Source organism: Luteimonas sp. TWI382 (assembly GCF_039674545.1).
In the GTDB taxonomy this organism is placed as follows: Bacteria; Pseudomonadota; Gammaproteobacteria; order Xanthomonadales; family Xanthomonadaceae; genus Luteimonas.
Genome location: NZ_JBDJNS010000008.1, coordinates 1 through 56782, shown reverse-complemented (window position 1 = coordinate 56782; position 56782 = coordinate 1). Strand labels below are relative to the sequence as shown.

Genomic DNA, 56782 nt, shown 5'->3' with positions numbered 1-56782 from the left:
GGGCCGGCCTCGGCATCGGTCGTGGGCCGGACCTGCTTGCCGTAGACGTCGGCGACCAGCACCACGTAGCGGTCGCCGGCGGCCTGCCGCGCCTTCTCGATCGCCGCGTCATTGACGCCCTTCCAGTTGGGCACCATCACCAGGCCCGGCCGGGGACCCGGGACGGCATCGTCGTAGACCAGCACACCGGCGAAGGTCTCGCCATCGAGCGTCCATTCGACCGGGTCGGCCTTCGGGGCGGCGAGCGCGGACGTGGCGCAGGCCAGCGACAACACGAACAGTGACAGGCGTTTCATCGGACGGCTCCGGGCGGCGGGGACCGGTCCAGCCTACTCCGCCCGACGCGCGGCCGGGCGTGCGCCGTCAGGCGATCCCCAGGCCCGGGATCGCGGTGATGGCATCGGGGTCGAAGCCCCCGAGTTCGGCGAAATGGCGGCCGCGCGCGGTGTAGTCGCGGTAGGCGCCGAAGCTTGGGGCGCCGGGCGAGAGCAGTAGCACGCCGTCGCCGCCGAGTGCGGCGCGCGCCTGCCGCACCGCCGAGGCGAGATCCGCCGCCTCGGCCAGCGCGAAGCCCCGCGTGCGCGCGACCGGCGCAAGCAGCGCATGGATCCGCGGCCCGTTGGCGCCCATCGTCACGATCGCGTGCGGCGCGCACACCTGCATCGCATCGGCGAAGGCCTGCCAGTCGAGGCCGCGGTCATGGCCGCCGACCAGCAGCGCGACCCGGCGGCCGGCGAACACGTCCAGCGCAGCCAGCGTGGCGTGTGGCGTGGTGCTGATCGAATCATTGACCCAGGTCACGCCGTCGCGGGTGCCCAGCGCCTGCAACCGGTGCGGCAGCGGCACAAACCCGGCGGCCGCAGCGGCCAGTGGCGCGGCGTCGATACCGAGCGCCTCGATCGCGGTCAGCACCGCACACAGGTTGCCGCGGTTGTGGCGCCCGGGCAGCGGCAGGCCGGCGGTGTCGAGCACACTGGCATCCCCGCGATACAGCACGTCGCCGCGCAGATGCCAGCCATCGGCGCGCGCGAACCAGCGCACCTCGCTGTCTGGCAGCGTCAGCGCGGCCAGACGCGGATCTGCGGCGTTGAGCACCGCGATCCGTGGCCGGGCCCGGGTCACCAGCGCGAGCTTGTCCTCGATATAGCGCTGCTCGCTGCCGTGCCAGTCCAGGTGTTCGGGAAAAATATTGGTGACCACCGCCACGTCCGGCCGCACGCCGCTCGCGGCGACATCACCGGTCTGGTAGCTCGACAGTTCGATCGCCCAGGCGTCGGCCTGGACATCGCGCAGTTCCAGCAACGGCAGGCCGATGTTGCCGGCAAGCGCGGTACGCCGGCCGGCGCTGCGCAGCAGATGGGCGAGCAGCGCCGTCGTGGTGCTCTTGCCCTTGGTGCCGGTGACACAGACCGTGCCCTCAGCGATTTCACCGGGCGCTGCGCGCTGCGCGAACCACAGCGCGGTGCCGCCGATGAACCGCGTGCCCTGCGCCGCCGCGGCCAAGGCCTCGGGCCGGTACGGGCTGATGCCCGGCGACTTGACCACCACGGCAAAGCGCGCCAAGCGTTCGGCGCTCGCCTCGGTCTCGACCAACAGCGCCGGATCGCCCAACCCGCCCACCGCGTCGGCCTCGGCGGGCGTGCAGAACACGGTCAGCGGCAGCGCCGCCGTCGACGCCACGCGCTGGCCGGACGACGGCGCGGACAGAGCAGAGCCTGCCCGATGCGCAGTGCGCAGCGCGGCATACGCAGCCCGGCCTTCGCGCCCCCAGCCCCACAGCGCGATGCGACCGCCGTCGGCGGCGAGCGCGTCAAGCGGCGAGATGCGCACGCAGGCGTTCCCACAATGCGGCGGGCACGCGATGCTCCTCGTCGACCACCAGTAGCGGCGCGATGTCCAGCTCGCCCGCGTCGAGCCGCGGCGCAATCTCGCGCGCAAAGCGGGCGGCCACCGCGTCCTCGCGCCATTCCGGGCGCTGCGCCAGCGCTGCCATCGCCGCACGCGATTCGCGGCCCTCGCCGACGCATTCGAACGGCTTGTGGTCGCGGTACTCGAGCAGCGCGTCGAAGCCGGCCACCTGGGCCGCGTCGTCGAGCAGATTGCGGCCGAAGATCGCTACCAGCCGCGGCTTGGGCATGAACGGGGCCAGCGCGAGAAACACGAAATGGCATTTGGGGCAGATGCCGCACCAGCGGTTGACCGGCCGCTCGCCGAGCAGGTGGAAGTTGCGGTTGCAGCTGGAGAAATGCGCGTCATAGCGGTCGGTCCTGGCGAACTGGCGCGCGACCGCCAGCTCCGACAGCGGCCGCAGCAGCGAGTAGTAGTGCAGATCGGCGGCGACGTGGCGCTGCACGTGCTCACCGAACGCGCGCTCGAACGCCCAGCCCTTCGACCACTGGTGATTGACCTCGTTGGTGGTGCTGCCATCGGCGGCCTGGATCAGGCTGCCGTAGCTGGCCGAGCGTTCGTTGGAGAACACCACCTGGTCGACACCATGCAGCACCGCGGCCAGCACCAGGATCGCCGAGTTGATCGCGGTGACCGGGATGTGACCGTTGAGTGCGCCATGGCGGTTGTACTCGAACAACTGCGGCGCCAGTTGGCGGCCGATGTTGAGCGTCGGCAGCCCGGTGCGCTCGGCGCAGACCCGGATCAGCTGCGAGCCGCCGATCCATGCCACGGTCTGCGCCACGTCCAGCGCGCGCAGCGCCTCGATCGAGACCAGCGAATCCTTGCCGCCGCCGATCGCGACCAGCGCATGGGCACGCAGATCCAGCGCCGGTGCCGTGACCTCATCGGCCGCGGCGTCGGCCGGGAAGCGGATCTTGCCGTGCAGGTCGAGCCCGTTGCGGTAGGCGAATTCGCCCAGCCCATGCACATAGGCATCCTCGAGCAGGGCCGCCGTGGCAGCGTCGATCGTATAGCCGTCGATGCGGATCTGCGGCGGCACGGCGGCCTTGTAGTAACTCACGCCGGCGAGCAGGTGCAGCAGGCGCAGCGCATGGGTCGCGGCCTGCGCGCGCGCGCCGTCGAGTTCGAACGGGGCGCCCGGCACGGTCACGGTCTCGACCAGCTCCGGGCCATCGTCGAACGCGTAGCGCAACCGCGCCACGCCGGTCGCGGCGTCGAGGTCGCAGTCGACGAAGCGGAAGCAGCGGATGGCGCTGCGGTCGAATCCGGAAGTCATTCGATCACATCCTGCTGCGGCAGCGACCGCAGGTTGTAGGTGTTGGCCATCGCGAAACCGTAGGCGCCGGCGTCGGCAAGCAGCACGGTGTCGCCCTCGGCGGTCGCCGCGGGCAGCAGGCGCCGGGTGCCGAAGACGTCGCTCGATTCGCAGATCGGGCCGACGACATCGCAGACGACTTGGCGCTCGTCGTCGATCCGCGACAGGTTGTGGATGCCGTGCCAGGCGTCGTACATCGCCGGTCGCATCAGGCTGTGCATGCCGGCATCGAGGCCGACGCGGCGCGTGCCGAGCTTGTCGACGACCTGGGTCACCGTCGCCAGCAGCACGCCGGCCTCGGCGACGAGGAAGCGCCCGGGCTCGATCGCCAGGCGATAGCGTGGGTACTCGGCCTTGATGCTGGCCAGGCCCACGCCCCAGGCCGCAAGGTCGAACGGGGCGTCGTCGGGGCGGTAGGGAATCGGCAGTCCGCCGCCGATGTCGATGGTGTCGATGGTGCCCACCGCATCGGCAAACGCTGCCAGCTCGGCGTAGACCTCGCGCCAGTGGGCGACGGTTTCGATGCCGCTGCCCAGATGGGCGTGGAGCCCGGTGATGCGTACGTCGAGATCAGTGGCGGCATGGACGAAGGCGTCGAAGGCCGGCAGCGCCAGCCCGAACTTCGAGGCCGCGCCGCCGGTGACGACCTTGGCATGGTGGCCGTCGCCGCGGCCCAGATCGAGCCGCAGCCACAGGTCGCGGCCGCGGAAGACCTCGGGCCAGCGCTGCAGCGCCTCGACGTTGTCCAGGGTCACCGTGACGCCGAGCGCGAAGGCGGCAGCGTACTCGTCGCGCGGTGCGAAGCTCGGCGTGAACAACACGCGTGCCGGGTCGAGGTCCGGCAACGTCGCGAACACGTGCTCGAGCTCGCCCCGCGAGACGCATTCCAGGCCGAACCCGGCCTCGACCAATGTGCGCAGCACCGCCGGATGCGAGTTGGCCTTGATCGCGTAGAACCGCCGGTCGACCGCGGCGACGTCCGCCAGCGACTGCGCCCGCTCGCGCACCGTGGCCAGGTGGTAGACGTAGCGCGGCGTCCCAGGCGTCGCCAGTGCGAGCAGGCGCGCGCGCGCGTGCTGCCACCACGGCGTCGGGCGTTCGCGGCGGCCGTGGGCGATTTCGCGCCAGCTCGGGCCGAATACCGCGCTGTCGTGGACCGGCATCGCGCCGCTGCCGATCAGCTCGGCATGCAGCACCGGCAGCAGGCCGTCGGCGTCGGCCTCGTCGATGACGAAGGTCAGATTGAGGTCGTTGGACGACTGCGAGATCAGATGCACGCGCTCGCGCCCCATCGTCGCCCAGACGTCGGAGAGCTTGTGCAGCAGCGAGCGCATGCCGCGCCCGACCAGGGTGATCGCCGCGCACGGCGCGATGACCTTGACCCGGCACACCTCGGCCAGGTCGTCGCTCAATCGCGCCAGCACATCGGTGCTGACCAGGTTCTCGCTCGGGTCGAGCGACACGGTGACGTTGGTTTCCGACGAGCCAATCAGGTCGACCGACAGGCCGTGGCGCTTGAAGCGCTCGAACACGTCGGCTAAGAAGCCTACCTGCTGCCACATGCCGATGCCTTCCATCGACACCAGCACGATGCCGTTGCGCCGACTGATCGCCTTGACCCCCGGCACCGGCTCGGCGCTGCCGTCGATCGCCGTGCCCGGCAGGTCCGGACGCTCGGTGTCGAGGATCGCCATCGGCACGCCGCCGTCGCGGCAGGGCTTGATCGAGCGCGGGTGCAGCACCTTCGCACCGGTGGTCGCGATCTCCTGCGCCTCGGCGTAGTCGAGCCGCGCAAGCAGGCGCGCATCGGGTACGTCGCGCGGGTTGGCGCTGAACATGCCCGGCACGTCGGTCCAGATTTCCACGCGGCGCGCGCCCAGCAACGCCCCGAAATACGCCGCCGAGGTGTCCGAGCCGCCGCGGCCGAGGATCGCAGTGCCGCCGTCGCCATGCCGGGCGATGAAGCCCTGGGTCAGCAGCATGCGTGCCGGCTGCGCGCAGAAACGCGCACGCCAATCGCCGTCGGACTCGCGCCGGCAGTTCACCGACAGCCGCGACGCCCAGCCGCTCTGGTTGGGCAACGCCACCGCGTCGAGCCAGTCACGCGCATCGCACCAACCAAAATCCAGGCCCTGCGCAGCCAGGTACGCCGCGCCGATCGTCGATGACAGCAGTTCGCCCTGCCCCAGCACCTCGGCCTGCCAGTCCAGCGCCCGCGTGGGCGCACGCGCATCGCGCACCAGGGCCTGCAGCGCGGCGAGCCGGGCGCCGAGCACCGTGTCGGCGTCGAGTCCCAACTCGGCGACGAACGCGCGATGGCGCTCGACCAGCGCATCGACGATCCCGTCGGCCGCATCGCCATCGGCAATCGCGGTCAGTGCGTTGGTCACCCCCGACAGCGCCGACACCACCACCAGTACGCGCGCGTCGTGCTCCTGGGCCCGGCGTTTCGCCAGCTGGCCGATGGTGTCCCAGCGGTGGCGGCGCGACACCGAAGTGCCGCCGAACTTGAGCACGATCCAGCGATCGTCGGAGGGTGAGGACATCGGAGGTGGGGTCTCGGACGGAAGGAAGAGAACAGCACCGCGCAGGCGCTGCAGCGGACACGTCGCCGACACAAGGCCAAGCGCGGCGGACCGCCGATTCTAGCGCTGGCGGAGGCGGAGGGAATCGAACCGCTCGATTCGGGCGACAGTTTGGGTAAGCTGTCGCGCCGCACGACGCCCGCCCGCGCATGACTTCCCGACGTTTCGTCCAGGTGGACGTGTTCGCCGACCGGCCCGGTGCCGGCAATCCGCTGGCGGTGGTGCTCGATGCCGACGGGCTGACCGACGAGACGATGCAGGCCATCGCCCGCTGGACCCGGCTGCCCGAGACCACATTCGTGTTCCCGCCCGCCAGCGACGCGGCCAGCTACCGCATCCGCATGTTCTCGCCCCGCCGCGAAGTGCCGTTCGCCGGACACCCGAGCGTCGGTACCGCGCATGTCGTGCTCGACGCCGGCCTGGCGCGCCCGCGCGACGGCGTGCTGGTGCAGGAGGGCATCGCCGGCAGCCTGCCGCTGGCGGTGGTCGGCGCAGGCGCGGACCGGACGATCGCCGTACGCACGCCGCGCGCACGGATCGTCGACGTCGCGCGCAACGAGGACCCGCGACTGCGCGCAGCGCTGGGGTCGCTACCGCCGGGGGCGCTACCGCCGGTGCTGATGGACGGCGGGCGTCGCTGGTGGTTGGCCGAGGTGGCCGACGAGGCGGCGCTGCGCGCCGCCGCCCCGCAGTGGGAGGCGATCGCCGCCCTGGCCGAGGCCACCGGCAGCATGGGCGTCTGCGCTTTTGCGCGCAGCGCGGGCAGTCGCGACTACGACCTGGCGGTGCGCGCGTTCGTCGGCGCCACCGCGTGTTTCGAGGACGCCGCCTCGGGCGCGGCCAATGCGACGCTGGCCGCCTGGCTGGCGGCGCGCGACGCATTGCCTGGGACAGCCGGTCGCTACCGCGTCAGCCAGGGCCGCGAGGTCGGTCACGATGCGATCCTCGACTTGCGCGTCGACGCCGAGGGCGAGGTCTGGTCGGGCGGGCGCGTCCAGAGCGTGGTGCGCGGCACGATCGACTGGCGCTGAGCTGAGCGCGGCCCGCCGCCATTCCACGCCGCCATTCCACGCCGCAAGGCCCCTGCCGCACCGCCAGTGCGGCACGGCAGGGCATGGTCCATCAGCCGTCGAGTTCGGCCTCCAGCGACAGCGGCACCGCCGACAGGGCCTTGGAGACCGGGCAGTTCTGCTTGGCGTCGTCGGCGATCTCGCGGAACTTCGCAGCGTCGATGCCCGGCACCTTGGCACGCGTCTTCAAGCGGATCGCGCTCAGCTGCGGACCGCCCTCCATCGACAGATCGACGTCGGCACGCGTGTCGATCGATTCGGGCGCGAAACCGGCCTCGGTGAGCTTGGCCGACAGCGCCATCGTGAAGCAGCCGGCATGCGCGGCGGCGATGAGCTCTTCGGGATTGGTGCCCTTCTCGTCGCCGAATCGGCTGTTGAACCCGTAGCGCACGGCGTCCAGCAGGCCGCTTTGCGGCGTCGACAAAGCGCCCTTGCCGGATTTCAGGTCGCCGCTCCAGCGGGCGGTGGCGTGGCGGGAAATACCCATGACGCGTTCTCCATCGAGACAGGAGCCGGCGATCGTATCGGCGCGGACGTGACGCGGACGTTTCGGGGCGGCAACGCGCCGGCCGCCAGGCGGTCGCGGGGCTGTCAACGGGCCACGCTTGCGCGTGCGGACAGCCGCCAGACAGGCGCAAATGTGATTGGCGGCACCGTGGGCCGCCTAAAACCGCTGTTTTTTTGCGTTTTCCTATTGGCGGGTGCGCAGGGATGCCCTACATTTCGCTTGCCGGCTCGCTCGGCCAGGAATCATCCAATCCATATTTGACGAGGGAACCACAGACCCATGGCAACGAAGAAGGCCACCACCAAGAAAGTGCCGGCCAAGAAGGCGGCTGCGCCGAAGAAGACCGCCGCCAAGTCCGCAGCACCCAAGCCGATCAAGGAAGCGCTGAGCAAGTCGGGCCTGGTCGCACACATCGCCGACTCCACTGGCCTGGCCGCGAAGGACGTCCGTGCGGTGTTCTCCGCACTCGAAGGCGCCGTGCACGGTTCGATCAGCAAGAAGGGCGCCGGTTCGTTCACCCTGCCGGGCCTGCTGAAGATCACCTCGGTCAGCGTGCCGGCCAAGCCCAAGCGCAAGGGCATCAACCCCTTCACCAAGGAAGAGCAGTGGTTCGCCGCCAAGCCCGCCTCGGTCAAGGTCAAGGTGCGCCCGCTCAAGAAGCTCAAGGACGCCGCTGCCTGATCCCAGGCGGACGCTGCGTTGCCCGATCGGGACGGCCTTGGCCGTCCCGATCGCGTTTCAGGGCCTGGCGCTGTCGCGCCTTGCCACCCAATGGGTGCCCAACCCGCCGCGGGCATCGTGCATGGATGCTGTCGCGCAACGTGCACACGATGCGAACGGTTTGCCTCGCAAGCTCGCCGCCCCGCGCCTGTGCGCCCCGTCACGTCGGATCGTCGCCATGAGTTTCCAGGGATTTCTCAACCATCTCCTCACCTCCCAGAGCGGCGGCAAGCCGGGCAGCAGCCTGCTCAATGCGGATTTCGGCAAGGGCGCGGTCGCCGGCGGCGCGCTCGGCCTGTTGCTCGGCAAGCACCGCAAGACCCGCAAGCTCGCCAGTTACGGCGGTCTGGCCGCGATCGGCATGATGGCCTACCGCGCCTACGGCGATTACCAGAAGCAGCAAGCGGGCGCGGCCGTACCGGCGCCACAAACCGTCGACCGGCTGCCTCCGCCGCAGGCCGACCTTCACAGCCAGGCGATCCTCAAGGCGCTGGTCGGCGCCGCCAAGGCGGACGGCCATCTCGACGCACGCGAGCGCGAGGTGATCGAGGCCGAGTTCCGCCGCATCGACAGCGCCGCCGACATCCAGTCGTGGCTGCACGCCGAGCTGGAAAAGCCGCTCGATCCGGCCGAGATCGCACGCGCCGCGACGTCGCCGGAGATCGCCTCGCAGATGTACCTGGCCAGCGTGCTGGTGGCCGACGACACGAGCTTCATGGAGCGCAGCTATCTCGACGAGCTCGCGCGCCAGTTGGGCATCGCGCCTGAACTCAAGGCACGCCTCGAGCAGGAAGTGCGCGCCGCCGCAGGAGGCTGACGCGTCCGCGCCGACTCGATCTTCGCAGCGACGCGGTTACCGTCGCTGCGATGACGCCGCCTTCCCCATCCCGCCCCCGCGACTACACGCCGCAGCTGCGCCGCACCTTGCGCGCGCTGCTGGTGCTGGCGGTGCTGGCCGCCGCCGGCCACTGGGCCTGGCATCAACCTTTCATGGCCCAACCGCGCGCCGTCGCCCGGATCGCCGCCGCGCCGGCACCGGAAGCCTTGCCGATGCCGGTCGAGGGTGTCGCCCCCCACCGCGTCGCCGACACCTTCGGTGCGCCACGCGGGCGCGATCGGCAACATGAGGGCGTGGACATCTTCGCGCCCCGCGGCACGCCGGTGCGCAGCACTACCGAAGGCCTGGTCGTGGGCATTCGCGATGCTGGCCTCGGCGGACGTCAGGTGTGGGTGGTCGGCCCGGGGCGGCAGCGCCACTACTACGCGCATCTGGACGACTTCGCCGAACTGCTCTCGGTCGGCGACGTGGTGCGCCCGGGCGACATGCTGGGCACGGTCGGCGACACCGGCAATGCGCGCGGCACGCCGCCACATCTGCATTACGGCATTTACGCGGCCGGCGGCGCGCTCGATCCGCTGCCGCTGCTGCGCGCCGCCGCCGCCGCGGCCGACGACACCGCCGGGATGCGTTGAAATGCCACCTGCGGCGTGCATCGCGGCACCGCCGCGGCCGGCACCGCGCCGCACTTCCGGGTTACCCTGCGCGCGGCGCCGGCGTGCATCATCGGAGTTGGAGATGGACAAGCGTTTCTGGATCTGCGGGTTGACGCTCTCGGCCAGCGCGCTGCTGCTGGGCTTGCTGATCCATGGCGTGCTGCTGCGCGCCGACTACCTGGCCTTGTCCCATCTGTTCCGCACGCGCGAGGATGCCAATGCCAATGTCGGCTGGATCCTGCTGGCGTATCTGTCGCTCGGCCTGGCGATGACCTGGCTCTACCGCTGGCTGCCGCCGCCGGTGCGCAGCAAGCGCTGGCATGGCGCCCGCTTCGGGCTGGCACTGGCGCTGGTGTCGTTCGTGCCCTGGCATCTGCTCGCCCATGCCGGCCAGCCGTTCCCGCTCGGCCTGACGCTGCGCCAGATCGTGCTCGATGTGATCGCGATGCAGTTGCTCGGTCTGCTGTTGGCGTGGCTGCAACCGCATCGCCGCGTGCTCGCGCCCGCGCCCGATGAGCGCAGCCCCCGCTAACCCGGCATTCACCGCCGACACGTAGGGTGCGCAGGACTGCACCAGGAAACCGTCGCATGCGTGCCCTCGCCCGTCCCGTCGCCTTGTCGCTGCTGCTCGTCCTGACCGCCTGCACATCGCTGGGCGTGGTCTCGGCCTGGCTCGGCGACCAGGTCGCGTTCACCGCGCCGCAGTTGCAGCGCCAACTCGACACACGCTTCCCCCGGACGTTCGAGCGCGTCGGCGGGCTGGTTTCGGTGACGCTGCAGAACCCGCAGTTGACGATTCCGCAGGGCGAGCACCGGCTGCGACTGGACTTCGATCTGGGCGTGGGCGGCGCGGTCGCCGACGACCGTCCGGGCCACCTGACACTGGTCAGCGGCCTGCGCTATGACGCCGCCACGCGCGGTCTGCATCTGGAGGATCCGCAATTGCTGCAATTCGACCTGCCGGGAACCCATGCGCTGCTCAAGGGCGGCGCGCAGGGCATCGTCAACGGCCTGCTGGCCGAGTACGCGCGCAGCGAGCCGATCTACCGGCTCGACGACGACCTGCTGTCCAAGCTGCCGGCCGGCAAACGCATCGGCGAGGTCGCGGTCGGCGACGGCCGCGTGGTGGTGCACCTTGCGCGCTGACCGCACTGCGCTGGCGCTGTGCGCCGCGCTGGCGCTGGCGGCCTGCGGCGACCGCGACGCCCAGCGCGGCGACACCGCGGATAACAGTGCGGACACCGCCAGTCTGCCGCAGCCCGTCGCCACCGGCGATCCGGTGACCGGCATGCCCGGTGCCCCGGGCCCCGGCGACGTGCCACTGGGCGGCCGGGCCCCGGCGCCCGCGGTTCCCGACCTGGCGGCTGTCCCACTCGAGGACAATCCCGAGACCGGCCTGTTGCCGGGAGCGACGGACCCCGCCGTGGACATGGCGCCGCCAAGCCCGGAGGCGGCGGTGGCGGCGCTTCGCACCTACTACGCGGCGATCAACGCGCTCGACTACGCCAGCGCCTATGCCCAGTGGTCGGATGGCGGCCGGGCGAGCGGGCAGACACCGGAGCAGTTCGCGGCCGGCTTCGCGCAGACGTCCACGGTCATGGTCGACATCGGCACGCCGGGCGCCATCGAGGGGGCCGCCGGCTCGCGCTATATCGAGGTGCCGGTGTCGTTGCGCGCCCAGCAGGCGGACGGCTCGATCCGACGCTACGAGGGGCGCTACGTCCTGCGCGCAGCGGTGGTCGACGGCGCCAGCCAGACGCAGCGCGCCTGGCACATCGCGTCGGCGGACCTGCGCGAGGTGGCCGCGCCCTGATCGCGGGCGCGGGCGGACATCTGCTGGGTCAGCGCTTGGGCTGGAGCATGGTACCGGTGCAGTTCGCGGCGCCGCAGCGGCAGCCCCACAGCTTCTTGAGCGCGGGCGTGTGCCGCTCGGCCAGGGTGATGCCGTAGTTGTAGGTCAGCTCCTCGCCCTGGGCGATATCGCGCAGCGCCTCGATGAAGACCTTGTCCTTGTGCCGCCGGTCCTTGGCGTCCTCCTCGACCACCGCTTCGCAGTTCGGATCGCAGGAGTGGTTGATCCAGCGTGCGACGTTGCCCTCGATGTTCGCGTCGATGACGTAGTCGTCGTTGAGCGTGAACAGGAACGTGTGGCCGTCCTCCTCCTGGTCGCCGTATTGGGCATCGACGTCGGCGTGACTGCGCAGGAAGCCCTTGTAGCGGATGACCCGCTCGCCCTTGGCGATCGCTTCGGTGGCGAACACGCCGTTGCCGTGGATCGCCGAGCGGCGGGCCTCAATCTTCCTGGTCTTCTTCTTGGGCATCGTGCGCTCTGGGGCGATGAGGACAAGCGTCGCATTGTCGCGGACCCGCACGCCGGCCGCCACTGGCGCGTCGCGCTGAACGCCGGCCCATGCGCACGTTGTGGTCGGCCGGTCAAAAAAGTACAATTTTGGTCCGCATTCCGCAGTCAGCTTCTTCCGATGCTCCGGGTCACCAAGCTCACCGATTACGCCACCGTGGTTCTGACCGTGCTCGCCGCACGGCCGGATGCGGTGATGAGCGCGACCGATCTGGCCGAGCGCGCGGGCCTGGAGACGCCGACGGTCAGCAAGCTGCTCAAGCCCCTGGCCCAGGCCGGACTGGTCGAGGGCTTCCGCGGCGCCAACGGCGGCTACCGGCTGGCGCGCGCGCCATCGGCGATCAACCTGGTGCAGATCGTCGAGGCGATGGAAGGCCCGCTGGCGATGACCGAATGCAGCCTGCACGACAGCCAGTGCGGGATTTCCGACCAGTGCGGTGTCCAGGGCAACTGGCGCCGCATCAACGAGGTCGTCGCCGAGGCCCTGCGCGGCGTGACGCTGGCGCAGATGCTCGACGACGCCCCGCGCGTCCCTTCCTTTCCCACCCCTGCCGGGGCGAAGCGCATCGACGCCCGCCTCGCGCACCCATAGACAGTAGGCAGCCGCCCCCATGGCCACCGACATCATCGAAGCCCCCGAGACCAACCGGGAGATCCACGCACAGCTCGGCCGTCGCTACGACGCCGGCTTCGTCACCGATATCGAGTCCGACAGCTTCCCGCCGGGCCTGGACGAGGACGTCGTACGCGCGCTGTCGCGCAAGAAGGGCGAGCCTGAGTGGATGACCGACTGGCGCGTCGCCGCCTATCGCCACTGGCTGACGATGCCGGTGCCGCACTGGGCCAAGCTGCAGATCGCCCCGATCGACCTGCAGGCGGTCAGCTACTACTCCGCGCCCAAGGGGCCGAAGTACAAGTCGCTCGACGAGGTGCCCAAGGAGTTGATCGACACCTACGACAAGCTCGGCGTGCCGTTGCACGAGCGCGCCAAGCTGGCCGGGGTCGCGGTCGATGCGGTGTTCGACTCGGTCTCGGTCGGCACCACGTTCCGCAAGGAGCTGGCCGAGAAGGGCGTGATCTTCTGCTCGATGTCCGAGGCGGTCCACGAACACCCCGAGCTGGTGCGCCAGTACCTGGGCACCGTGGTGCCGGTCGGCGACAACTACTTCGCCGCGCTCAACTCGGCGGTGTTCTCCGACGGCAGCTTCGTGTTCATCCCCAAGGGCGTGCGCTGCCCGATGGAGCTGAGCACTTATTTCCGTATCAACGCCGGCCACACCGGCCAGTTCGAGCGCACGCTGATCGTCTGCGAGGACAAGGCCTACGTCTCGTACCTGGAAGGCTGCACCGCGCCGATGCGCGACGAGAACCAGCTGCACGCCGCGGTGGTGGAGCTGGTCGCGCTCGAGGATGCGGAGATCAAGTATTCGACGGTGCAGAACTGGTACCCCGGCGACGAGAACGGCGTGGGTGGCATCTACAACTTCGTGACCAAGCGCGCCGAGTGCCGTGGCGCGCGCAGCAAGGTGACCTGGACCCAGGTCGAGACTGGTTCGGCGATCACCTGGAAGTACCCCTCCTGCGTGCTGTTGGGCGACGACTCCTCGGGCGAGTTCCACTCCGTGGCGCTGACCCACCATCGTCAGCAGGCCGACACCGGCACCAAGATGATCCACGTCGGCAAGCGCACCAAGAGCAAGATCGTCAGCAAGGGCATCAGCGCCGGCCGCGGCCAGAACACCTACCGCGGTCTGGTCAAGGTCGGCAGCGGCGCCGAGGGCGCGCGCAACTACACCCAGTGCGACTCGCTGCTGATCGGCAAGGACTGCGGCGCACACACCTTCCCCTACATCGAGGTCCGCCACCCCGGCGCGACCGTCGAGCACGAGGCGACGACCTCCAAGATCAGCGACGACCAGCTGTTCTACTGCCGGGCGCGCGGCATCTCCGAGGAAGACGCGGTCAGCCTGATCGTCGACGGCTTCTGCAAGCAGGTCTTCCGCGAGCTGCCGATGGAGTTCGCGGTCGAGGCCAAGAAGCTGCTGGAGGTCTCGCTCGAAGGCTCGGTCGGATGAGCGCGGTCCTGTCACTTGCGGCCCGCGGCGCCCTGGCCCTTGTGGCCGCCGCCGCGATCGCGCTGCCGGTGCTGGCGGCGGACGTGGAACGCGACAACATCTGCTGCGTCGGCGGCTGCACCGGTCCCCAGACCGATCCGGTCAAGGCAGGCATCGACGCCGACGCCGAGCTCAACCGCACCTACCGTGCCGTCCTGGCCGAGTACGCCGACGTGCCGGGCGCGGTCGAGGCGATCCGCGACGCGCAGCGCAGCTGGATCGCGCTGCGCGATCGCGACCTCGAGGCGCCTGGGGCGAGGTGGGGCGCGGTGCTGCCCGAAGATGACCCCGGACACGCGGCTCGGTGCTCTACAACGACCTGATCCTGCGTCTGAACAACGCGCGCTCGCGGTTCCTCCGCGACGCCTATCTCGCCCTCGCGGCTGAATTTTCCATCCAGGCATTCCTATGTTGACGATCGACAACCTCCACGCCCGCATCGGCGAACGCGACATCCTCAAGGGCCTCTCGCTCGACGTGAAACCGGGCGAGGTGCACGCGATCATGGGCCCCAACGGCGCGGGCAAGTCCACACTGGGCAACATCCTCTCCGGTCGCGACGGCTATGACGTCACCGCTGGCACGGTCGCGTTCGAGGGCCAGGACCTGCTGGCGCTCGAGCCCGAGGAGCGCGCCGCGGCCGGCGTGTTCCTGGCGTTCCAGTACCCGGTCGAGATCCCGGGCGTGAACAACACCTACTTCCTGCGCAGCGCGCTCAACGCCCAGCGCAAGGCGCGCGGCCAGGAGGAGCTCGACTCGATGCAGTTCCTGCGCCTGGTGCGCGAAAAGCTCGCGGTGCTGCACCTCGACGACCGCCTGCTGCACCGCGGCGTCAACGAGGGCTTTTCGGGCGGCGAGAAGAAGCGCAACGAGATCTTCCAGCTGGCCGTGCTCGAGCCGAAGCTGGCGATTCTCGACGAGACCGATTCGGGCCTGGACATCGACGCGCTCAAGAACGTCGCCGACGGCGTCAATGCGCTGCGCTCGCCCGATCGCGCGTTCATCGTGATCACCCACTACCAGCGCCTGCTCGACTACATCCGCCCCGACGTGGTGCACGTGCTCGCCGATGGCCGCATCGTGCAGAGTGGCGGCCCGGAACTGGCCCTGCAGCTCGAAGAAAAGGGCTACGCCTGGGTCAAGGACCGCGTCGCGCCCGAGGCAGCGGCGTGATGAGCGCCCTGCTCGAGTCCCTTGCCGCGGGTTTCGACGGCGACGCTGCGCGCCGCCCGGCGCTCGACGCCGCATTGGCGGCGGGCCTGCCCGGCCCGCGCAGCGAGTCGTGGAAGTACACCTCGCTGCGCGCGCTCGAGCGCCGCAGCTTCGCGCCGGCTGGCGACGCCGCGATCGATCCGGCGCTGCTGGCCGACATCCCGGCGCCGCGCCTGGTGTTCGTCAACGGCCGCGCCGCGCCCGCGCTGTCCGATCCCGGCCCCGCCATCGCCGGGCTGTCGATCGGCACCAGCCTGTCTGCTAACGCACTGCCGGCGATCGAAGATCGGGACGACGCGGTGTTCGTGCGCCTCAACGCCGCGCTCGCCACCGATGGGGTCGCGATCACCGTCGACGCCGATACCGAGGTCGCGGCGCCGCTGCATCTGGTGTTCGTCGGTGCGCCGACCGAGACCGACCAGGCGTGGCACCTGCGTCACCACATCGCGCTCGGTACCGGCGCGCGGCTGACCGTGGTCGAACACCATCTCGATGCCGGCCCCCATCGCCATCTCGACAACGGCGTGTGCTCACTGCGCCTCGCCGATCGCGCGCACCTGCGTCATCTGCGACTGCAACGGCGCGAGACCGGCGCGACTGCGTTCCTGCGCACCGACGCCGAGTTGCAGGCCGGCGCCATCTACGACCGCGTCGACGTCGAGGCCGGCGCGGCGCTGTCGCGCCACGAACTCGACGTGCGCCTGCTCGGCCCGGACGCGCGCCTGACCGCCAACGGCGTGCTGCTGGCCGGCGGTCGTGGTCATCTGGACACGCGCCTGGGCATCCGCCACATCGCCCGCGACACCGCCTGCCAGCTGCTGTGGCGCGGCATCGGCGACGGCCGTGGCCGGGTGGTCTTCCACGGCGGCATCACCATCGACGCCGGTGCCGACGGCACCGATGCGCGACTGTCGAACAAGAACCTGCTGCTGTCGGCAACCGCCGAGATCGATACCCAGCCGGTGCTGGTGATCCATGCCGACGAGGTCCAGGCCGCGCATGGCGCCACGGTCGGCCAGCTCGATCCCGGCGCGCTGTTCTACCTGCGCTCGCGCGGCCTGCCCGCGACCGATGCCCAGCGACTGCTCACCGCCGCCTTCGTACGCGAGCCGCTGGCCGCGATCGTCGACGACGCGCTGCGCACGCTGGCCGAGTCCGCACTGGATCGCGCGCTCACCGCGCTCGTGCGCGCATGAGCGCCCTGCCGCCGCTCGAGCCGCCGTTCGATGGCCCCAGCGCACCGGACCGGCACGATGGCGAGGTCGACTGGGCCTGCGTGCGCGCCGACTTCCCGCTGCTGCTGCGCGAGGTCCACGGCAAGCCGCTGATCTACTTCGACAATGCCAACACCGGCCAGAAGCCGGCGTGCGTGATCGACGCGGTCGACGGCCACTACCGCCGCCACAACGCCAACGTCAGCCGGGCCGTGCACCAGCTCGGCACCGAGGCGACCGAGGCCTACGAAGGTACGCGGCGCAAACTGGCGCGGTTCCTCAACGTGCGCGCCGACGACCTGGTGCTGTGCAGCGGCACCACGTTCGCGATCAATCTGGTGGCGTACTCGTGGGCGCTGCCGCGACTGAAGGCCGGCGACACGATCCTGGTCTCGCGCATGGAGCACCACGCCAACATCGTGCCCTGGCAGATCGTCGCCGAGCGCACCGGCGCGACCGTGCGCGTGGCGGAGATCGGCGAAGACGGCACGCTCGACCTCGAGTCGCTGCGCCGCGCGATGACGCCGGACGTGAAGCTGCTCGCGATCACCCACGTCTCCAATGTGCTGGGCACGGTCAATCCGGTGCGCGAGATCTGTCGCCTGGCGCGCCGACACGGCGTGACGACCGTCGTCGATGGCTCGCAGGCGGTACCGCACCGCAGGGTGGACATCGCCGCGATCGGCTGCGACTTCTACGCCTTCACCGGCCACAAGATGTGCGGGCCGACCGGCACCGGCGCGCTATGGGCGCGCCGCGAGCACCTCGAGGCGATGCCGCCGTTCCTGGGCGGCGGCGAGATGATCAAGGAGGTCGCCTTCAGCGGCACGGTCTACAACGACCCGCCGCAGCGTTTCGAGGCCGGCACCCCGAACATCGCCGGCTTCGTCGGCCTGGGCGCTGCGGTCGACTATCTCGAACGACTCGGGATGGACCACGTCGAGCGGCGCGAGGCCGCGCTGCTCGCACACCTGACCGAGGCGATGGGCACGATCGACGGCCTGCGCATCCTCGGCGCGGCACCGGACAAGGCCGCCGTGGTGTCGTTCCTGGTCGAAGGCGCGCATGCGCACGACCTGGCGACACTGCTGGACCTCGAAGGCGTGGCCGTGCGCTCGGGCCAGCACTGCGCACATCCGCTGCTGCAGTTCTACGGTGTCGCGGCCACCTGTCGCGCCTCGCCGGCGTTCTACAACACCCACGAGGAGATCGACGCCTTCGTCGCCGCGCTGCGCAAGGTCCGCCGGCTGCTGGGCTGACGCGCCGCATTGCGGCATGCCGATCGGCGCCACGCGCGCCGACGGCCATAATGGCCGCCCTTCCCCGCCAGCTTCGTCACGATGCCCGCCTCTCCCGCGTTTCGCCTCGCCACCCTCGACGACGTGCCCGCGCTGGTCGCGCTGGTGACGTCCGCCTACCGCGGCGATGCCAGCCGCGCCGGCTGGACCACCGAGGCCGACCTGCTCGACGGCGCCCGGATCGACCCGGACGTGCTGCGCGCCGATCTCACGCGTCCCGCCAGCCGCGTCGTCGTGGTCGACGGCTCCGATGGCACGCCGCAGGCCTGCGCGCATGTCGCGATCGAGGACGGCCATGGCTACTTCGGCATGTTCGCCGTCGCCCCGCGATTGCAGGGCCTGGGCACCGGAGATGCGGTGCTGGCCGAATGCGAGCGCATCGTCCGCGACGACTGGCGCCTGCCCGGCATGCGCATGACCGTCATCGACCTGCGCGAGGCGTTGATCGCGTGGTACGAACGCCGCGGCTATCGCCGCACCGGGCGTCACAAGCCATTTCCCTATGGGGACGCACGTTTCGGCATCCCGTTGCGCGACGATCTGCGCTTCGAAGTGCTGGAGAAGACCTTCGGCGCCTCACCCTTCGGAGTCGCACCATGAGCGAGACCTGGACCTTCGTCTGCGCGACCGCCGAACTGCTGCCCGGCGAGATGCGGACCACCTTCGACGAGGTAACCGGGGCGCCGATCGTGGTGTTCAACCTCGATGGCGACCTGTACGCGCTGGAGGACCAGTGCACCCATGAGGACTTCGCGCTGTCGGGCGGGGGCGATTTCGACCCGGGCGAGGCAACGATCGAATGCGTGCTGCACGGTGCGAAGTTCGACGTGCGCGATGGCCGCGCCCTGTGCGCACCGGCCTACGAACCGGTCGCGAAGTTCCCGACCAAGATCGAGCACGGCGGGGTCTGGACGCGCGACGACCGGGACTGACGGTCCTGCAGTGATCGTCGCGCTGCACCAGTACGAGATCCGGCGGATCCGTCGCGCCGCTGCCGTGCCATACATGCGAATGAATTGCGTTAAGACTTGCTTATGAAAATCATTCTCATATAATTGCGCGTCAGCTTTCTTGCTCGAGCGTGCCCGGTTCGTGACGACGCGACCTACATCGCAGTGGACGGCATCGGGGCGCATCAGGCTGGCCCTGGCGGCCCTGCTGTCGCTGGCTGTCGTCCTCGGTGTCGCTTCCTGCGACCTGCCGCTCATGTCTGCCGGGCTCGGCGATGCGACCGCGCTGCCCGACCTCCCGGCCACGCAGGATCCACCGCCCGAGGCGAAGTTCCGCCGTCCGCTGCCCCTGTCGGCCCGCGTCGCGCCGCGGGATGCCGCGCCCGGCGCCAGCCTGCCGCCGTGTCCGGCGGTGGCGTCGACACCGCCGATGTCGCGCGTCGACGCCATGCGGGCCTTGGCCGACCGACCGCCCCCCGACGCCGTCGACGCGCCACAGGCGCTGCGTCCGGATCTGACATTGCCGCCCGGCCACGCGCCTCCGCACGCCTGAAGCCCCCGCCAGCCAGCGTGGGGCCGCGCGCCGCCGAGGCCGGCGCACGCGTACGCCCCAGCGTTTGATGCCCCCGTCTTGCGACGCCGCCGCCCGGTGGCGCGCCAGGCCGCACGCGCGGCCGCTTTCCCATGTTTCGACAAGGACCTCCCATGATTGATTCGACCGCCCCGCGCCGCCGTGCGCTGGCCGCGAGCCTGCTCGCCCTGCTGTCCACCCCTGCACTGGCCGATACCGCTCTGCCCCAGGACGACGCCCGCAACTTCGACACCATCGTCGTCACCGCGGCCGGCTTCGAGCAGAAGATCACCGACGCCCCGGCCAGCATCAGCGTGATCACGCAGGAAGACCTGACCCATCGTCCCTACATGACCCTGCTCGATGCGGTGCGCGACATCGAAGGCATCGACGTCGGCGAGACCCGCGACAAGACCGGCCAGGGCACGATCTCGATGCGCGGCATGGGCGCGGACTACACGCTGATCCTGATCAACGGCCGGCGCCAGAACAACCACGGCGACATCTACCCCAACAACTTCGCCGGCAACCAGTTCAACCACATTCCGCCACTGGACGCGATCGAGCGCATCGAAGTGATCCGCGGCCCGATGTCCACGCTCTACGGCGCCGACGCAATGGGCGGGGTGATCAACATCATCACCAAACGCGAGCTCGACAGCTGGGCCGGGTCGCTCACGCTGGGCCGCACCTTCGAGACCGACGACCAGTTCGGCGACGACACCACCGCCGACCTCTTCGTCACCGGGCCGTTGGTGCCGGGCGTGCTGAACCTGAGCGCGCGCGCCAGCTGGTACGACCGCGAGGCCTCCAATCCGGTGTACGCGCCGGTCACCGACCCCAACGGCGAGGTCCACACCCGCGCACTGGGCTTCGGCGGCGGCGGCAAGACCGTGGACAACACCAACAAGGCCGCCGGCATCTCGCTGAGCTGGACACCGACGCAGGCGCAGACGATCACCTTCGATATCGATGCCTCGCGCCAGAAGTACGACAACAGCACCCGGCTCAACGACAACGGCGTGGCGGAGTATCCGGTGGGCACCGTCGACGACTACGGCGCGATGCTGCGCATCGGCAACAACGGTCGCATCGAACCGCGTGCCGGCTATCGGCCCAGCCAGGAGTTCACCCGCGACAACTGGTCGATCGCGCACGAGGGCCGCTGGTCGTTCGGCAACAGCCTGGTGTCGCTGGGTTATGTCGAAACCCGCAACGAGGGCCGCACGCTGCCCTACACCGTGGCCGACCGCCAGCACCTGCAGTCGCTGTGGAACACGGCCTGCGGCAACCTGGGCGGCACGGTCAACGCTGCCGGCCGCTGCCCCAACTCGGCCGCCGGCACTGGCTACAGCCCTCCCGCATGGAACGGGCTTTCCGAGGCCCAGAAACTGGCGGTCATGGCGGCCAATCTCACATCCGAGCAGTACGCTCAACTGCTGGCCTACCTGCCCCGCCCAGATCGCACGCTCGAGAGCAATCAGTACACGCTCGACGCCAAGCTGGACCTGCCCTTCGAGTGGAATGGCACTCACGTTGCCGTGGTCGGTGCCCAGCTCATCCGTGGCGAACTGATCGATGGCGTGTTCGGCATGGAGCGCGGTGTTGCTGGCGCCAAGCAGAAGCACGACATGGTCTCGCTGTTCGCCGAGGACACCTGGACCATCGCCGAGCCGGTGTCGATCACCGCCGGTCTGCGCTACGACGATCACAAGACCTTCGGCAACCACCTCAGTCCGCGCCTGTACGGCGTGTGGACGCTGAGCGAGCAATGGACGGTCAAGGGCGGTGTCAGCACCGGATTCAAGACCCCCAAGACCACCCAGCTCTACGACGGCATCACCGGCTTCGGCGCCCAGGGCGTGTCGCCGATGTTCGGCAATCCCAACCTGCAACCCGAGACCAGCACCAGCACCGAATTGGCCGCGTACTGGCAGCACCCCGGCGGCCACAGCTTCAATGCGACGATCTTCCACAACAAGTTCGACGACAAGATCGGCCAGGAAGCCTGCGGTCCGACGCTCACGATCGCCTGCAGCGGCACCGGCGACTACGCCGATCTGGGGTACTCGAACTCCAACAAGACGGTCAACATCGACGAGGTCGTGGTCCAGGGCGCCGAACTCGCCGGACGCTGGCAGATCAGCGACGCTCTGGGCTTCCGCGCCAACTACACCTTCACCGACAGCGAGCAGAAGAGCGGCAGCAATGCCGGACGGCCGCTGGGCAACAGCGCCCGGCACATGGCCAACGCCACGCTCGACTGGCGCGCGACCGAAGCCTTCACGGTCTTCCTGACCGCCGAGGCGCGCTCCAAGCGCTACCGCGGCTTCGACACGGTGCTGGCGCAGGAGCTGTACTGGAAGGACTACGAGGTGCTCCACCTCGGCGCCTCCTACCGCATCAACGAGACAGTGACCGTCAACGGCCGGATCAACAACCTGCTCGATCGCGATTTCACGTCCTACCAGTACAGCTTCGTCGAAGACAGCGGCAGCTACACGCTGTCGGCCCAGGACGACTACAACAACAAGGACAAGGCGCGGAATGTCTGGCTGAGCGTGAACGTCAGCTTCTGAACCCTGGAGTGAGGTCCGGCCCGGCAGGCGCACACGCCTCGTCCGGGCCGGCCCCCGACCGGTCACGCAAGCAGACCGCGAGCAAGGCGCCCTCGCCCTCGATCGACACCCGGCCGGACGCAGAGGCACCGGTCAGCACGGCGGTATCGCCTGCCGCCAACGCCGCATGCGCCACGCCGCTGCCGCATCGCGCGTGTCCGGCCAGCAGGTGGATGGCCCAGGTCGTCGCCGGGTCGGCACGCCATGCCAGGGCGCCGGCCAGCGGCAGATGCCAGAGCCGGGCCCGGTACGCGTCGCGCCGCCACATCAGGTTGAACACTTCGACGCCGCCTGTCGGCACGCAGGCGGCCACATCGCGTTCGCCGGCGAAGCGATGCCGGGCATATCGCGACGCCAGCGCGACGCGGCGGTCCGCGACCCGCAGATCCAGCCGGCCGCCGCGCAGCAGCATCAGCTCGCGATCGACGCCGGGAAATGCCGAGAACGGCGCATCGCGGTCGATTCGTGCAATCGAGATCCGCCACGGCCAGGGGGCCGCGGTATCGTCGACCGAAGGCGCGGCCGTCAGCGCAGGCGCGCAGAACAGTTCGCGCGTCCAGCCGTGGCCATTGCGCCAGCGCACGGAGCGTGCGGCGGCGGCGGGAACGATCCGGACGGTCTCAGGGACAGGCATCGCGCGAGTCTAAAGCCTGATCGACAACAGGCCCCGATCAAGACCAACCCGGATCGGGTGGGCCCGGGTAGACGACCGGGGCCGCAGCGCGCCACCAGGCCGACGCTGGCTCCGAGATGGGCGCGTCCTACAATCGGCGCGTTGCGCCCAAAAGAGGTCGCCCGCCACGCATCCAATGCGGGGCGGGCGACGGCTACATCCATGTAATGGCGTCCTTGCCGGATCCAATGGAGCATCCCGCTCCTCGACCTGCACCGATGCTCCTTGCCCCGGTGCGGGCGATGGTTGGCTCAGCGCTGCTGCGCTGCGCCCTTGCCCGGCGTCCCAGACGCCCGCTGGGCGGTCTGCTGCTGGCGCGCCATCGGCGACCCCAGCTCGATCCGGTCCCGGTTGTTCTCGACCGTGCGCAGACCGATGCCCTTGACCATGGCCAGTTGCTCGGCGCTGCGGAACGGCCCGTTCTCATCCCGGTAGGCCACGATCGCCTCGGCCTTGGCCGGCCCAATGTTGTGCAGCACCCGGGCGAGGGTCGTGGCATCGGCGGTGTTGACGTTGACCTTCTCGACCCCGTCTGCGCCGAAGGCCGAACCGGCCATCAACAGCGAGAGGACGAGAGCGGCGATGAGGGCTTTGAACGGCTTCATGGCGAACTCCTTGGCGATTGGGTGGATTCCTTTCCCGACTGGCGATCTGTCATCCCTGCCGGTGTTGCCAGTCTCCCCAACGCCATGAACACAGCCTATCCGCCTGTCCGCCATCGCGAAGCAGGCCGACTCCCCAATTTCGTGTAGGAAAAGTCCTACAACGCCCGCGCGGTAGAATGGCCATCTACGCCGCAAGTGGAGCCCGCGCCATGGATACCCGCCGCACCGACCGTTTCGTCGGCGCCAAATGGGACGACGAGATCGTCCCGCAACTTGTCGAATACATCCGTATTCCGAACAAATCGCCGATGTTCGACGCCGATTGGGTGGCCAATGGCCACATGGAGCGCGCCGTCGAGCTGATGGCCGGCTGGGCCCGCGCCCAGACGATTCCCGGCATGCAGTTGGAGGTCGTGCGCCTGGAAGAGCGCACGCCGCTGATCTTCATCGAAATCCCGGCCGCCAACGGCGGCAGCGACGACGACTGCGTGCTGCTGTACGGCCACCTCGACAAGCAGCCAGAGATGACTGGCTGGGACGACGACCTCGGCCCGTGGGAGCCGGTGTTGCGCGACGGCAAGCTCTACGGGCGCGGCGGCGCCGACGACGGCTACGCGATCTACGGCTCGCTGACCGCGATCCTGGCCCTGCACGAGCAGGGCCTGCCGCACGCACGCTGCGTGGTGCTGATCGAGGCCTGCGAGGAATCGGGCAGCTACGACCTGCCCGCCTATGTCGATCATCTCGCCGACCGCATCGGCAAGCCGTCGCTGGTCGTCTGCCTGGACTCAGGCTGTGGCAACTACGACCAACTGTGGTGCACCACCTCGCTGCGCGGCCTGGCCGGCGGCAACCTGACGGTCAAGGTGCTCGACGAGGGCGTGCATTCGGGCGACGCCTCGGGCGTGGTCCCCTCGAGCTTCCGCCTGCTGCGCCAGCTGCTGTCGCGCATCGAGGACGAGCGCAGTGGCCGGATCCTGCCCGAAGGGCTGCATGCCGACATCCCGGCCGAGCGGCTCGAGCAGGCGCGCCGCGCCGCCGAGGTGCTCGATACGGCGATCTACGACAAGTTCCCCCTGACCGGCGCGCTGCGACCGATGTTCCCCGTCGATGCCGACGGCACGGTCTCCGAGGATCTTGCCGAACTCGTCCTCAACCGCACCTGGCGCCCGGCGCTGTCGGTGACCGGCGTCGACGGGCTGCCGTCGCTGCAGTCGGCGGGCAACGTGCTGCGTCCGCATACCGCGGTCAAGCTGTCGCTGCGCCTGCCGCCGACGGTCGACGGCAAGCACGCCGGCGAGTTGCTGCAGCAGGCCCTGACCCAGGACCCGCCCAATGGCGCCACGGTCACGCTGTCGCTGGAGAAGGCCGCGACCGGCTGGAATGCGCCGGCGATGTCGCCGTGGCTGTCGGAGGCGATCGAAGGGGCCAGCCAGGCATTCTTCGGCAAGCCGGCGATGTACATGGGCGAAGGCGGCTCGATCCCGTTCATGGGCATGCTGGGCGAGAAGTTTCCCGGCGCGCAGTTCATGATCACCGGCGTGCTCGGCCCGCACTCCAACGCCCACGGGCCGAACGAGTTCCTGCACATCGAGATGGGCAAGCGGGTCACCGCGTGCGTGGCCCGTGTGATCGCCGAGCATCACCACGCCAGCCAGCGCGGCGAGACCTCGGGGTCGGCGGTCGCCGCCGACAGCGGCAAGCGTCACGGCGATCACGGCTGCTGCTGACCGCCCACCGGGACGATGCCGCGGCATCGTCCCGGCGGTGCGCACTGTCGCCCCGCCCAGCGGCGCGCTAAGGTCGGACGATCCGGTCCTTTCCGTCACTCGCGTATGCGCTCTGGTCCACACTCGATCGCCCTGCTCGTCCTGACGCTGGCGTCGCTCGTGGCCTGTGGCCATGCGGCCGCGCGCGAGACGGCGCTGTATAACGCGTCGTTCGATCCAACCCGCGAGTTCTACGTCGACTACAACCGTGCGTTCGCCTCGTACTGGCGCCAGCGCACCGGCGAAGCCGTGGACATCCGCATGCACCATGGCGGCTCGGGCGAGCAGGTGCAGGCGATCCTGGGCGGGTTGGACGCGGACGTGGCGACACTGGCGCTGGCTGCCGACATCGACGCGCTGGCCCAGGCCGGGCTGCTGGCTGCGGATTGGCGCACACGCCTGCCCGACGCCAGCGTGCCCTACACCTCGACCATCGTCCTGCTCGTACGCAAGGGCAACCCGCAGCGGATTCACGACTGGGCCGATCTCGTGCGGCCCGGCGTGCGGGTGGTGACGCCCGATCCCCGGACCTCCGGCGGCGGACGCTGGAACTACCTAGCCGCATGGGCCTGGGCCTCGCGCGCGCATCGCGACGGCACGCAGGTGCTCGACTGGATGCGGCGCCTGTTTCGCAACGTCGTGGCCGCGGATGCGGGCGCGCGCACGGCGACCACGACCTTCGTCGAGGGCGGTCGCGGCGACGTGCTGCTGGCCTGGGAAAGCGAAGCGTTGCGCCTGCTCGCCGATCCGCGCACCAGCCAGGCGCTGGAAATCGTCTATCCGAGCCTGAGCATTCGCGCCGAGCCCCAGGTCGCACGGATCGACCGCAATGTCGACGCCCACGGCGCCCGCGAGCGCGCGGACGCCTATCTGCAGTATCTGTACTCGCCGACCGGCCAGCGGCTGGCCGCGCAGCACCACTATCGCCCTGTCGACCCGAGCCAGGTCCCGGCCTCGCAACGCGCGCGCTTTCGCGCGGTCCCGATGGTGACTGTCGACGCGGCCTTCGGCGGCTGGCAACACGCCCAGCGGGTGCACTTCGCCGCCGGCGGACTGTTCGATCACGTGGCCGGCGCCGCCCGCTGAGCTTCGGACGCTCGGTCCAGCACTCCCGCATTCCAGTCGGTAAGCTGGCGGCCCGTCACCCGAGCAGGCCGCTGCGTTGCTTCCCGCCTTTTATCCCCCCGCTGACCGGACGTGCGCATTCGGCACGAACGCCGCCCGATGAAGGCGCTGATCTTCGCGGCCGGCCTGGGCGAACGCATGCGGCCACTAACCGACCACACGCCCAAGCCACTGTTGGTCGCAGGCGGCAAGCCGCTGATCGTCTGGCACCTGGAGCGCCTGGCGGCCGCGGGCGTGCGCGAGGTCGTCCTCAACGTCTCGTGGCTGGCCGAGCAGTTCGCTCCCGCACTGGGCGACGGTGAGCGCTGGGGCCTGCGCCTGCACTATTCGCACGAGGGCGCACCGCCGCTGGAAACCGGCGGTGGCATGCTGCAGGCGCTGCCCGTGCTGGGCGAGGCGCCATTCCTGGCGATCAATGGCGACATCTGGAGCGACCACGACCCCGCGTCGCTGCCGCGCGAGCCGGCCGGCGACGCGCACCTGGTGCTGGTCGACAATCCGGCGCACCACACGCAGGGCGACTTCGTGCTCGAGGGCGACCGCGTACGCGCAGCGGGCTCGGACCGGCTGACTTTCGCCGGCATCGGGGTCTATCGCCCCACGTTGCTGGCGGGCTGGCGCGACATCATCGGTGGCACACCGGGGGCCGACGCCACGCCGCCACGGTTCCGGCTGGCGCCATTGTTGCGCGCGGCGATGGACCGGGGCGCAGTCTCGGGCGAGCATCACCGCGGTGCCTGGACGGATGTCGGCACCCCCGAGCGGCTCGCCGAACTCGACGCCGCGCTCACCAGAGCGCGCTGATCTCGCGCCCAAAAAAAAACTCCTCCTCCGCCTGGGCATGCGGAGGAAGAGTTCTGCGTTGACGGCCGAACAGGCCGTCGGTCAGATCAGCGGCGTCGGCATGGTCGGGATGACGACCGGCGCGCTCTTCTTGGCGCGCTTGGCAGGTGCACGCTTGGCAGGCGCCTTCTTGGCCGCCGTCTTCGTGGTCTTGCGAGCAGCCGCCTTCTTGGCGGTCTTCTTGGTGGCCTTCTTCGCCGCAGTCTTCTTGGTCGCGGCCTTCTTCGTCGCGGCCTTGCGGGTGGCGGTCTTCTTGGTGGCGCTCTTGCGGGTGGCCGACTTCTTGGCGGTCTTCTTGGTCGCCTTCTTCGCAGTCGACTTCTTGGTGGCCTTCTTGGTCGCCTTCTTCGCTGCCGACTTCTTGGTGGCCTTCTTGGTGGCCGACTTCTTGGTCGCAGCCTTCTTGGCGGTCTTCTTGGTGGCCTTCTTCGCGACCTTCTTCGCAACCTTCTTGGTCGCCTTCTTCGCAGCCTTGGCGACCTTCTTCGTTGCCTTGGAGGCCTTGCTCACGGCCTTCTTGGCAGCGGATTTGCGAACGGTCTTCTTGGCCGCCTTCTTGGCGGTGGTCTTCTTTGCAGCTTTCTTCGTGGCCATGGGATGGCTCTCCTCGTCAGTGGACTTGCATGTACAGCTGCCCAGTACTCAAAACGGCGCGCGGGAGTCGGACCCGCGTGCACCCGTCGACGCGCCCAGCGCATCGGGACGGATTCGGTCGGAAGGTCGTCGCAGTCGCGACAGCATCCCGGTGATGCGAAGGCACCCGCGTCGCACGCGACGGGGTGCCGGATTCGATGTCGGGGATTGGCGCAGAGATGCTGCCCGCATCCACCTTGTGATGTTCCTGGCGGAGGTCCGAGTTGTGCAGCGCGTTGTTGTCGGGGCTCGACTCACTCGTTTGATAGCGGGCGTGTGTTGCCGCGAAACCTAATCACGGTTTTTTCCACTGTCAACAGGCGGACATGCTTTTGTTGCGCCCGATCTCCGACGTCCGCCGCGGCTGCCCTGCAAGCGAAACGCACGGCCCACTGACGCCGCCGTCCGCATGCGTGATGCGTCATCGCCTGCAGCGCGACGAAAGTGCTTGAAACAAGCACTCTCCACGACATTCGACAGCGTCGGCGAGATCCAATGCACACGCGCAAACGATGCGATGCGGCGTGGTGAAACATTCATCACCGCGCCGACCGGCCGGTGAACGCGATGTGCACGAGGACCGGGCGATGCGACGTCGCAGCATCGGTTTGCGCGAAAAGTGCGCGACGCATTCGACCTCGCGGCACCTCGAACAAGACACCTCGACGGCATCGCCGCGACGACCGACGAGTGACGACCGACAAGCGACGACTGACAAGCGACGACTGACGACTGACGACTGATGGCAGGCGGCAGGTCGTCGATCGTCGAAGTCCAATGGCACGCGTTGCTACCCGATGCCGCGGACACCACCTCCACCGCGCGCGTCGCCATTCGCACATGCGCACATCGGCGCGCGCAGGCACGCTCGCCGATCGCTGGCGGCGAACGACGACCGGCCGCCGCCTGCTCTCGCGCAGCCTGCCGGTCGTGCAGGGAGACCACCAAAAAAAAGCGCGCCCCTTAGGGCGCGCTTCGATGAACACGGATCGCGAGGCGGCCTCAGTCGGCGTCCTCCTCCAGCAGCTCGGCGTAATCGTCGGGAGAAAGCAGGTCGGCGAGTTGCTCGGGATCGTCGAGCTCGATGACGAACAGCCAGCCTTCGCCGAAGGCGTCTTCGTTGATGGTCTCGGGCTTGTCGGCGAGCGAAGCGTTGACCGCCGCGATCTTGCCCGACACCGGGGCGTAGACGTCGGAGGCCGCCTTGACCGACTCGACCACGGCCACGCCGTTGCCGGCCTCGACGGTGTCGCCGACGGCGGGCAGTTCGACGTATACCAGGTCGCCAAGCAGACCCTGGGCATGGTCCGAGATGCCGACGGTGACCTTGCCGTCGCCTTCGACACGGACCCATTCGTGTGACTTCAGGAACTTCAGGTCGCCAGGGATTTCGCTCATTGTCGGCTCCGGTGAAAACATGACTGCGGGAAAGTGGCGATAGTGTAAGCCAAGGGTCCGGCGGTGGATCAGATGCCGTCGACGACCCGGCCGTTGCGCACGAACGGGAAGGCGACCACGCGCACCGGCACCTGACGGCCGCGGATGTCGACGGTCACCTCGCCCGGCTCGCCGGCCGGCACGCGAGCGAACGCGATCGCCTTGCCGATCGTCGGCGAGAACGTGCCCGACAGGATCTCGCCCTGCCCCTGGGCGGTGGTGACCGTCTGGCCGTGACGCAGCACGCCCTTGTCGTCCATCACCAGCCCGATCATCTGACGAGGCGCGGCGGTGCTGTGCTGTTCGAGCAAGGCGCGGCCGTTGAACGCGCGCCCTTCGTCGAGTGCGACCGTCCATCCGAGCGCGGCCTCGTAAGGCGAAACCGTCTCGTCCATATCCTGGCCGTAAAGCGCGAGGCCGGCCTCGAGCCGCAGGGTGTCGCGCGCGCCCAGGCCGGCCGGTGCCACGCCGGCGGCATGCAGCGCCTCCCACAGCGCGACGGCATGGCGCTCGTGGAGCACGATCTCGAAGCCGTCCTCGCCGGTATAGCCGGTGCGTGCGACGAACAGGTCGCCGAACGGCGTGGCCTCGAGTTCGGCGGCGGCAAACCGGCCAAGCTTGTCGAGGACGAGGGCATCCACCTCGCCGAGCAACCCGGCGACCTTGGCCCGCGCCTGCGGCCCCTGCACGGCGATCATCGCCAGCTCCGGACGCTCGCTGACCTCGACCTCGAACCCGGCAGCCTGCGCCTGGATCCAGGCCAGGTCCTTGTCGCGCGTGGCGGCATTGACGACCAGGCGGTACCAGTCGTCGGCCATGAAGTAGACGATCAGGTCGTCGATGATCCCGCCCTCGGGCGTGAGCATGCAGGTGTAGAGCGCCTTGCCCGGGCTCTTGAGCTTGTCGATCGAGTTGGCGACGAGCTGGCGCAGGAACGCACGGGTCTGCGCACCGCGCAGGTCGACCACGGTCATGTGGCTGACGTCGAACATGCCGGCGTCGCGACGCACATGGTGATGCTCCTCGATCTGGGAGCCGTAGTTGAGCGGCATGTCCCAGCCGCCGAAGTCGACCATGCGCGCGCCCAGGGCGCGGTGCGATGCGTTGAGGATGGTCTTCTGGGTCATGATGGACTGCCGGCTCGCCTGCGGAAAGCACGCATTATCGCAGGTCGGCGGCGCCATCGGCCGCCTTCCGGAACGACGAGCTCAGACGGCGTCGACGTGCAGGTTGACGCCGTCGGTCCCAAGGATGCGCACCATCGTGCCGGCCGGCAGGTCGGCGCCCTCGACGACCCAGAAGGCATCGCCGATCTTGACCCGCCCGCGTCCGGCGACGATCGCCTGGTCGAGCGGCACGACCCGACCGACATGCTGGGAGGCGCGGCGGTTGAGCGTGGGGTGGTCGCTCTGACGCTCGCGATTGCGGAACCATCTCCTATACACCAGGATCGACACGAAGCTGAGCACGACGAACAGCGCGACCTGCGGAAGCAGCGCCAGTCCGGGCACCAGCAGGACGACGACGAACACCGCCGCGGCCGCAAACCCCATCCACAGCAGGAACGCGCCGGGCACCAGGGTCTCGGCCGCCATCAGCAGCAACGCGACCGCAGCCCAGCCGACGACGTCCGCGCGCAGCCAGTCCATGTCAGAGCCCGCCGCGCTGCGGTGCCGGCGCCTGCGGACGCGCCGACGTCTTCTGGCCCAGCGCTTCCTTGGCCAGCTCGCCGATCCCGGCAATCGAGCCGATGATGCCGCTGGTCTCCATCGGCATCAGCACGAACTTCTGGTTCGGCGCCGTCGCCAGCTTCTCGAACGCCTCGACATACTTCTGCGCGACGAAGTAGTTGATCGCCTGCACGTCGCCGTTGGCGATCGCGTTGGACACCATCTCCGTCGCCCGCGCCTCCGCCTCGGCCAGACGCTCGCGCGCCTCGGCCTCGCGGAAGGCGGCTTCCTTCTGGCCCTCGGCTTGCAGGATCGCGGCCTGCTTGTCGCCCTCGGCGCGCAGGATCTCCGACTGCCGATGCCCCTCGGCCTCGAGAATGACCGCGCGCCGCTCGCGCTCGGCCTTCATCTGACGCGCCATCGAATCCACCAGGTCGCGCGGCGGCTGGATGTCGCGGATCTCGATGCGGGTGACCTTGATGCCCCAGGGATTGGTCGCATGGTCGACGACGTTGAGCAACTGGGCATTGATCGTCTCGCGGTTGCTCAGCGACTCGTCGAGGTCCATCGAGCCGATCACGGTGCGGATGTTGGTCTGCACCAGCGCGATCGTCGCGATCTCAAGGTTCGAGACCTCGTAGGCCGCCTTGGCCGCGTCGAGCACCTGGAAGAACACCACGCCGTCCACGCGCACCACCGCGTTGTCCTTGGTGATGACATCTTGGCTGGGAACGTCGAGCACCTGCTCCATCATGTTGATCTTGCGGCCGACCCCATAGACGATCGGGATCAGGAAGTGCAGGCCCGGCGCCATCGAATGGGTGTACTTGCCGAAGCGCTCGACGGTCCACTCATACCCCTGCGGCACCATGCGCACCGTCTTGAACAGCACGATGACGCCAGCGAGCGCGAGCACCACCGCCAGAAACAGTCCCGTTCCCATGCGTTTCCCCTACTTCGATCCGCGGACATCCGCGCTGGGCCGAGTATAGGGCGGGCCACCGTGACGCGCGGTCGCGAGCCGTCGCGCCGGCTGCGGCTTGCGGCGTCCCTGCCGCAGCCGCACCGTGGCACGTCGGGCTACGGCGCGGCGGTCGTCACCCAGGCCTCGAACACCGCATCGATCTGGGCGTCGGTCACCGTGCCGCCGTCCTGCACCGTCTGCGCCTGCTCGAACAGCGGCACGATCAGGGCCATGCCGTCGATCTCCGTCTTCAGACGCACGCCCGCAGGCGCGGCCAGGCGCGCCTGCCAGCGATCGCGCACGCGGGCCCAGTAGCCCTGGGTCGCCTTCCAATAGGCGTAGGCCGGCGAGAAATCGATCGCGGTGGTCTTCACATAGTCATTGAAACCGAACTCGCGGACCAGTTGCGCGGTCGGCCGGCCCTGCGCGTCGCGTACGGTCTTGGTGTTGTCCTGCTCGTGCGTCCAGCCGCCGGGCACGATCGTATGCCGGTTGATTGCCCCCAGCGCGTTGTAGTCGCTGCGCTTGGTGTACTCGCGGCGCGGCAACGGGCGCCAGTCCGCATCCGAGGTCCAGGTCGAGATGCCGCCGGCATGCACCCAGCGCCCGGTGCCGCAGTAACGCGGCGCATCGCTGACCTCATAGACGCATTGCGTCCAGCCGCCGCGGACCAGTTCGGCCGGCACCTCACGCCGCTGCCAGGTCTGATCGGCGGTGAACTCCCAACGCGTCGGCGCCTCATAGTGCCAGTCCTGGCGCCAGTGCTTGACCACGTGCCCGCTCTTGACGTCGAGCAGCAGGTGCTGGAGCACGATCCGGCCGGGGGCATCCTCGACGACGATCACGACCTCGTCGCCGCCGCTGTCCTTGGCGGGCACGCGGTCGTAACCCGGCGCCAACACGGCGGTCTCCTCGAACGAGAAGCGCACCGTGTACTCGCCCTGCATCGCGAGGATAGCGGTGCGATCGGCGGCGGGGGCGTGCGCTGGCGTTGCGGTGGCGGACGCTGCGACGGCCGGGGCCAGCAGCAGGACGAACGCCAGGGCGGCGGCTTGCGGGTTCATGCGGAATCTCCGGAACGGGTGGAAAGCGAACGTGCGGGTAAGGCAGTGGGAAACGCCGTTGTGTCGCGGGGCTGGCCAATGCCGGCCGATGGCGGCGCGGCCGTGCGGCGCGTGCATCCCTCGACCGCCACGGCAGGCGCAATGCCGTAGGCGCGCACGATCCGGCGCGCGCAGTCGGCGCCCAGCGGTGAAATCGTCGCCAGGCTGGCGACCAGCATCGGGGCGCCGTCGATCGTGGTGCAGGCAGGCGTCAACGCATGGAAGCGCAGCACGCTCGCCTGCCAGCCGCCCGACCACAGACGCTGCGCGAGTCCGTACCACAGGCGCTCGGCCAGGCCGGCCGGTGCGCTGCGACCACCCGCCGGGTAGTGCTCGATCAGCGCCTCCCAGGCCAGAAAGTCGCTGTCGGGCAGCAGGTGCAGTTGCCAGCAGCAGACATCTTCGGCATCGAAGAACAGCAGGCTCTCGCGCATGCCGTCGTCATCGAGCGCGCGGTGGGCCTCGACCCTGCGTGCGCGCGACCAGCCGCCAAGCTCGTTCACCGCGCCGGGGCGGTGCAGGCACAGCACCGTCCCGAGGGTGGCCAGTTGCGCCGTCGTCGGCGGCCCCGCCACATCGTCGGATGCCATTGCCGGAGGCAGGACCGCGGCCGCGCGCGCCATCGTCAGAAGTCGACCGCGAAGCTAACCGCCAGGCTGCGCCCGCGCGGTGTAGCGGTCGAACGTCGTCGAGGCGGCGGCGACCAGTGGCACGTTCCCTGCCGGCCAGTACTTGCGATCGGCGAGATTGAGGACACCGACGTTGACCGTCGTGCCTGGCGCGAACGTCCAATGGGCATAGAGGTCGAGCACCGCATGGCCCGGTGTCTCACGGTAACCGACGGCCGTACTGGCCGGCGGCAGGCGATCGCGTCGTGCGGCGAAGCGCCCGGCCAGTTCCGCGCCCCAAGTGTCGCCATCGAAGGCCAGGCCCAAGGCGGCGGTCAGCGGATCGACGCTGGCCAGCGGATCCCCGGTCGTGCGGTCCTCGCCGCGCGACCACGCGGCCGCGCCGCGCAGCGACCAGCCGGTGAGCGCCGGCGCCAGGACGTCGAGGTCGAGTCCGCCCTTGAACTCCACGCCCCAGATGCGCGCATCGGCGACATTCTGCGATTGGAAGATCATCAGACCGCTGTCGGGATCGATGCCGACAAAGCGCGTGGACTCGATGAAATCATCGTATCGGTTGTAGTAGCCGGTCAGGCCGGCATAGGCCGATCGGCCGGCGAAGCGCAGGCCCAACTCCAGCCCGTCGCTGGTCTCCGGGCGCAGGTCCGGATTGGGAATGGCGGTGTAGCCGAAGGCGAAGTTGGTGAAGCCGATGTTGACGTCGTTATATGGCGGCGCGCGGAAGCCCGCGGCGTAGCCGCCGAACAGCGACCAGGCCTCGGCGAAATGCCAGACCGCACCGAGCTTGGGCGAGACCCGGGTCTTGCGGATGTCGGCGACCTGCGTGGACGGGTTGTCCTCGCGGAAGATCGTGTCGACCTTGGGCTTGAGCCGGTAATGGTCGACCCGGATCGCGGGAACCAGGCGCACCGCGCCACCGGCGAACGCGATCTCGTCCTGCACGTAGAGCGCGGCTTTGGTGGTGTCGCTGATCGGGAAGTCGCGAACCGGGAAGACGTCGGGACTGATGACGTTGGTCACCGCGCCGGTGTCGAGGATCGTGCGCAGGCCATCGCGCTTCTGCCGGGTTTCCGCGACCTCCACGTCGAGGCCGTAGGCCAGCGTGTGGACAACGCTGCCGGTCTCGAACGTCTTGCGCGCATTGGCCTGCACGCCATAGGTGCGCTGGTCGAAAAAGAAGCTGCGCTCGCGGCGGTCGCGCAGCGCCGACGTCATCTGCGTGGCGGGGACGTTGCGCGCCTCCAGGCTGTCCTGGCGCGTGCGGCTGTCCTGCCGATAGACCTGCCAGTCCACGGCGTCGGCAAGTGCCCAGGACAGTCCATCGATCTCGTGCCCGAACGAGATCCGCACGCGCGACTGGTGGTCGTCGCCGAGCACCTGCGTGTTGGTCGCGCGCGTCATGGCCCGGAAGCCATAAGAAGTCAGCACATCGGTCTCGACGTCGTCCTCGTTGCCCTCGACCGTCAACCGGAAGCGCTGCCGGGCATCGGGCGCGAACACCGCCTTGGCCAGCACGCTGCGGCCGTTGGTCGATTGCGGGTTGGCCTGCGTACGGGCGCTGCCCTCGCCGCCCACCTCGCCCATGGTCTCGGTCTCCTTGCCCTGGCGGTGGCCCACGGCCACCAGGCCCGACCAGCGCGCGCCGCCGAACGCCGCGGTGGCATTGGCGAACAGGCCTTCGTCGGCAGTCGTGGCGCCGAGCTTGAAGCCGAAGTACGTGTCACGCCCGTCATCCAGATAGTCGGACGGGTCCTTGGTGACGAACGAGACCACGCCACCGAGCGCGTCCGAGCCGTAGAGCGAACTCGTCGGCCCTCGCACGACCTCGACCCGCTTGAGCGTGTCCGGGTCGACGAAGTTGCGGTTGGCGTTGGAGAAACTGCCGATGGCGAATGCATCGGAAACCGCGATGCCATCGGTCTGGATGCGCACCCGGTTGCCACCCAGGCCGCGGATGCGGATGTCCGACAGGCCGAAGCGGCCGACATTGCGGCCGACAGTCACGCCTGGCTCGTAGCGGAACAGGTCGGCGATGTCGCGGACCAGAGTTGCGTCCATGCGCGCGCGATCGATCACATCGACAGTATTGGGCACGTCGACGATCGCGCGTTCGGTCCGGGTGGCGGTGACGACGACCCGGTCGAACTCGGCCAAAGCCGGTGCGGTGGCGTCGACAGCGCCGTCGGGCGCGGCCAGCGCGGCGAACGGAAACAGGCCCAGGGCCAGGGAGACAGAAAGCGGGTGGAGGCGCATGCGCAGACTCGTGCTTGGAGGGCGACGGCTGGCTGGCAAGCGCGGGGAGAGGAACGCGCGGGCGGGCGACCGGAGAGATCGGTAGACGGACGGGGCCGCCACTGGGGGACGGCGGCACCGATCGACAGCGGGCTTACTTGGTCAGAATCAGCTTGTCGTTGCGGGTGTGGCGCAGGCGATAGACCTCGTTGCCGTGACGGATCTGCAGCTCGCGCTGGCCGCGCAGCAGCTGCGCACTGTCGAGCTCGATCGGCTCGGGCGCGCGGACATCGTGGGCGCGGGCCAGGCGGTGCACGTTGTGGCCATCGGCCGAGTCGCGGGCGGGAACGGAATCGCGGAACTGGGGCGCAAGCATGGTCGGTTCCTCGGAAGCGGGCCCCCAATGCTAGTGATTCTCATTTCCCAGTCAAGAGCGACTGTCATTCTTCCGATGGGCGGTCATCGTTCGGCCCGCCCATCAATGCATCCACGCGCGCCCAGAAGCCGGTGTCGGGCCGCGCAACGAGTTCGAGCGCCTGCAGGTTTTCGATCAGCTGCTCCACCCGGCTGGCGCCCAGCAGCACCGAGGACACGTGCGGATTGCGCAGACACCAGGCGATCGCCAGCGGTGCCGGCGCAACCCCCAACTGCGCCGCCAATGCGACGAATCGCGAAGCGCGCCCCACCCGCTCCGTATCCCCCAGCACTTCGCGCTGCAACCAGCCCAGCTCCGGCTGGGCGAGTCGGCTGTCGGCGGGCACGCCGCCGGCGTACTTGCCGGTCAACAGGCCCGAGGCCAGCGGCGACCACGTCGTTGTGCCCAGCCCGAGCTCGGCATACAGCGGCGCGTACTCCAGCTCGACCCGCTCGCGCCGCAGCAGGCTGTACTCGGGCTGCTCCATCGTCGGCCCGTGCAGGTGGTGTGTGCGCGCGATCTGCGCTGCCTCGCGGATCGCGGCCGCCGGCCATTCGGAGGTGCCCCAGTACAGGACCTTGCCCTGGCGGATCAGCGTGTCCATCGCCCACACGGTCTCGGCCAACGGGGTGTCGGGATCGGGCCGGTGGCAAAAATAGAGGTCGAGGTGATCGACCCGCAGCCGCCGCAGTGCGGCATCGCAGGCATCGCGCACGTGCTTGCGCGACAGCCCCCGCTGGGTGGGTCGGGGCTCGGTCGCCGCGCCGAAGAACACCTTGCTCGACACGCAATAGCCGTCGCGCGGCAGGCGCAGATTGGCGATCACATCCCCCATGACGCGCTCCGCCTCCCCGTTGGCGTAGCCCTCGGCATTGTCGAAGAAGTTGATGCCATGGTCCCAGGCCGCGGCCACCAGCTCGCGCGCCTGGCCCCGGCCGACCTGGCGCCCGAACGTGGTCCAGGCGCCGAACGAGAGCGCCGAGAGCTGCAGGCCGGAGGTGCCGAGACGACGGTAATGCATGGGCGGGGTTCCTCGCTGTCGGGGCGCATCAGTGTATGCAAGCCGCGCCTTCGCGCGGCCGGCCCCGCCCGGCATACCGCGCCGTCGGCGCGGCGGGCCTGAATGACACGGCCTTCACATGGCCCGTGGTTGCCCGTACCGGCCCGCTGCACTAGGCTGCGCGACTTGTCGACGGGCCTGGGGGCCACGATGGAAGACCTGACGCGGATCGGCTTCGGCCTGTTCGGACTCGCCGTGCTGCTCGCGATCACGTGGCTGTTCTCCAACAACAAGCGCGCCGTCGACTGGAAGCTGGTCGCCACCGGCGTCACCCTGCAGATCGCGTTCGCCGCCGTCGTGCTGCGCGTGCCCGGCGGGCGCGAGGTGTTCGATGCGCTGGGCCACGGCTTCGTCAAGGTGCTCTCGTTCGTCAACGCCGGCTCGGAGTTCATCTTCGGCAGCCTGATGAACGTGGAGACCTACGGCTTCATCTTCGCGTTCCAGGTACTGCCGACGATCATCTTCTTCGCCGCGCTGATGGGCGTGCTCTATCACCTGGGCGTGATGCAGGCGATCGTGCGGGTCATGGCACTGGCGATCACCAAGGTGATGCGGGTCTCGGGCGCGGAGACCACCAGCGTGTGCGCCAGCGTGTTCATCGGCCAGACCGAGGCGCCGCTGACCGTGCGCCCGTACATCTCCAGGATGACCGAGTCGGAGCTGATCACGATGATGATCGGCGGCATGGCGCATATCGCCGGCGGCGTGCTCGCGGCGTACGTGGGCATGCTCGGCGGCGGCAACCCCGAGGAACAGGCGTTCTACGCCAAGCATCTGCTGGCCGCTTCGATCATGGCCGCACCGGCGACGCTGGTCATCGCCAAGATCCTGATCCCCGAGACGCGCGAGCCGCTGACCCGCGGCACGGTCAAGATGGAGGTCGAGAAGACCACCGGCAACATCATCGATGCCGCGGCCGCCGGCGCTGGCGACGGCCTGCGCCTGGCGCTGAACATCGGTGCGATGCTGCTGGCCTTCATCGCGCTGATCGCGATGATCAACTGGCCGCTGGAATGGATCGGCGAGGCCACCGGCCTGGCCGAGGCGATCGGCCGCCCGACCAACCTGGCGACGATCTTCGGCTTCGTGCTCGCCCCGATCGCCTGGCTGATCGGCGTGCCGTGGCAGGACGCGTCTGTGGTCGGCTCGCTGATCGGCCAGAAGATCGTCATCAACGAATTCGTCGCCTACCTGCAGCTGGCCGACATCGTCAACGGCCGTGTCGAGGGCATCGCACTGACCGAGCAGGGCCGCCTGATCGCGACCTATGCGCTGTGCGGCTTTGCGAACTTCAGCTCGATCGCGATCCAGATCGGCGGCATCGGCGGCCTGGCCCCCGACCGCCGCCAGGATCTGGCGCGGTTCGGCCTGCGCGCGGTGCTCGGCGGCACCATCGCCACGCTGATGACCGCGACGATCGCCGGCGTGCTGACCTACATCGGCGCCTGACGCCGAGCCATTGCGAGAGCGGGACAAAGAGGATGTGCGCGTGAGCCGTGTCGTCGTCGTCGGGTCGTTCAATGTCGACCATGTCTGGAACTGCAGCACCCTGCCGCGCCGCGGCGAGACGCTCAGCGGCCGTTACCACACCGGGCCCGGCGGCAAGGGCTTCAATCAGGCCGTCGCCTCGACCCGGGCAGGCGCGCAGACCACCTTCCTGTGCGCGCTGGGCGACGACGACGGCGGTCGCCAGGCACGCACACTCGCCCAGGCCGACGGGATCGCGATGCGCGTGCGCGAGAGCAGCCACCCGACCGGCACGGCCGGTATCTACGTCGATGAGGCCGGCCACAACACCATCGTCATCGGCGCCGGCGCCAACGGCGACCTGTGTGCCTCCTGGGTGGGCCGGCAAGCTGAGGCTCTGGCCGGCGCCCGCGTCCTGCTGACCCAGCTCGAATCCCCGCTCGACAGCGTGCTCGAAGCGATGCGCCTGGCGCGCGCGGCCGGCACCTCGACCATGCTCAACCCCGCGCCGGCCAACGCGCAGTGCCTGCGCGAGCTGCTCGCCGCGGCCGACATCCTCACTCCGAACGAGACGGAGTTCGCCGGCCTGCTCGAGCGCCACACCAGCCATCGCATCGACAGCGAGGCGATCGCCGGCACGGCCGATGCGCAGTTGCATCGCTGGTGCCGCACGCTGCTGCCCCGCGGCACGGTGGTGATCACGCTCGGCGCGGCCGGTGCGTTCGTCTCCCATCGCGAGGACCTGACCCGCGGCGATACGCAGCCGTTCTATCGCGTGCCGGCCGACAAGGTCGAACCGGTCGACACCACCGGTGCGGGCGATGCATTCAACGGCGCCCTGGCCGCTTCGCTCGCCGGCGACCAGGCCGTGCCCTTCGACACCCACGTGCGTTTCGCCGCGCATTACGCGGGGCGATCGACCGAGCGGGTCGGTGCCGCCGCGGCGATGCCGCACCTGCGCCCCACGACGGACTGACGACACCGCACGTGCTACGGTCGCCCGGCCGCGGCACCGAGGATCGCGGCGGAGTCTGCCGATGTCCTGTTGTTCATTTCCCGCGCGCCTGCGTGCCGGCACCGGCCTGGCGATCGCACTCGCACTGGCCGCCTGCAGCCCGGCCGACCCGGCACCGACACCGACATCGCCGGCCGACGTGCCAACCACGGCCGATGCCGCGAAGTCCGCCGCCAACCCGATGACGGAGGCGGCGCCGCCCGCGCAGGCGGACGCGCACGGCAGCACGCCGGACGACTGGCGGGCCCAGGCCTGGCCGGCCGACCGCGACGCGATCCTCGCCGACCCCATGTTCGACCAGGCGCTCGACGACCACGATCCAGTGCTGGCGGACGCGCGACAGGCGCTGGCACTGGCCGGAAGCGGCCGCCCGCTGGGCACGATCACAGGCGCCTGGAAAGTCCGCTCGCTGCAGTTCGACGGACGCGGCGGCGCCTATGGCTACCCATGGTTCGACGCCACGATCGCGCGCCGCGACGGTATGCTGACCTTCGCCAAGACGACCGGTTCGCAGCGCCGACAAGGCCGACTGCTGCCGATCGACCGCAGTACGCTCGCATTCCTGGGCTCGCAGTCGGTCAACGACGATCCCTCCCCCGGCTACAGCCGCCAGTGGCCCACGCCGCCGGCTGCGCGCGTCGAGGGCGACAGCGTCGGACGCTTGGTGCGCACCGGCGACGACGAACTGCTGATGGTGCTCGACGTCGATGGCCCGCGCTTCGAGCTCTACCAACTGCGCCGCTGAATTCAGAACGGCGTGTGCGCGACCCAGGTCCACCGATCGGCGACAATGGGCGCATGCAGATCGGTCCGTACCGCATCGAACCCAACGTGGTGCTGGCCCCGATGGCCGGCGTCACCGACAAGCCGTTCCGGCAGCTGTGCAAGCGCCTGGGCGCGGGCCTGGCGATGTCGGAGATGACGATCAGCGATCCGCGCTTCTGGCGCACCGAGAAGTCGCTGCGCCGCATGGACCACGACGGCGAGCCGGCCCCGGCCGGCGTACAGATCGCCGGTACCGAGCCGGCCATGCTCGCCGAGGCGGCGCGCCACAACGTCGCGCACGGCGCGCAGATCGTCGACATCAACATGGGCTGCCCGGCCAAGAAGGTCTGCAACGCCTGGGCTGGCTCGGCGCTGATGCAGGACGAAGCGCTGGTCGCACGGATCCTGCAGGCCGTGGTCGCCGCCGTCGACGTGCCAGTGACACTGAAGATCCGCACCGGCTGGTGCGCCGCACATCGCAACGCACCGACGATCGCGCGTATTGCGCAGGACGCGGGCATCGCCGCCCTCGCCGTCCACGGCCGCACCCGCGACCAGCACTACACCGGCAGCGCCGAGTACGACACGATCGCGGCGATCAAGGCGCAACTGTCGATCCCGGTGATCGCCAACGGCGACATCGACTCGCCGGAAAAGGCGCTGGCGGTATTGCGCCACACCGGATGCGACGCAGTCATGGTCGGTCGCGCGGCGCAGGGCCGGCCCTGGATTTTCCGCGAGATCGCGCACTTTCTCGCCACCGGCCACCACCTCCCGCCACCGTCGCTGCAGGAGATCCGCGACATCCTGCTCGGCCATCTCCAGGCGCTGCATGCGTTCTACGGCGAACCCGCCGGCGTGCGCATCGCACGCAAGCACCTGGGCTGGTACGCGAAAGACCGACCGGAGCATCACGCTTTCCGCGCTGTGGTCAACCGCGCCGACACCGCGCAGGAGCAGCTCGCGCTGACACGCGCCTACTTTGACGCGCTGATCGCTGACGACGCGCAACCGACGCTGGCTGCCTGACGGACCGCGTCCGCACACCCGGCGTCAGGGGGCGCCGATGGCCTGGTGGTCGCCCAGTCCCGGCACTGCAGGTTCGTGCCACATCCGCGCCCAGGTCGCATTCCACGTCGCTCCCACATCGCGGGCCATCGGCGCCTGGGTCGGGGGCAATGCAGACCAGCCCGCGGCCGTGCGCTCGGCGATGGTGAACCGGAAGAAGTACTCGGGCTCGTTGCCCATGCGCAGATCGCTGAGCTGCAACCGGCCATCGACGAACGTCGCGCCCATGAAGCCGCGGTTGAACCAGGCCAGCCGCTGCACCGCAGGCAGTGCGGCATTCGCGCGCAGGGCCGCCACGTCCGAAGGATAGGCCGCGAACTGCATCGGGCCGCGGTCGGCGACCAACGACTGGAACCCCTCGACGTAGCCATCCGGCGTCATCGCGACCACCCGCCACAGCACGGTGTTGCCGGGCGTCGGCACCGAGAAGCGCGGCGCGTCGGCAAGGCCCAGCGCCGCAAGGGCGTGTTCGGCGTCCCGGTCGACGCGCGCCTTGGCGACCAGCGACCAGCCGAGGTACGCCGTGCTCAACGCGAGCCCGACCGCGAGCGCGCGGCCGCCGACCCGGCGCGCGCCAACGAACGCCGCGACCAGCACGCCGATCAGCAACCAGATCGTGTACAGCGGATCGATGATGAAGACACTCGACCACATCGTCGGCGACGGCCGCAACGGCCACAGCAACTGCGTGCCATAGACCGTGAACGCATCGAGCAGCGGGTGCGTGACCAGCGCGAGCTGGATCGCCCAGAACCAGCGCCCCGGCGCGGCCGCGACCCGGCCGTGGCCGTAGCGGCGCAGCGCCCACCACAGCGCCGCGGCGGCAAGCGGCAACACCAACAACGAATGGGTGATTCCGCGATGCAGCGTCATCCGCAGCACGGGGTCATCGGTCAACAGCGCGATCACCAGACCATCAAGATCGGGCACCGTACCCAGCGCAGCGCCGGCCAGCAACGCGGCCCGACGATGCGCCGCCGGCACGACGGCCGCCGCGACCGACGCGCCGAGGACGATCTGGGTCAGGGAATCCATGGAACAGGGCCGTCCTTGCATCGCGTGGCGGGCGCCGATTGTCGCGAGCATGCAGGCTGGCGGCAAACCCGTCCTCACCGTTCTCGACGCTCTTAACTCTACGGCAACACACGGGACGACAAGATGCGCAGCGCAAGCCGGGGGTGTATCATTCGCGGCCATCTTTTCATCCGAATATAGGGATATAGCCCTGATGTCCAGCTATCTCTTCACGTCCGAGTCCGTCTCCGAAGGCCATCCGGACAAGATTGCCGACCAGATCTCCGATGCCGTGCTCGACGCGATCCTGGCCCAGGACAAGCGTGCGCGCGTGGCGTGCGAGACGCTGGTCAAGACCGGCGTGGCGATCGTCGCCGGCGAGGTGACGACCAGCGCGTGGATCGACCTGGAGGCGCTGACCCGCAAGGTGATCCTGGACATCGGCTACGACAGCTCCGACGTCGGTTTCGACGGCGAGACCTGCGGCGTTTTGAACCTGATCGGCAAGCAGTCGCCCGACATCAACCAGGGCGTGGACCGCAAGAACCCCGAGCAGCAGGGCGCCGGCGACCAGGGCCTGATGTTCGGCTACGCGACCAACGAGACCGACAGCCACATGCCGGCTGCGATCCATCTTTCGCACCGTCTGGTCGAGCGCCAGGCGCAGGTGCGCAAGAAGAAGAACTCGCCGCTGCCGTGGCTGCGCCCCGACGCCAAGAGCCAGGTCACGCTGCGCTACGAAGACGGCAAGGCGACCGCGATCGACGCCGTCGTGCTGTCGACCCAGCACGATCCGGGTGTCAAGCAGAAGGATCTGATCGAGGCGGTGCGCGAGGAGATCATCAAGCCCGTGCTGCCGGCCAAGTGGCTGCACAAGGGCACCAAGTTCCACATCAACCCGACCGGCAAGTTCATCATCGGCGGGCCGGTGGGCGACTGTGGCCTGACCGGCCGCAAGATCATTGTCGACACCTACGGCGGCTGGGCCCGTCACGGTGGCGGCGCGTTCTCGGGCAAGGACCCGTCGAAGGTCGACCGCTCGGCTGCCTACGCCGCGCGCTACGTCGCCAAGAACGTGGTCGCGGCCGGCCTGGCCGACCGCTGCGAGGTCCAGGTGTCGTATGCGATCGGCGTCGCCGAGCCGACCTCGATCTCGGTGACCACGTTCGGCACCGGCAAGATTCCGGACGCGCAGATCGAGAAGCTGATCCGCCGCCACTTCGACCTGCGCCCCTACGGCATCATCCAGATGCTCGACCTGATCCACCCGGTCTACCAGCGCACCGCCAGCTACGGCCATTTCGGCCGCAAGCCGCAGCAGGTCAGCTACACCGACGGCGCGGGCGAGCAGCACACCGCGACTGCGTTCTCGTGGGAGAAGACCGACCGCGCCGAGGCCCTGCGCGCCGACGCCAAGCTCAAGTAAGACCGGCGCCGCCAGGTGTCGCCACGACGGGCCGCGCAAGCGGCCCGTCGTCGTTTGGCCCGGCGGGCCGGCCCGCGCCCCTGCCCCGTGGGCGTGCCCGTCTCACCCGACGTGCACCCGGCGGGCGACATGCTATATCTCGTCGCACGGTGCGGCGCCAAGGACAGCCAGGGGAAGCTTCTTCGATGTCAGCCAGTTACGACGAGATGCGCGACGCGCAAGATGCGGTCCGGCCGCACTACCGCACGTTCGAAGACTGGCTGCAGCGCACGCCGACCGAGCAGGTCGCGCACAAGCGGCGCGAGGCCGAGATCTCGTTCCACCGCGTCGGCATCACGTTCTCGGTCTACGGCGAGGAGTCGGGCACCGAGCGGCTGATCCCCTTCGACATCGTGCCCAGGATCGTGCCGGCTGCCGAATGGCGGATGCTCGAAGCCGGGCTGCGCCAGCGGGTGCACGCGCTGAATCTGTTCCTGGGCGATGTCTACGGCCCACAACGCATTCTGCGCGATGGCCGCATCCCGGCCGCGCTGGTGCTCGATAACAGCGAGTACCGCAAGGAGATGCAGGGCCTGCAGGTCGCCTGCAACACCTATTCGCACGTTTCGGGCATCGATCTGGTGCGCGCCGGCGACGGCGAGTACTACGTGCTCGAGGACAATCTGCGGGTCGCGTCGGGCGTGTCGTACATGCTCGAGAACCGGCGGATGATGGCGCGCCTGACGCCCGAGCTGTTCTCCAGTCAGCAGATCGCGCCGGTCGAACGCTACCCCGACGCACTGCTCGACGTGCTGCGTCAGTGCGCGCCGGCCAACATCGACAACCCGGTGGTGGCCGTACTCACGCCGGGCGCGGCGAACTCGGCCTACTTCGAGCACGCCTTCCTGGCCCAGCAGATGGGCGTGGAACTGGTCGAGGGCGCCGACCTGTTCGTGCAGAACGACATGGTCTATGCGCAGACCACGCGCGGCGCCCAGCGCGTGCACGTGATCTACCGCCGCATCAACGACGACTTCCTCGACCCAACGGTGTTCCGGCCCGAATCGATGCTCGGTGTGCCCGGGCTGTTCGGCGCCTACCGCGCCGGCAACGTGACCCTGGCCAATGCGCCGGGCACCGGCGTGGGCGACGACAAGTCGGTGTACCCGTTCGTGCCCGAGATGATCCGCTACTACCTCAGCGAGGAGCCGATCCTGCACAACGTGCCGACCTGGCAGTTGCGCAATCCCGACGACCTCAAATACGCGCTGGCGCACCTGCCCGAACTCGTCGTCAAGGAGGTGCACGGCGCCGGCGGTTACGGGATGCTCGTCGGCCCAGCCTCGACCAAGGCCGAGATCGAGGCGTTCCGCGCCCGCATCCTCGCCGACCCCGGCAACTACATCGCCCAGCCCACGTTGTCGCTGTCGACCTGCCCGACCTTCGTCGAAAGCGGACTGGCACCGCGCCACATCGACCTGCGCCCTTACATCCTCAGCGGCAACCGCATCCAGGTCGTGCCGGGGGGACTGACGCGGGTGGCGCTACGCGAAGGTTCGCTGGTGGTCAATTCGTCCCAGGGGGGCGGCACCAAGGACACCTGGATCATGGAAAACTAAGGCCGCACGCATGCTCTGTCGCACCGCGAACGATCTGTACTGGGTGGCGCGCAGCATGGAACGCGCCGAGAACACCGCGCGCCTGCTCGATGTCGCACAACGCATCGCCTTGCTGCCCGAGCGCCTGGACCGCGGCAAGGCGCAGGCCGCCGCATGGCGGCGTTCGCTCGACTCGCTGGGACTGGTGCAACCGTTCCTCGAACGCCACGGACGGATCGATGCCGAGGGCGTGGTCGGACACCTGCTGCTGGCGCCCGACAACCCCAGCTCGATCCACAGCTGTTTCCGCCACGCCCGCGAGAACGCCCGCGCCCAGCGCGTGGCGATCACCTCGGAGATGTACGAGGACCTCAACAGCTCGTGGCTGGAGATCCGCAAGCTCGATGCCGCGCAACTGCGCCGCAACGGACTGAGCAACACCCTCGAATGGGTCAAGACCCGCTCGGCATCGTTCCGGGGCATCACGATCGGCACCCTCGGCCGAGGCGAGGGCTACCAGTTCCTGCAACTGGGGGCGTTCATCGAGCGCGCCGAATGGTCGATCCGGCTGCTGGACATGATCGCCAGCGACGACGAACTGCCGGAGACCGGCGAGGCGCGCGACGCGGTCCAGTACTTCCAGTGGAGCGCGCTGTTGCAGGCGCTGTCGGCGTTCGAGACCTACCGACGCCTCTACCGCGAGTCGGTCAGCCCGGCCGGCGTGGCGGCGTTGATGCTGCTCAACGGCGACAATCCGCGCTCGCTGCAGACCTGCGTCGAGGCGATCTCCTCGATCCTGCAATCGCTGACCGGCGGGGCCTCGCTGGAGGTGGCGCGCCAGGCCGGCGCGCTGGCCGCGCAGTCGCGCTACGCACGCATGGACGAGATCATCACCGGCGGACTGGAAGCGTGGCTGCAGGACACCATGACCCGGCTGACCCGGCTGGGCGCGGAAATCCATCATCAGTTCATGACCACCCGCGCCGTACCGGCGCCGGCCCAGACGCAGGTCCAATCCCCCTGGCAGAACACCGCCTGACGGGTGCCATGCCGCCCGCGCAGCGGGCACAATGGCCATCCGCTCCGCCGTACCCGCGCCGCCTCATGACCTACTGCATCGGCCTCAACCTCGACGAGGGGCTCGTGTTGGCCTCCGACTCGCGCACCAACGCGGGCGTCGACCATGTTCGCCGTGCCGGCAAGATGCGGGTCTTCGCCGAACCGGGCGCCTATGTGGTGGTGACGCTGTCGGCCGGTAACCTGTCGCTGACCCAGAACGTGCTCAATCTGATCGAGCATCGCGACCGGCACGAACCGGCGACGCCGGGCATCCGCAATGCGCAGTCGATGTTCCAGGTCGCCCAGGCGATCGGCGACGCGATGCGCGAGATCCGCGCCCGCGACGAAGCCTATCTTCGCGACAGCGGGATCGACCCCAGCGGCTCGTTCATCGTCGGCGGCCAGATCCGCGGCGAACCGCCGCGGCTGTTCCTGGTGTACTCGGAAGGCAATTTCATCGAGAGCACGCCCGAGACTCCGTTCTTCCAGACCGGCGAGATCAAGTTCGGCAAGCCGATCCTCGACCGAGTGGTGACCCGGCAGACCGACCTGGTCACCGCGACCAAGTGCACGCTGGTGTCGTTCGACTCGACGATCCGCTCGAACCTGTCGGTCGGCACGCCGATCGACCTGGCGGTCTATCGCCGCGACAGCCTGCAACTGGAGGTCCAGCAGCGCTTCGAGGACGAGGACGCCTACCTGCGCTCGATCCGCGAGCGCTGGAACGACAGCCTGCGCGAAGCGGTCGCCGCGCTGCCGGCGCCGCCATGGGCGCGGTAGGCAACGCCCGGCGCTGACGACCACCGCGACGCCCGTTCACCATCGGGCGTCGCGGCGGCAGCGCCGGGTTACGGCGCCGCGGGTGCCTCGGAGCGATGCTTCACATAACGGTCGAGCCAGGCGTTGGTCTCGTAGAGCATGTGCAGGATCGATTCGCGCGCCCGGTAGCCGTGCGATTCCTTGGGCAGCATCACCAGCCGGGCATTGCCGCCCAGGCCCTTGATCGCCGCGAACATGCGCTCGCTCTGCATCGGGAACGTGCCCGAATTGTTGTCCTCCTCGCCGTGGATCAGCAGGATCGGGTCCTTGATCTGCCCGGCGTAGTTGAACGGCGACATGCGCAGGTAAGTGTCCTGCGCCTGCCAGTAGTTGCGCTCCTCGGCCTGGAAGCCGAACGGCGTGAGCGTGCGGTTGTAGGCGCCACTGCGCGCGATGCCGGCGGCGAACAGCCGCGAGTGCGCCAGCAGGTTGCCGGTCATGAACGCGCCGTAGGAATGCCCGCCGATCGCGATCCGGCGACGATCCGCCACGCCGCGGCGCACGACTTCATCCACCGCGGCCTCGGCGCTGGCGACCAGTTGTTCGATGTAGGTATCGTTGGGCTCGGCATCGCCCTCGCCGATGATCGGCATCGACACGTCGGCAAACACCGCATAGCCCATTGCCAGGAACGCCTGCGGCCCCCAGTAGCCGACCGCGTTGAAGCGGTACGGCGAATCGGTCACCTGACTGGCGGCATCCGCGGACTTGAACTCGCCCGGATAGGCCCACATCAGCAGCGGCAACGGGCCGTCGCGCTGTGCGTCGTAGCCCGGCGGCAGGTACAGCGTGCCGCTCAGGTCGACACCGTCCTTGCGCTTGAAGCGGACCAGCTCCTTGTGCACGTCGCGCAGCTGCGGCGTGGGATGCGCGAACGCGGTCAGCGCTGCCGGTGCGGCATCGGCGTCGTCCAGGCGGCGCAGCAGGAAGTTCGCCGGCTCGGCCGGCGTTTCGCGCGTGGTCAGCAGCCGCGTGGCCTGCGCATCGAGCACCGCGACCGGTGCCTCGAAGGCCGGCGCCTGCGAGTGGAACAGCCGCTCGGTACGGCCGTCGGCCAAGTGCTGGCGGTCCAGGAACGGCCGGTCGCCTTCCTCCGACGCGCCGTCGCCGATGCGGTAGATGCTCTGGCCATCGGCCGCGATCAGCAGCCGGCGGTTGCCGTTGTCGTCGGGCATCGTCACCGCCATGCCCGGGTCGGCGTAGCGGTCCTCGTACGACCCGTCGCGCACCAGCACCGGCGTGGCGCCGCCGTCGGGATGCAGGCGCCACTCGCGGATCCGGCGCGTTTTCCACCAATACTCGGTCAGCAACGCAAGATCGCCAGTGCCCCACTGCGTGCCGGCGTAGCGCATCGACAGTTGCGCAAGCGCAGTCGGCTTTGTGCGGAACGGGGCAGCCTGCGCGTAGACGATGTCGCGCACCGCGACCTCGCGCGCCGGATCGCCGCCGTCCTGCGCCTCGGCCCAGACCAGCGTCGCCGGCGCGTCGCTGCGCCAGGCGACCGAACGCACGCCGGTGGGCACCGCATCGTTGCCAACCGGCAGGCCCTCGACCAGCGGCAGGCGCGCCACCGTGTGCTGGACCGCACCGTCGAGTCCGATCACCTCGATCCGGCGCGGGAAGCGGGTATACGGCACCTGATAGGAGAACGGCCGGTCGATCTGCTGGCGCAGCAGATGACGCCCGTCGGGCGAAGCGGTGGCGCTGACGGTCAGGCCGGGCGCGCCGATCGGCGACACCGTGCCGTCGAGCGACACGCGCGCGAGCTGGCTGGTCATGTAGTGCGCGAACACCCGCGCATCCTGCTCGCTGCGCAGCAGGTCCTGGTAGGTCCGCAACTGCTGCACCGTGCCGCCGGCGCCGGTCTCCTGGACATTGGGGCCGGCCGGAACGCCATCGTCCTGCGGCGCGGCGCCCTGCTCTTGCGGACGCAACCGCACCAGCAGCGACTGCCCGTCGGGCATCCATTCGAAGCCGTTACCGACCACCGCGTTGAGCGGCTGGGACAGCAGGCGTCGCGCCTGACGCGTCGCCACGTCGACCAGCCACAGCTGCACTTCGCCCGCGTGCGTGTCGACCTGGCTGAAGGCGATGTGGCGCTGGTCGGGCGACCACAGTAGCGAAGCCAGCGACAACGGCTCGGGCAGGCCGACGATGCGCTGCTCGCCGCCACCGTCGATCGGCTTGAGCCAGACATCGCTGACGTACGAGGCGCGGCTGGCCGAGTAGGTCTTGGGATTGATCCGGATGCCGCCGAGCTTGAGCTCGGGTTGCGAGACTTCGGCAATCGACGGCAGCGCGGGCGTCTGCAGGAAGGCGGCCAGGTCGCGCTTGGGGCTCAGCAGCAAGCGCGGCGGACGCGGCGCATCGACGATCGCGCGCAACGCTTCGGGCGGCAGTTGGTAGCCGCCGTCCTCGGCTACGACTGCCGGCGCGGTCTGCGCGAACGCGAGGGAGCTACCAAGCGAGGCGACGAGCAAGGTGGCGGAGACGGCGAGAAACAATCGGCGACGGGCAGTCGTTGCAGTCATCAGAAGTCGATCCGAAAAAACGCACAAGGCTGTCGAGCATACCTGTCGCGTCGCGCTGGGCAGCGGGTGCGTGCCCGGGACCGACGGGACTTGCGCTGTATCGCAAAGCGGTCACTACGCCCGCGCAGCACCGCACCAGGGCCGGACCGCAAAGGCGGCCGGCGCAGTCGGCACCTGAACATCAACCTTGCCTCGCCCAACGGGCGCGCCCCAGGTCCTGGCCGCCTCCAGTGGCGAGCTGCGATAGAATGGCGGTCCGCCTCGCCGAGGGGCGCTGCGACCATCGCGTGGCTTCGTCCACGACCCGTTCCGCACAAGCGGACGCCTCGATGGCCAGGCTCGGCGCAGGTGCCCTGCGAACGGCGCCCGTCATCGCGAATGCATCGATCGCATTCCGTACGGAGCATGCAATGAACGCACAGTTGAAGTCCGGCGCCGCGCGCGCTTTCTCCCAGGATGGCGACTACAAGGTCGCCGACATCTCGCTGGCCGACTGGGGCCGCAAGGAACTCGACATCGCCGAGCACGAGATGCCGGGCCTGATGTCGATCCGCAAGAAGCACGCCGCCACCCAGCCGCTGAAGGCCGTGCGCGTGACCGGCTCGCTGCACATGACCATCCAGACCGCAGTGCTGATCGAGACGCTCAAGGACATCGGTGCCGACGTGCGCTGGGCCTCGTGCAACATCTTCTCGACCCAGGACCACGCCGCCGCCGCGATCGCCGCGACCGGCACGCCGGTGTTCGCCTGGAAGGGCGAGACGCTCGAGGAATACTGGGACTGCACGCTCGACGCGCTGACCTTCACCCTGCCCGACGGCACCCTGACAGGACCGGAACTGGTGGTCGACGATGGCGGCGACGTCACCCTGTTGATCCACAAGGGCTACGAGCTCGAGAACGGCAGCAAGTGGGTCGACGAGCCGGCCTCCTCGCATGAGGAGCAGGTGATCAAGAACCTGCTCAAGCGCGTGGCCAGCGAGCGCCCGGGCTACTGGACGCGCGTGGTCGCCGACTGGAAGGGCGTGTCCGAGGAGACCACCACCGGTGTGCACCGCCTCTACCAGCTGGCCCAGGCCGGCACGCTGCTGGTGCCGGCGATCAACGTCAACGACTCGGTCACCAAGTCCAAGTTCGACAACCTCTATGGCTGCCGCGAGTCGCTGGCCGACGGACTCAAGCGCGCAATGGACGTGATGCTGGCCGGCAAGGTGGCGGTGGTCTGCGGCTACGGCGACGTCGGCAAGGGCTGCGCCGCCTCGCTGCGCGCCTATGGCGCCCGCGTCGTGGTGACCGAGATCGACCCGATCTGCGCGCTGCAGGCGGCGATGGAGGGTTTCGAAGTCAACACGATCGAGAGCACGCTGGGCCGCGGCGACGTCTATGTCACCACCACCGGCAACAAGGACATCATCACCGCCGAGCACCTGCAGGCGATGAAGGACCAGGCGATCGTCTGCAACATCGGCCACTTCGACAACGAGATCCAGGTCGATGCGCTCAAGGCGCTGGCGGGCGTGCAGCAGATCAACATCAAGCCGCAGGTCGACAAGTACGTGTTCCCCGACGGCCGCGCGATCTTCCTGCTCGCCGATGGCCGTCTGGTGAACCTGGGCTGCGCCACCGGCCACCCGAGCTTCGTGATGTCGAACTCGTTCGCCAACCAGACCCTGGCCCAGATCGACCTGTGGGCGAACAAGGACCGCTACGAGAAGAAGGTCTACCTGCTGCCCAAGCACCTCGACGAGGAAGTCGCACGCCTCCACCTGGAGAAGATCGGCGTCAAGCTGACCAAGCTCACCCAGGCCCAGGCCGACTACATCGGCGTGCCGGTCGAAGGCCCGTTCAAGCCGGACCACTACCGCTACTGAGCGACCGTACCGCTGCAGCAACACGACGAACGGGCGCCTCGCGGCGCCCGTTCTCGTTGGTGGGCCGGCCCGCCCGGCCCGGCGGCTCGCCTACGGCAGCGAAGCGTTGAACTGGATCTGCTGTCCCGGCACGAGCCGATCGCTTTCGATCGCGACTGTCAGCGAGGCGATTGCATGCGGCCCGATGCAGGCCGACGCAGAACGCTCCGCATTCGGCAGCAAGCCCTTGAGTGACGTGCCCAGACGGTGGCCGTCGACCGCGGGCCAGGCGTCGTAATAGATCGGCGCCACGCCTTCGTTGCGCACCGACATCTGCACGCATTCGCCATCGCTCGCCAGCGCCGTGATCCGGAACGCGTAGCCCGTGGCCATCGCGGCCTCCCGAATGCGGGCGCGCGTCTGATAGCCCGGCTGATCGTTGCCGATCATGTAGCTGATGCGGTACTGCGACGCGAAGGATTCGAAACTGCGTCCCCAGGGGCCGTTGGGATCGAGCACATGCGCCTGGTCGTAGTCGCTGTAGTAGTTGAACTCGCCGCCCGCCGGGCTGTCCTGGTAGCGGGTGTCGCCGAAGAACAACCAGGACGCGCGGTTGTATTCGCTGTTGCTGCTCGAATGCGTCTCATGCATGAAGGAGTCGTCGAACAGCCCGAAGCGCAGCTGTCGCAACGACGGCACGGCGGAGAACGGCGAGTAGGTGCTGCTGGCCGCGTCGATCGACAGCGACCAGGAGGTCTGCGCAAACGTCGCGCCCAGGTGCTCGAGAAACTGCTGCTGGAAGGCTTTCGATGGAAACGTCCGGCCCAGGGTCAACGGTCCGTCCCACAGGTGATACTCGGCATAGGAGCCGAAGCCCACCTGCAGGAAGGCCAGGCGCGGGTCGAGATCGTAACGCTGCGCGAACTTGGTGTAGAAGTCGAGAATGAAGGCCCGCAACGTGGCCGAGCGCCAGTCGGGCACGAAGGTTTGCTCGCCCTCCACGTTCCTGTAGTCGATCACGTGGTCGGCGGCGTTGGCGATGTGGCTGGGGATCGAGATCGTGGTGTGGCCGGGATAGGTGTCGTGGAAGCGCACGATCATCTGATGGCCGCGTGCCGCCGCCGATGCCAGCCGGGCGTCGACCTGCGACCAGTCGTAGGTGCCAAGTCCGGTGACGACGTCGCTGTACTTGAAGTAGGCAAACTCCAGTTGCACGTCCTCGCCGAGTGCCGCCAAGCCTGACGCGTTGTCGTTCCACAGCACGATGCCGGTCATCGGCTGCACCCGATCGATCGTGGCCTGCAGTGGAACCGGCGTATAGGCCGCAGCGCCGCGTCGGCGCACATCGCGCTCGCGCACCGGCGTCGCTGACTTGGCCAGACGCGCGGCCTGTGTGCGGCCAGAGACCTGGACTGGAGTGGACGACGAAAGCGAAGCTCCTCGCAGCTCCACCGGATCGGGCAGTCCCGCACTGGATGTTCCGGTGACCGCCAGCAGGATCGCCGACGCCGCGCAACGCAACAGGTATCGATGGTGCTCCATGATCTACCCCTCCTGTCGCCAGCGTGGGATCGCAACCGGTCCAGGGGCGACGCCCGGACCGGTCGCACAAGACGCCTTCAGAACCGGTAGCTCAGCCCCAGCGTGACCGAGCGGCCATACCGGTAGTAGCCCTGCGACAGCAGCGGGTTGCCGTTGATGCTGGACGTGTTCTCGTCGTCGAGCAGGTTGCTGCCCTCCAGTGAGATCGTGAAACGGTCGTTGACGGCGTAGGACGCATGCGCGGTCAGCCAGGTGATCGGATCGGCCTGCTCGTTGTAGCCCTCGCCGAGCACGTTGATCGCAGTCACGAAGCCATCGGTGTGGTCGGCGGTGGCGCCGATCGACCAGGGGCCTTTCTCGTACATCAGGCCCAGCGAGTACACCGACGGCGCGATGCCCTCGAGCGGACGCTCGAACTCGCCGACCCAGCTGCGCGCCCAGTTGCGGGTGTACTGCGCGCGGAAGCCGAAGCCGTTGTCCCAGAAGTGCTGCAGGCCCGCTTCGATGCCCCGGACCTTGGCGTAGTCGCCATTGATCGGGCGCATGACGTTGAACAACGTCGGACCGGTGCTCACCGGCGTGCCGTTGGCATCGACGATCGGGCCGACCCCGATGTCCTGGCCCGGTTCCCAACTGGTGGTGATCTGGTTGGTGATGCGCTTGTAGAACACGGCGACGTTGAAGATCGAGCGGTCGGTGAAGTACCACTCCAGCGACAGGTCACCCTGCTTCGCGCTGTAGGGCTGCAGATCGACGTTGCCGCCGTAGATCTGGGTGAACTCGCCCCAGGACACGCTGGCCGTGGTGTTGGTCGGCGCCAGCGTGTCGACCGGCGGCCGGGCCATGGTCTTGGCGGCGCCCACGCGCAGTTGCAGCTCGTCGGTGAAGCTCCAGATGAAGTTCGCCGACGGCAAGTAGAAGGTGTAGTCGCCCTTCTGCTCGATCGCGCTGGGCGTGTCGTAGACCGCGGTGTAGTTGAACGCACCGTTCTCGATGATCTGCAGGATCTTGGCGTCCCAGGCCTGCGACGTCGTATCGGTCTTGACCACGCGCATGCCCACATCGCCGCGCCAACGCTCGCCGGCGAAGTCGGCCTGCACGTAGAACGCGTTGGTCTTCTCGGAGACGCGGTAGCTCTCGAGCGGATTCCATTGCGGCGCCGCGTTGGAGAAATCGTAGGGCGTGCCGTCGGCACGCGGCCGGCCATCGTACTGGGCAAGGTGGCCCAGGTAGTTGGGCACGTCGAAGGCGATGAACGACCGCGGGAAGACCGCATTGACCCGGCTCATGAAGCTCGGCGGCGCCAGCGACTGCGAGATCACGCCCGCCCCCAGGTCGCCGACGTTGATGGCGTTGTCGCCCGAGTAATAGTCCGCGCCGCCGTTGAGGGTGTTGTTGATCAGGTCGCGTGACTTCTTGCGGTCGGTGACGTTGACGCCGAAGCGCAGACGATCGAACACCGATCGCCCGACGAACAGTTCGCCGCCGAGGGCGCCGCCGGTGATCTCGTCGACGATGTTGTCGCCGCGCAGTTCCATGTAATGGGTATTGAAGTCGGACGCCCCGAAGCGATCGGTATCGAAGCCGTCGGCCAGCGAGCGGCCGTCCTCGAAGTCCACGCGCACGTTGGGCATCGCAGCGCCGCTCAGGTCGATACGGGCGGTGTTGGGCTGGTTCATGCGCAGGACCACGTAGGAATCCTGGCCGCCGGAGTAACGCTTGGAGGTCGAGCGGTAGATGTCGGCGGTGAGCGTGAAGTCGTCGTTGACCTGCCACTGCGCGTTGGCCCCGTACAGATCGGTGTCGACCACGCGATGCTCGGTCATGTTGAGCAATTCGGGATTGAGTCGCAGCTCCGGATCCGGGTTGTCCATCGTGAACCCGGTGACGATGCCGTTCTGGACGGTGATGTCGGACCACCGGCCCGGCGCGAACAGCGGATAGTAGGACTGCTGGTAGCCGACCTGCGGCGAATCGAGCCGCGTGGTCAGACCGTCCACCGTCAGCCGGAAGCGGTCGCTGGGGCGCCATTCCAGCTTGCCCGAAAACGCCCGTCGCTTCTTTTCTTCGATGATCGAGCCGGCGCGAAACTGGCCTGGCGCGATCAGTCCGTACTCGTCGGGGTCGAGTTCGCCGTTGCCGTTCGGGTCGATGTTGCCGCCCCAGGCGTTGCCGGACCAGGTCTCGTCCGTCGGGTCCGGATTGCGGGTCCAGCCACCGTCGTTGCCGGCGATGTCGGTGCGGTCCCGGCGCTTGCCGTACACCACGCCGAGCAACACGCCAACAGTGTCGTCGGCGAAAGTGTTGCTGTAGGTCGCCGAGAACTTGTGACCGTTGAGATCGGACATCTGGTTGCGATCGCCCTCCACCCGCACGATGCCGTGCTGGCCGGTGCGATCGAACGGGCTGGCCGAGCGCAGGTTGATCAGGCCGCCGATTGCGCCTTCGGTCAACGACGACTGCGCGCCCTTGATCACGTCCGCACCGCTGATTACATCCGACGGCAGCACGTCGAACGCGAAATCGCGGCCGGCACCATCGGTCGCCAGCAACCGGCCATTGAACGTGGTCAGGGTGTATTCCGGCCCCAGGCCGCGCACGCTGACCTTCTGGCCCTCGCCGCCCGCTGTGCGGCTGATCGAGACACCGGTGATATGGCTCAGCGAGTCGGCGACGTTGTCGTCGGGGAACTTGCCCAGCTCCAGCGCGCTGATCGAATCCTGGACAGTCGCCGCGTCACGCTTGAGCTCGACCGCCCGGGCGAGGCTGCCGCGGACGCCGGTCACGATCACCGTGTCGAGCGACTCGATCCGCTCGCCTCCAGGCACCTCAGGATCGTCGACGTTCTGGACCTGGGCCGACACGCCGGCCGGCACAAGAAGTGCCAGCGCGATGCTGCAGAAAAGCGGATTGCGATGCGGACGAACGGTCTTCACGGAAGCATCCTCGATGTGGGTGGCTGTGGGGGCGACCTACAAAACGAAATCCAGCCTAAATGATGTTTCGTTTGGCATCAACATTTTCTTGTAACGAAATACGGGACGACCGGTGCCGCATCGCCGGTTGCTACGGCCCCTCAGGCCAAAAGGACGCGCTCGCGCTCTGACGGCGCGCGCGGAGGGCCGTAATCCAGGCCCACCATCGCCTTGGCGCCGGACGATCAGCCGCGCGCGCACCGGCCGGGGGCCCTCACAGTGCCGCAATCGAGTTCAGTCTTATCAGAAACGAAAGAAAACGTTGCCAATCGATGTGTTTCGTCGCAGACTCTCCCTGCGCGCCGGATGCGCCTTTTCGCCAGGCCCGCCGCTCCGCCCACACGATGGATGCCAAGCGGCGCCTGCCCCCCTTTTCGACACGAGGACCGCGATGCACGCCCTGCTCGAGCTGGTCGCCCGCCACACGCGAGGCGACGGCGCCGGTATCCCCTCCATCTGCTGCGCTCACCCCTTGGTGCTGGAGGCCGCGCTGCGCCATGCCCAGCGCCACGCCCTGCCGCTGGTGCTCATCGAGGCGACCTGCAACCAGGTCAACCAGGACGGCGGCTACACCGGC

The 56782-nt window shown here is 69.0% G+C and carries 51 protein-coding genes, 1 pseudogene and 1 riboswitch (1 of these 53 cut by a window edge); of the genes and pseudogenes, 30 read left to right on the top strand and 22 right to left on the bottom strand.

What is annotated here, in order from left to right:
• The 4 genes from ABE505_RS07345 to ABE505_RS07330 all read right to left on the bottom strand — a co-directional run.
• Window positions 1–296, bottom strand: partial view of a dienelactone hydrolase family protein gene (locus ABE505_RS07345; RefSeq protein WP_346443396.1) — the start only. It extends 487 nt beyond the left edge of the window; 296 of the gene's 783 nt are visible here — the first part of the coding sequence; it begins with the start codon at window positions 294–296; its stop codon lies off the left edge, out of view.
• 67 nt (window positions 297–363) lie between these two features.
• Window positions 364–1830: a UDP-N-acetylmuramoyl-L-alanine--D-glutamate ligase gene (murD, locus tag ABE505_RS07340; RefSeq protein WP_346443394.1), complete on the bottom strand. Its 1467-nt coding sequence runs from the start codon at window positions 1828–1830 to the stop codon at window positions 364–366.
• Complete coding sequence (gene murL / locus ABE505_RS07335; RefSeq protein WP_346443392.1) at window positions 1811–3187, bottom strand: UDP-N-acetyl-alpha-D-muramoyl-L-alanyl-L-glutamate epimerase; 1377 nt, start codon at window positions 3185–3187, stop codon at window positions 1811–1813. Before murL ends, murD begins: the two co-directional genes overlap by 20 nt.
• Window positions 3184–5772, bottom strand: coding sequence for a bifunctional aspartate kinase/diaminopimelate decarboxylase (locus ABE505_RS07330; protein WP_346443390.1), 2589 nt, complete (start codon window positions 5770–5772; stop codon window positions 3184–3186). Before ABE505_RS07330 ends, murL begins: the two co-directional genes overlap by 4 nt.
• A gap of 188 nt (window positions 5773–5960) precedes the next feature.
• On the opposite strand from ABE505_RS07330, the gene ABE505_RS07325 reads away from it, so the two are divergent.
• Window positions 5961–6842, top strand: coding sequence for a PhzF family phenazine biosynthesis protein (locus tag ABE505_RS07325; protein WP_346443388.1), 882 nt, complete (start codon window positions 5961–5963; stop codon window positions 6840–6842).
• Window positions 6843–6933: 91 nt separating this feature from the next.
• Here ABE505_RS07325 and ABE505_RS07320 read toward each other — a convergent pair whose 3' ends face one another.
• Window positions 6934–7368: an OsmC family protein gene (locus tag ABE505_RS07320; protein ID WP_346443387.1), complete on the bottom strand. Its 435-nt coding sequence runs from the start codon at window positions 7366–7368 to the stop codon at window positions 6934–6936.
• Between the two features lie 300 nt (window positions 7369–7668).
• Between ABE505_RS07320 and ABE505_RS07315 the strand changes: the two genes are divergently transcribed.
• The 6 genes from ABE505_RS07315 (at window position 7669) to ABE505_RS07290 (ending at window position 11416) form a co-directional block, all read left to right on the top strand.
• Window positions 7669–8070, top strand: coding sequence for an HU family DNA-binding protein (locus ABE505_RS07315; RefSeq protein WP_241943980.1), 402 nt, complete (start codon window positions 7669–7671; stop codon window positions 8068–8070).
• Window positions 8071–8287: 217 nt separating this feature from the next.
• On the top strand, window positions 8288–8926 hold the full coding sequence (locus tag ABE505_RS07310; protein WP_346443385.1) for a tellurite resistance TerB family protein: 639 nt from the start codon (window positions 8288–8290) through the stop codon (window positions 8924–8926).
• Window positions 8927–8976: 50 nt separating this feature from the next.
• Entirely contained in the window at window positions 8977–9582 is a 606-nt protein-coding gene (locus ABE505_RS07305) for a M23 family metallopeptidase (RefSeq protein ID WP_346443383.1), read from the top strand.
• Window positions 9583–9685: 103 nt separating this feature from the next.
• Complete coding sequence (locus tag ABE505_RS07300) at window positions 9686–10135, top strand: hypothetical protein (RefSeq protein ID WP_346443382.1); 450 nt, start codon at window positions 9686–9688, stop codon at window positions 10133–10135.
• A 56-nt stretch (window positions 10136–10191) separates the two neighbouring features.
• On the top strand, window positions 10192–10749 hold the full coding sequence (locus ABE505_RS07295) for a DUF1439 domain-containing protein (protein ID WP_346443380.1): 558 nt from the start codon (window positions 10192–10194) through the stop codon (window positions 10747–10749).
• Entirely contained in the window at window positions 10739–11416 is a 678-nt protein-coding gene (locus ABE505_RS07290) for a hypothetical protein (protein ID WP_346443378.1), read from the top strand. Before ABE505_RS07295 ends, ABE505_RS07290 begins: the two co-directional genes overlap by 11 nt.
• Window positions 11417–11444: 28 nt before the next feature.
• On the opposite strand, the gene ABE505_RS07285 is transcribed toward ABE505_RS07290, so the two are convergent.
• Window positions 11445–11924 (bottom strand): SET domain-containing protein-lysine N-methyltransferase, encoded by a 480-nt coding sequence (locus ABE505_RS07285; protein WP_346443376.1) that lies wholly within the window; start codon window positions 11922–11924, stop codon window positions 11445–11447.
• A gap of 159 nt (window positions 11925–12083) precedes the next feature.
• Here ABE505_RS07285 and ABE505_RS07280 point away from each other — a divergent pair, with 159 nt between their 5' ends.
• From ABE505_RS07280 to ABE505_RS07235, 10 genes are all read left to right on the top strand, one after another.
• On the top strand, window positions 12084–12554 hold the full coding sequence (locus tag ABE505_RS07280) for an SUF system Fe-S cluster assembly regulator (RefSeq protein WP_346443375.1): 471 nt from the start codon (window positions 12084–12086) through the stop codon (window positions 12552–12554).
• Between the two features lie 19 nt (window positions 12555–12573).
• Window positions 12574–14037: a Fe-S cluster assembly protein SufB gene (sufB, locus tag ABE505_RS07275; RefSeq protein WP_346443373.1), complete on the top strand. Its 1464-nt coding sequence runs from the start codon at window positions 12574–12576 to the stop codon at window positions 14035–14037.
• Complete coding sequence (locus ABE505_RS07270) at window positions 14034–14399, top strand: lysozyme inhibitor LprI family protein (protein WP_346443372.1); 366 nt, start codon at window positions 14034–14036, stop codon at window positions 14397–14399. The genes sufB and ABE505_RS07270 overlap by 4 nt, the downstream gene beginning before the upstream one ends.
• Window positions 14400–14484: 85 nt before the next feature.
• Window positions 14485–15249: a Fe-S cluster assembly ATPase SufC gene (sufC, locus tag ABE505_RS07265; RefSeq protein ID WP_346443370.1), complete on the top strand. Its 765-nt coding sequence runs from the start codon at window positions 14485–14487 to the stop codon at window positions 15247–15249.
• A complete protein-coding gene (gene sufD / locus ABE505_RS07260; RefSeq protein WP_346443368.1) occupies window positions 15249–16484 on the top strand; it encodes a Fe-S cluster assembly protein SufD in 1236 nt (411 codons plus the stop codon). The genes sufC and sufD overlap by 1 nt, the downstream gene beginning before the upstream one ends.
• A complete protein-coding gene (locus tag ABE505_RS07255) occupies window positions 16481–17761 on the top strand; it encodes a cysteine desulfurase (RefSeq protein WP_346443366.1) in 1281 nt (426 codons plus the stop codon). The genes sufD and ABE505_RS07255 overlap by 4 nt, the downstream gene beginning before the upstream one ends.
• Window positions 17762–17842: 81 nt before the next feature.
• Complete coding sequence (locus ABE505_RS07250; RefSeq protein WP_346443364.1) at window positions 17843–18400, top strand: GNAT family N-acetyltransferase; 558 nt, start codon at window positions 17843–17845, stop codon at window positions 18398–18400.
• The gene (locus tag ABE505_RS07245) at window positions 18397–18732 is read left to right on the top strand and encodes a non-heme iron oxygenase ferredoxin subunit (protein WP_346443363.1); all 336 of its coding nucleotides are present in this window, start codon (window positions 18397–18399) and stop codon (window positions 18730–18732) included. Before ABE505_RS07250 ends, ABE505_RS07245 begins: the two co-directional genes overlap by 4 nt.
• A gap of 139 nt (window positions 18733–18871) precedes the next feature.
• The gene (locus ABE505_RS07240; protein ID WP_346443361.1) at window positions 18872–19303 is read left to right on the top strand and encodes a hypothetical protein; all 432 of its coding nucleotides are present in this window, start codon (window positions 18872–18874) and stop codon (window positions 19301–19303) included.
• Between the two features lie 152 nt (window positions 19304–19455).
• On the top strand, window positions 19456–21900 hold the full coding sequence (locus ABE505_RS07235; RefSeq protein WP_346443359.1) for a TonB-dependent receptor: 2445 nt from the start codon (window positions 19456–19458) through the stop codon (window positions 21898–21900).
• Here the strand turns inward: ABE505_RS07235 and ABE505_RS07230 are convergent.
• Entirely contained in the window at window positions 21890–22573 is a 684-nt protein-coding gene (locus tag ABE505_RS07230) for a HutD family protein (RefSeq protein WP_346443357.1), read from the bottom strand. The genes ABE505_RS07235 and ABE505_RS07230 overlap by 11 nt on opposite strands.
• Window positions 22574–22863: 290 nt before the next feature.
• Window positions 22864–23217: a ComEA family DNA-binding protein gene (locus ABE505_RS07225; protein WP_346443355.1), complete on the bottom strand. Its 354-nt coding sequence runs from the start codon at window positions 23215–23217 to the stop codon at window positions 22864–22866.
• Window positions 23218–23426: 209 nt separating this feature from the next.
• On the opposite strand from ABE505_RS07225, the gene ABE505_RS07220 reads away from it, so the two are divergent.
• The 3 genes from ABE505_RS07220 (at window position 23427) to murU (ending at window position 26915) form a co-directional block, all read left to right on the top strand.
• Window positions 23427–24947, top strand: coding sequence for a M20 family metallopeptidase (locus ABE505_RS07220; protein ID WP_346443353.1), 1521 nt, complete (start codon window positions 23427–23429; stop codon window positions 24945–24947).
• Window positions 24948–25052: 105 nt separating this feature from the next.
• Complete coding sequence (locus ABE505_RS07215; RefSeq protein WP_346443352.1) at window positions 25053–26072, top strand: sulfate ABC transporter substrate-binding protein; 1020 nt, start codon at window positions 25053–25055, stop codon at window positions 26070–26072.
• 138 nt (window positions 26073–26210) lie between these two features.
• Window positions 26211–26915, top strand: a complete 705-nt coding sequence (gene murU / locus ABE505_RS07210; RefSeq protein ID WP_346443351.1) for an N-acetylmuramate alpha-1-phosphate uridylyltransferase MurU — start codon at window positions 26211–26213, stop codon at window positions 26913–26915.
• Window positions 26916–26996: 81 nt separating this feature from the next.
• Here murU and ABE505_RS07205 read toward each other — a convergent pair whose 3' ends face one another.
• From ABE505_RS07205 to ABE505_RS07160, 10 genes and pseudogenes are all read right to left on the bottom strand, one after another.
• Window positions 26997–27548, bottom strand: coding sequence for a hypothetical protein (locus ABE505_RS07205; protein ID WP_346443350.1), 552 nt, complete (start codon window positions 27546–27548; stop codon window positions 26997–26999).
• A gap of 1041 nt (window positions 27549–28589) precedes the next feature.
• Entirely contained in the window at window positions 28590–28985 is a 396-nt protein-coding gene (gene gcvH / locus ABE505_RS07200) for a glycine cleavage system protein GcvH (RefSeq protein WP_346443348.1), read from the bottom strand.
• 68 nt (window positions 28986–29053) lie between these two features.
• The gene (gene gcvT, locus ABE505_RS07195) at window positions 29054–30151 is read right to left on the bottom strand and encodes a glycine cleavage system aminomethyltransferase GcvT (RefSeq protein ID WP_346443346.1); all 1098 of its coding nucleotides are present in this window, start codon (window positions 30149–30151) and stop codon (window positions 29054–29056) included.
• An 81-nt stretch (window positions 30152–30232) separates the two neighbouring features.
• Window positions 30233–30664 (bottom strand): NfeD family protein, encoded by a 432-nt coding sequence (locus tag ABE505_RS07190; RefSeq protein WP_346443529.1) that lies wholly within the window; start codon window positions 30662–30664, stop codon window positions 30233–30235.
• A 10-nt stretch (window positions 30665–30674) separates the two neighbouring features.
• Window positions 30675–31637, bottom strand: a complete 963-nt coding sequence (locus tag ABE505_RS07185) for an SPFH domain-containing protein (RefSeq protein WP_346443344.1) — start codon at window positions 31635–31637, stop codon at window positions 30675–30677.
• 137 nt (window positions 31638–31774) lie between these two features.
• A complete protein-coding gene (locus ABE505_RS07180; RefSeq protein WP_346443342.1) occupies window positions 31775–32722 on the bottom strand; it encodes a DUF6607 family protein in 948 nt (315 codons plus the stop codon).
• Window positions 32719–33351, bottom strand: a complete 633-nt coding sequence (locus ABE505_RS07175) for a Hemin transport protein (RefSeq protein WP_346443341.1) — start codon at window positions 33349–33351, stop codon at window positions 32719–32721. The genes ABE505_RS07180 and ABE505_RS07175 overlap by 4 nt, the downstream gene beginning before the upstream one ends.
• A 35-nt stretch (window positions 33352–33386) precedes the next feature.
• Window positions 33387–35643, bottom strand: a pseudogene (locus tag ABE505_RS07170) (TonB-dependent hemoglobin/transferrin/lactoferrin family receptor).
• Between the two features lie 133 nt (window positions 35644–35776).
• The gene (locus tag ABE505_RS07165; RefSeq protein WP_346443339.1) at window positions 35777–35998 is read right to left on the bottom strand and encodes a hemin uptake protein HemP; all 222 of its coding nucleotides are present in this window, start codon (window positions 35996–35998) and stop codon (window positions 35777–35779) included.
• Window positions 35999–36062: 64 nt separating this feature from the next.
• A complete protein-coding gene (locus ABE505_RS07160) occupies window positions 36063–37058 on the bottom strand; it encodes an aldo/keto reductase (RefSeq protein ID WP_346443337.1) in 996 nt (331 codons plus the stop codon).
• Window positions 37059–37247: 189 nt separating this feature from the next.
• Here ABE505_RS07160 and ABE505_RS07155 point away from each other — a divergent pair, with 189 nt between their 5' ends.
• The 4 genes from ABE505_RS07155 (at window position 37248) to dusB (ending at window position 41373) form a co-directional block, all read left to right on the top strand.
• Window positions 37248–38546, top strand: coding sequence for a nucleoside transporter C-terminal domain-containing protein (locus tag ABE505_RS07155; RefSeq protein WP_337246126.1), 1299 nt, complete (start codon window positions 37248–37250; stop codon window positions 38544–38546).
• Window positions 38547–38586: 40 nt separating this feature from the next.
• Window positions 38587–39540 carry a ribokinase gene (locus ABE505_RS07150; RefSeq protein WP_346443335.1) on the top strand — a complete coding sequence of 318 codons (954 nt, stop codon included), beginning with the start codon at window positions 38587–38589 and terminating at the stop codon, window positions 39538–39540.
• Between the two features lie 61 nt (window positions 39541–39601).
• A complete protein-coding gene (locus ABE505_RS07145; protein ID WP_346443333.1) occupies window positions 39602–40324 on the top strand; it encodes a DUF4893 domain-containing protein in 723 nt (240 codons plus the stop codon).
• Window positions 40325–40377: 53 nt separating this feature from the next.
• A complete protein-coding gene (gene dusB, locus ABE505_RS07140; RefSeq protein WP_346443332.1) occupies window positions 40378–41373 on the top strand; it encodes a tRNA dihydrouridine synthase DusB in 996 nt (331 codons plus the stop codon).
• Between the two features lie 24 nt (window positions 41374–41397).
• Here dusB and ABE505_RS07135 read toward each other — a convergent pair whose 3' ends face one another.
• A complete protein-coding gene (locus ABE505_RS07135) occupies window positions 41398–42447 on the bottom strand; it encodes a metal-dependent hydrolase (RefSeq protein ID WP_346443330.1) in 1050 nt (349 codons plus the stop codon).
• A 193-nt stretch (window positions 42448–42640) separates the two neighbouring features.
• On the opposite strand from ABE505_RS07135, the gene metK reads away from it, so the two are divergent.
• From metK to ABE505_RS07115, 4 genes are all read left to right on the top strand, one after another.
• On the top strand, window positions 42641–43852 hold the full coding sequence (gene metK, locus ABE505_RS07130) for a methionine adenosyltransferase (RefSeq protein ID WP_346443328.1): 1212 nt from the start codon (window positions 42641–42643) through the stop codon (window positions 43850–43852).
• Window positions 43853–44037: 185 nt separating this feature from the next.
• Entirely contained in the window at window positions 44038–45450 is a 1413-nt protein-coding gene (locus tag ABE505_RS07125; RefSeq protein WP_346443326.1) for a circularly permuted type 2 ATP-grasp protein, read from the top strand.
• Window positions 45451–45460: 10 nt separating this feature from the next.
• Window positions 45461–46468 carry an alpha-E domain-containing protein gene (locus ABE505_RS07120; RefSeq protein WP_346443324.1) on the top strand — a complete coding sequence of 336 codons (1008 nt, stop codon included), beginning with the start codon at window positions 45461–45463 and terminating at the stop codon, window positions 46466–46468.
• A 65-nt stretch (window positions 46469–46533) separates the two neighbouring features.
• Entirely contained in the window at window positions 46534–47268 is a 735-nt protein-coding gene (locus tag ABE505_RS07115; RefSeq protein ID WP_346443322.1) for a peptidase, read from the top strand.
• A gap of 68 nt (window positions 47269–47336) precedes the next feature.
• On the opposite strand, the gene ABE505_RS07110 is transcribed toward ABE505_RS07115, so the two are convergent.
• Entirely contained in the window at window positions 47337–49838 is a 2502-nt protein-coding gene (locus ABE505_RS07110) for a prolyl oligopeptidase family serine peptidase (protein WP_346443320.1), read from the bottom strand.
• A gap of 260 nt (window positions 49839–50098) precedes the next feature.
• A riboswitch (S-adenosyl-L-homocysteine riboswitch) is annotated at window positions 50099–50213 on the top strand.
• Window positions 50214–50248: 35 nt separating this feature from the next.
• On the opposite strand from ABE505_RS07110, the gene ahcY reads away from it, so the two are divergent.
• Window positions 50249–51709 (top strand): adenosylhomocysteinase, encoded by a 1461-nt coding sequence (ahcY, locus tag ABE505_RS07105; RefSeq protein ID WP_346443318.1) that lies wholly within the window; start codon window positions 50249–50251, stop codon window positions 51707–51709.
• Window positions 51710–51799: 90 nt separating this feature from the next.
• Here ahcY and ABE505_RS07100 read toward each other — a convergent pair whose 3' ends face one another.
• A complete protein-coding gene (locus tag ABE505_RS07100) occupies window positions 51800–53230 on the bottom strand; it encodes a hypothetical protein (protein ID WP_346443316.1) in 1431 nt (476 codons plus the stop codon).
• Window positions 53231–53307: 77 nt separating this feature from the next.
• Complete coding sequence (locus ABE505_RS07095) at window positions 53308–56166, bottom strand: TonB-dependent receptor (protein ID WP_346443314.1); 2859 nt, start codon at window positions 56164–56166, stop codon at window positions 53308–53310.
• Between the two features lie 430 nt (window positions 56167–56596).
• Here ABE505_RS07095 and ABE505_RS07090 point away from each other — a divergent pair.
• Window positions 56597–56782: class II D-tagatose-bisphosphate aldolase, non-catalytic subunit (locus ABE505_RS07090; protein WP_346443313.1), on the top strand; the 186-nt coding region annotated here is incomplete at its 3' end.

Excerpts from the sequence above, each read along its gene's own strand:
- murL (WP_346443392.1), bottom strand. The coding sequence starts at position 3,187 with ATGACTTCCGGATTCGACCGCAGCGCCATCCGCTGCTTCCGCTTCGTC.
- ABE505_RS07330 (WP_346443390.1), bottom strand. The coding sequence starts at position 5,772 with ATGTCCTCACCCTCCGACGATCGCTGGATCGTGCTCAAGTTCGGCGGC.
- ABE505_RS07325 (WP_346443388.1), top strand. The coding sequence starts at position 5,961 with ATGACTTCCCGACGTTTCGTCCAGGTGGACGTGTTCGCCGACCGGCCC.
- ABE505_RS07320 (WP_346443387.1), bottom strand. The coding sequence starts at position 7,368 with ATGGGTATTTCCCGCCACGCCACCGCCCGCTGGAGCGGCGACCTGAAA.
- ABE505_RS07315 (WP_241943980.1), top strand. The coding sequence starts at position 7,669 with ATGGCAACGAAGAAGGCCACCACCAAGAAAGTGCCGGCCAAGAAGGCG.
- ABE505_RS07310 (WP_346443385.1), top strand. The coding sequence starts at position 8,288 with ATGAGTTTCCAGGGATTTCTCAACCATCTCCTCACCTCCCAGAGCGGC.
- ABE505_RS07305 (WP_346443383.1), top strand. The coding sequence starts at position 8,977 with ATGACGCCGCCTTCCCCATCCCGCCCCCGCGACTACACGCCGCAGCTG.
- ABE505_RS07300 (WP_346443382.1), top strand. The coding sequence starts at position 9,686 with ATGGACAAGCGTTTCTGGATCTGCGGGTTGACGCTCTCGGCCAGCGCG.
- ABE505_RS07295 (WP_346443380.1), top strand. The coding sequence starts at position 10,192 with ATGCGTGCCCTCGCCCGTCCCGTCGCCTTGTCGCTGCTGCTCGTCCTG.
- ABE505_RS07285 (WP_346443376.1), bottom strand. The coding sequence starts at position 11,924 with ATGCCCAAGAAGAAGACCAGGAAGATTGAGGCCCGCCGCTCGGCGATC.
- ABE505_RS07280 (WP_346443375.1), top strand. The coding sequence starts at position 12,084 with ATGCTCCGGGTCACCAAGCTCACCGATTACGCCACCGTGGTTCTGACC.
- sufB (WP_346443373.1), top strand. The coding sequence starts at position 12,574 with ATGGCCACCGACATCATCGAAGCCCCCGAGACCAACCGGGAGATCCAC.
- ABE505_RS07270 (WP_346443372.1), top strand. The coding sequence starts at position 14,034 with ATGAGCGCGGTCCTGTCACTTGCGGCCCGCGGCGCCCTGGCCCTTGTG.
- sufC (WP_346443370.1), top strand. The coding sequence starts at position 14,485 with ATGTTGACGATCGACAACCTCCACGCCCGCATCGGCGAACGCGACATC.
- sufD (WP_346443368.1), top strand. The coding sequence starts at position 15,249 with ATGAGCGCCCTGCTCGAGTCCCTTGCCGCGGGTTTCGACGGCGACGCT.
- ABE505_RS07255 (WP_346443366.1), top strand. The coding sequence starts at position 16,481 with ATGAGCGCCCTGCCGCCGCTCGAGCCGCCGTTCGATGGCCCCAGCGCA.
- ABE505_RS07250 (WP_346443364.1), top strand. The coding sequence starts at position 17,843 with ATGCCCGCCTCTCCCGCGTTTCGCCTCGCCACCCTCGACGACGTGCCC.
- ABE505_RS07245 (WP_346443363.1), top strand. The coding sequence starts at position 18,397 with ATGAGCGAGACCTGGACCTTCGTCTGCGCGACCGCCGAACTGCTGCCC.
- ABE505_RS07235 (WP_346443359.1), top strand. The coding sequence starts at position 19,456 with ATGATTGATTCGACCGCCCCGCGCCGCCGTGCGCTGGCCGCGAGCCTG.
- ABE505_RS07230 (WP_346443357.1), bottom strand. The coding sequence starts at position 22,573 with ATGCCTGTCCCTGAGACCGTCCGGATCGTTCCCGCCGCCGCCGCACGC.
- ABE505_RS07225 (WP_346443355.1), bottom strand. The coding sequence starts at position 23,217 with ATGAAGCCGTTCAAAGCCCTCATCGCCGCTCTCGTCCTCTCGCTGTTG.
- ABE505_RS07220 (WP_346443353.1), top strand. The coding sequence starts at position 23,427 with ATGGATACCCGCCGCACCGACCGTTTCGTCGGCGCCAAATGGGACGAC.
- ABE505_RS07215 (WP_346443352.1), top strand. The coding sequence starts at position 25,053 with ATGCGCTCTGGTCCACACTCGATCGCCCTGCTCGTCCTGACGCTGGCG.
- murU (WP_346443351.1), top strand. The coding sequence starts at position 26,211 with ATGAAGGCGCTGATCTTCGCGGCCGGCCTGGGCGAACGCATGCGGCCA.
- ABE505_RS07205 (WP_346443350.1), bottom strand. The coding sequence starts at position 27,548 with ATGGCCACGAAGAAAGCTGCAAAGAAGACCACCGCCAAGAAGGCGGCC.
- gcvH (WP_346443348.1), bottom strand. The coding sequence starts at position 28,985 with ATGAGCGAAATCCCTGGCGACCTGAAGTTCCTGAAGTCACACGAATGG.
- gcvT (WP_346443346.1), bottom strand. The coding sequence starts at position 30,151 with ATGACCCAGAAGACCATCCTCAACGCATCGCACCGCGCCCTGGGCGCG.
- ABE505_RS07185 (WP_346443344.1), bottom strand. The coding sequence starts at position 31,637 with ATGGGAACGGGACTGTTTCTGGCGGTGGTGCTCGCGCTCGCTGGCGTC.
- ABE505_RS07180 (WP_346443342.1), bottom strand. The coding sequence starts at position 32,722 with ATGAACCCGCAAGCCGCCGCCCTGGCGTTCGTCCTGCTGCTGGCCCCG.
- ABE505_RS07175 (WP_346443341.1), bottom strand. The coding sequence starts at position 33,351 with ATGGCATCCGACGATGTGGCGGGGCCGCCGACGACGGCGCAACTGGCC.
- ABE505_RS07165 (WP_346443339.1), bottom strand. The coding sequence starts at position 35,998 with ATGCTTGCGCCCCAGTTCCGCGATTCCGTTCCCGCCCGCGACTCGGCC.
- ABE505_RS07160 (WP_346443337.1), bottom strand. The coding sequence starts at position 37,058 with ATGCATTACCGTCGTCTCGGCACCTCCGGCCTGCAGCTCTCGGCGCTC.
- ABE505_RS07155 (WP_337246126.1), top strand. The coding sequence starts at position 37,248 with ATGGAAGACCTGACGCGGATCGGCTTCGGCCTGTTCGGACTCGCCGTG.
- ABE505_RS07145 (WP_346443333.1), top strand. The coding sequence starts at position 39,602 with ATGTCCTGTTGTTCATTTCCCGCGCGCCTGCGTGCCGGCACCGGCCTG.
- dusB (WP_346443332.1), top strand. The coding sequence starts at position 40,378 with ATGCAGATCGGTCCGTACCGCATCGAACCCAACGTGGTGCTGGCCCCG.
- ABE505_RS07135 (WP_346443330.1), bottom strand. The coding sequence starts at position 42,447 with ATGGATTCCCTGACCCAGATCGTCCTCGGCGCGTCGGTCGCGGCGGCC.
- metK (WP_346443328.1), top strand. The coding sequence starts at position 42,641 with ATGTCCAGCTATCTCTTCACGTCCGAGTCCGTCTCCGAAGGCCATCCG.
- ABE505_RS07125 (WP_346443326.1), top strand. The coding sequence starts at position 44,038 with ATGTCAGCCAGTTACGACGAGATGCGCGACGCGCAAGATGCGGTCCGG.
- ABE505_RS07120 (WP_346443324.1), top strand. The coding sequence starts at position 45,461 with ATGCTCTGTCGCACCGCGAACGATCTGTACTGGGTGGCGCGCAGCATG.
- ABE505_RS07115 (WP_346443322.1), top strand. The coding sequence starts at position 46,534 with ATGACCTACTGCATCGGCCTCAACCTCGACGAGGGGCTCGTGTTGGCC.
- ABE505_RS07110 (WP_346443320.1), bottom strand. The coding sequence starts at position 49,838 with ATGACTGCAACGACTGCCCGTCGCCGATTGTTTCTCGCCGTCTCCGCC.
- ahcY (WP_346443318.1), top strand. The coding sequence starts at position 50,249 with ATGAACGCACAGTTGAAGTCCGGCGCCGCGCGCGCTTTCTCCCAGGAT.
- ABE505_RS07100 (WP_346443316.1), bottom strand. The coding sequence starts at position 53,230 with ATGGAGCACCATCGATACCTGTTGCGTTGCGCGGCGTCGGCGATCCTG.